At 65.3% G+C, this 57,671-nt stretch carries 44 protein-coding genes and 7 pseudogenes (2 of these 51 cut by a window edge); 21 read left to right on the top strand and 30 right to left on the bottom strand.

What is annotated here, in order from left to right; all coding sequences use genetic code 11:
- Both ACETMP_RS25165 and ACETMP_RS25160 read left to right on the top strand, forming a co-directional pair.
- Positions 1 to 131, top strand: the final stretch of a protein-coding gene (locus ACETMP_RS25165) for a tripartite tricarboxylate transporter TctB family protein (RefSeq protein WP_375158269.1). It extends 355 nt beyond the left edge of the window; only the last 131 of its 486 coding nucleotides appear in the window; the start codon falls outside the window, past its left edge; its stop codon occupies positions 129 to 131.
- 4 nt (positions 132 to 135) lie between these two features.
- Positions 136 to 1,644 (top strand): tripartite tricarboxylate transporter permease, encoded by a 1,509-nt coding sequence (locus tag ACETMP_RS25160; protein ID WP_375158268.1) that lies wholly within the window; start codon positions 136 to 138, stop codon positions 1,642 to 1,644.
- Positions 1,645 to 1,770: 126 nt separating this feature from the next.
- Here the strand turns inward: ACETMP_RS25160 and ACETMP_RS25155 are convergent, their stop codons facing one another.
- Positions 1,771 to 3,465: an EAL domain-containing protein gene (locus ACETMP_RS25155; protein ID WP_375158267.1), complete on the bottom strand. Its 1,695-nt coding sequence runs from the start codon at positions 3,463 to 3,465 to the stop codon at positions 1,771 to 1,773.
- 219 nt (positions 3,466 to 3,684) lie between these two features.
- Between ACETMP_RS25155 and ACETMP_RS25150 the strand changes: the two genes are divergently transcribed.
- Positions 3,685 to 3,945 (top strand): hypothetical protein, encoded by a 261-nt coding sequence (locus tag ACETMP_RS25150; RefSeq protein ID WP_375161986.1) that lies wholly within the window; start codon positions 3,685 to 3,687, stop codon positions 3,943 to 3,945.
- A gap of 6 nt (positions 3,946 to 3,951) precedes the next feature.
- On the opposite strand, the gene ACETMP_RS25145 is transcribed toward ACETMP_RS25150, so the two are convergent.
- The 3 genes from ACETMP_RS25145 to mtgA form a co-directional block, all read right to left on the bottom strand.
- Positions 3,952 to 4,605, bottom strand: coding sequence for a hypothetical protein (locus tag ACETMP_RS25145; protein WP_375158266.1), 654 nt, complete (start codon positions 4,603 to 4,605; stop codon positions 3,952 to 3,954).
- Between the two features lie 141 nt (positions 4,606 to 4,746).
- The gene (gene rpmF / locus ACETMP_RS25140) at positions 4,747 to 4,929 is read right to left on the bottom strand and encodes a 50S ribosomal protein L32 (RefSeq protein ID WP_007598106.1); all 183 of its coding nucleotides are present in this window, start codon (positions 4,927 to 4,929) and stop codon (positions 4,747 to 4,749) included.
- Between the two features lie 168 nt (positions 4,930 to 5,097).
- Positions 5,098 to 5,772: a monofunctional biosynthetic peptidoglycan transglycosylase gene (mtgA, locus tag ACETMP_RS25135; protein WP_375158265.1), complete on the bottom strand. Its 675-nt coding sequence runs from the start codon at positions 5,770 to 5,772 to the stop codon at positions 5,098 to 5,100.
- Between the two features lie 161 nt (positions 5,773 to 5,933).
- On the opposite strand from mtgA, the gene ACETMP_RS25130 reads away from it, so the two are divergent.
- Both ACETMP_RS25130 and ACETMP_RS25125 read left to right on the top strand, forming a co-directional pair.
- Entirely contained in the window at positions 5,934 to 6,857 is a 924-nt protein-coding gene (locus tag ACETMP_RS25130) for a polyprenyl synthetase family protein (RefSeq protein ID WP_375158264.1), read from the top strand.
- 197 nt (positions 6,858 to 7,054) lie between these two features.
- Positions 7,055 to 7,744 (top strand): DUF1345 domain-containing protein, encoded by a 690-nt coding sequence (locus ACETMP_RS25125; protein WP_375158263.1) that lies wholly within the window; start codon positions 7,055 to 7,057, stop codon positions 7,742 to 7,744.
- 46 nt (positions 7,745 to 7,790) lie between these two features.
- On the opposite strand, the gene ACETMP_RS25120 is transcribed toward ACETMP_RS25125, so the two are convergent.
- Positions 7,791 to 9,617 carry a caspase domain-containing protein gene (locus ACETMP_RS25120; protein ID WP_375158262.1) on the bottom strand — a complete coding sequence of 609 codons (1,827 nt, stop codon included), beginning with the start codon at positions 9,615 to 9,617 and terminating at the stop codon, positions 7,791 to 7,793.
- 184 nt (positions 9,618 to 9,801) lie between these two features.
- A complete protein-coding gene (locus ACETMP_RS25115) occupies positions 9,802 to 10,230 on the bottom strand; it encodes a GFA family protein (RefSeq protein ID WP_375158261.1) in 429 nt (142 codons plus the stop codon).
- 93 nt (positions 10,231 to 10,323) lie between these two features.
- Between ACETMP_RS25115 and ACETMP_RS25110 the strand changes: the two genes are divergently transcribed.
- The 3 genes from ACETMP_RS25110 (at position 10,324) to ACETMP_RS25100 (ending at position 13,436) form a co-directional block, all read left to right on the top strand.
- Positions 10,324 to 10,698 (top strand): nuclear transport factor 2 family protein, encoded by a 375-nt coding sequence (locus ACETMP_RS25110; protein WP_028133806.1) that lies wholly within the window; start codon positions 10,324 to 10,326, stop codon positions 10,696 to 10,698.
- Between the two features lie 226 nt (positions 10,699 to 10,924).
- Positions 10,925 to 11,782, top strand: coding sequence for a class A beta-lactamase (gene bla / locus ACETMP_RS25105; RefSeq protein WP_375158260.1), 858 nt, complete (start codon positions 10,925 to 10,927; stop codon positions 11,780 to 11,782).
- A 46-nt stretch (positions 11,783 to 11,828) separates the two neighbouring features.
- Entirely contained in the window at positions 11,829 to 13,436 is a 1,608-nt protein-coding gene (locus ACETMP_RS25100; protein WP_375158259.1) for a Na+/H+ antiporter, read from the top strand.
- A gap of 31 nt (positions 13,437 to 13,467) precedes the next feature.
- Here the strand turns inward: ACETMP_RS25100 and ACETMP_RS25095 are convergent.
- From ACETMP_RS25095 to ACETMP_RS25075, 5 genes and pseudogenes are all read right to left on the bottom strand, one after another.
- Positions 13,468 to 14,281, bottom strand: a pseudogene (locus ACETMP_RS25095) (N-acetylmuramoyl-L-alanine amidase).
- A 120-nt stretch (positions 14,282 to 14,401) separates the two neighbouring features.
- Positions 14,402 to 15,297 (bottom strand): annotated as a pseudogene (locus ACETMP_RS25090) (TauD/TfdA dioxygenase family protein).
- A 148-nt stretch (positions 15,298 to 15,445) separates the two neighbouring features.
- Complete coding sequence (gene ispG, locus ACETMP_RS25085; RefSeq protein WP_375158258.1) at positions 15,446 to 16,729, bottom strand: flavodoxin-dependent (E)-4-hydroxy-3-methylbut-2-enyl-diphosphate synthase; 1,284 nt, start codon at positions 16,727 to 16,729, stop codon at positions 15,446 to 15,448.
- 142 nt (positions 16,730 to 16,871) lie between these two features.
- Positions 16,872 to 17,855 carry a DMT family transporter gene (locus tag ACETMP_RS25080; RefSeq protein ID WP_375158257.1) on the bottom strand — a complete coding sequence of 328 codons (984 nt, stop codon included), beginning with the start codon at positions 17,853 to 17,855 and terminating at the stop codon, positions 16,872 to 16,874.
- A gap of 37 nt (positions 17,856 to 17,892) precedes the next feature.
- Positions 17,893 to 18,387, bottom strand: coding sequence for a Fur family transcriptional regulator (locus tag ACETMP_RS25075; protein WP_028133798.1), 495 nt, complete (start codon positions 18,385 to 18,387; stop codon positions 17,893 to 17,895).
- A gap of 157 nt (positions 18,388 to 18,544) precedes the next feature.
- Here ACETMP_RS25075 and ACETMP_RS25070 point away from each other — a divergent pair.
- The 4 genes and pseudogenes from ACETMP_RS25070 to ACETMP_RS25055 all read left to right on the top strand — a co-directional run bounded on the left by ACETMP_RS25070 (position 18,545) and on the right by ACETMP_RS25055 (position 23,323).
- A pseudogene (locus tag ACETMP_RS25070) lies at positions 18,545 to 19,028 on the top strand (MarR family winged helix-turn-helix transcriptional regulator).
- Positions 19,021 to 20,184, top strand: coding sequence for an HlyD family secretion protein (locus ACETMP_RS25065; protein WP_375158256.1), 1,164 nt, complete (start codon positions 19,021 to 19,023; stop codon positions 20,182 to 20,184). Before ACETMP_RS25070 ends, ACETMP_RS25065 begins: the two are co-directional and overlap by 8 nt.
- Before the next feature lie 24 nt (positions 20,185 to 20,208).
- Positions 20,209 to 21,765, top strand: a complete 1,557-nt coding sequence (locus ACETMP_RS25060) for an MDR family MFS transporter (protein ID WP_375158255.1) — start codon at positions 20,209 to 20,211, stop codon at positions 21,763 to 21,765.
- A 145-nt stretch (positions 21,766 to 21,910) separates the two neighbouring features.
- Positions 21,911 to 23,323 carry an IS4 family transposase gene (locus ACETMP_RS25055; protein ID WP_375157370.1) on the top strand — a complete coding sequence of 471 codons (1,413 nt, stop codon included), beginning with the start codon at positions 21,911 to 21,913 and terminating at the stop codon, positions 23,321 to 23,323.
- A 37-nt stretch (positions 23,324 to 23,360) separates the two neighbouring features.
- On the opposite strand, the gene ACETMP_RS25050 is transcribed toward ACETMP_RS25055, so the two are convergent.
- The 6 genes from ACETMP_RS25050 to pcaF form a co-directional block, all read right to left on the bottom strand.
- Positions 23,361 to 24,425, bottom strand: a complete 1,065-nt coding sequence (locus ACETMP_RS25050) for a phosphotransferase (protein ID WP_375158254.1) — start codon at positions 24,423 to 24,425, stop codon at positions 23,361 to 23,363.
- A gap of 77 nt (positions 24,426 to 24,502) precedes the next feature.
- The gene (locus ACETMP_RS25045) at positions 24,503 to 26,191 is read right to left on the bottom strand and encodes a methyl-accepting chemotaxis protein (protein WP_375158253.1); all 1,689 of its coding nucleotides are present in this window, start codon (positions 26,189 to 26,191) and stop codon (positions 24,503 to 24,505) included.
- Between the two features lie 268 nt (positions 26,192 to 26,459).
- Positions 26,460 to 27,062: a protocatechuate 3,4-dioxygenase subunit alpha gene (gene pcaG, locus ACETMP_RS25040; protein WP_375158252.1), complete on the bottom strand. Its 603-nt coding sequence runs from the start codon at positions 27,060 to 27,062 to the stop codon at positions 26,460 to 26,462.
- On the bottom strand, positions 27,063 to 27,764 hold the full coding sequence (gene pcaH / locus ACETMP_RS25035; protein WP_375158251.1) for a protocatechuate 3,4-dioxygenase subunit beta: 702 nt from the start codon (positions 27,762 to 27,764) through the stop codon (positions 27,063 to 27,065).
- Between the two features lie 123 nt (positions 27,765 to 27,887).
- Positions 27,888 to 28,781, bottom strand: coding sequence for a dioxygenase (locus ACETMP_RS25030; RefSeq protein WP_375158250.1), 894 nt, complete (start codon positions 28,779 to 28,781; stop codon positions 27,888 to 27,890).
- A gap of 117 nt (positions 28,782 to 28,898) precedes the next feature.
- Positions 28,899 to 30,107, bottom strand: a complete 1,209-nt coding sequence (pcaF, locus tag ACETMP_RS25025) for a 3-oxoadipyl-CoA thiolase (protein ID WP_257179250.1) — start codon at positions 30,105 to 30,107, stop codon at positions 28,899 to 28,901.
- Positions 30,108 to 30,427: 320 nt separating this feature from the next.
- On the opposite strand from pcaF, the pseudogene mutS reads away from it, so the two are divergent.
- Positions 30,428 to 33,168: pseudogene (gene mutS / locus ACETMP_RS25020) on the top strand (DNA mismatch repair protein MutS).
- A gap of 108 nt (positions 33,169 to 33,276) precedes the next feature.
- Here the strand turns inward: mutS and ACETMP_RS25015 are convergent.
- The 6 genes from ACETMP_RS25015 to ACETMP_RS24990 form a co-directional block, all read right to left on the bottom strand.
- On the bottom strand, positions 33,277 to 34,953 hold the full coding sequence (locus ACETMP_RS25015) for a PAS domain S-box protein (RefSeq protein WP_375158249.1): 1,677 nt from the start codon (positions 34,951 to 34,953) through the stop codon (positions 33,277 to 33,279).
- A gap of 373 nt (positions 34,954 to 35,326) precedes the next feature.
- On the bottom strand, positions 35,327 to 36,133 hold the full coding sequence (locus ACETMP_RS25010) for a hypothetical protein (protein WP_375158248.1): 807 nt from the start codon (positions 36,131 to 36,133) through the stop codon (positions 35,327 to 35,329).
- 75 nt (positions 36,134 to 36,208) lie between these two features.
- Positions 36,209 to 36,718, bottom strand: coding sequence for an OsmC family protein (locus tag ACETMP_RS25005; RefSeq protein WP_028133787.1), 510 nt, complete (start codon positions 36,716 to 36,718; stop codon positions 36,209 to 36,211).
- Between the two features lie 54 nt (positions 36,719 to 36,772).
- Positions 36,773 to 37,558: an ABC transporter ATP-binding protein gene (locus ACETMP_RS25000; RefSeq protein ID WP_375158247.1), complete on the bottom strand. Its 786-nt coding sequence runs from the start codon at positions 37,556 to 37,558 to the stop codon at positions 36,773 to 36,775.
- Between the two features lie 4 nt (positions 37,559 to 37,562).
- Positions 37,563 to 38,408: an ABC transporter permease gene (locus ACETMP_RS24995; protein WP_375161985.1), complete on the bottom strand. Its 846-nt coding sequence runs from the start codon at positions 38,406 to 38,408 to the stop codon at positions 37,563 to 37,565.
- Positions 38,409 to 38,642: 234 nt separating this feature from the next.
- Positions 38,643 to 39,614, bottom strand: a complete 972-nt coding sequence (locus ACETMP_RS24990) for an aliphatic sulfonate ABC transporter substrate-binding protein (protein ID WP_375158246.1) — start codon at positions 39,612 to 39,614, stop codon at positions 38,643 to 38,645.
- A gap of 188 nt (positions 39,615 to 39,802) precedes the next feature.
- Here ACETMP_RS24990 and ACETMP_RS24985 point away from each other — a divergent pair.
- Positions 39,803 to 42,593, top strand: a pseudogene (locus ACETMP_RS24985) ([protein-PII] uridylyltransferase).
- A 74-nt stretch (positions 42,594 to 42,667) separates the two neighbouring features.
- Here the strand turns inward: ACETMP_RS24985 and ACETMP_RS24980 are convergent.
- On the bottom strand, positions 42,668 to 43,198 hold the full coding sequence (locus ACETMP_RS24980) for a methylated-DNA--[protein]-cysteine S-methyltransferase (protein WP_375161984.1): 531 nt from the start codon (positions 43,196 to 43,198) through the stop codon (positions 42,668 to 42,670).
- 40 nt (positions 43,199 to 43,238) lie between these two features.
- Here ACETMP_RS24980 and ACETMP_RS24975 point away from each other — a divergent pair, with 40 nt between their 5' ends.
- Entirely contained in the window at positions 43,239 to 43,655 is a 417-nt protein-coding gene (locus ACETMP_RS24975) for a DUF1304 domain-containing protein (RefSeq protein ID WP_375158245.1), read from the top strand.
- Between the two features lie 146 nt (positions 43,656 to 43,801).
- Positions 43,802 to 45,028, top strand: coding sequence for an ABC transporter substrate-binding protein (locus ACETMP_RS24970; protein ID WP_375158244.1), 1,227 nt, complete (start codon positions 43,802 to 43,804; stop codon positions 45,026 to 45,028).
- A 132-nt stretch (positions 45,029 to 45,160) separates the two neighbouring features.
- Here the strand turns inward: ACETMP_RS24970 and ACETMP_RS24965 are convergent, their stop codons facing one another.
- Positions 45,161 to 45,586, bottom strand: coding sequence for a DUF1330 domain-containing protein (locus tag ACETMP_RS24965; protein WP_028133779.1), 426 nt, complete (start codon positions 45,584 to 45,586; stop codon positions 45,161 to 45,163).
- Between the two features lie 167 nt (positions 45,587 to 45,753).
- Between ACETMP_RS24965 and ACETMP_RS24960 the strand changes: the two genes are divergently transcribed.
- The gene (locus ACETMP_RS24960) at positions 45,754 to 47,961 is read left to right on the top strand and encodes a transglycosylase domain-containing protein (RefSeq protein ID WP_375158243.1); all 2,208 of its coding nucleotides are present in this window, start codon (positions 45,754 to 45,756) and stop codon (positions 47,959 to 47,961) included.
- A 273-nt stretch (positions 47,962 to 48,234) separates the two neighbouring features.
- Here the strand turns inward: ACETMP_RS24960 and ACETMP_RS24955 are convergent, their stop codons facing one another.
- The 4 genes and pseudogenes from ACETMP_RS24955 to ACETMP_RS24940 all read right to left on the bottom strand — a co-directional run bounded on the left by ACETMP_RS24955 (position 48,235) and on the right by ACETMP_RS24940 (position 52,538).
- Entirely contained in the window at positions 48,235 to 49,074 is an 840-nt protein-coding gene (locus ACETMP_RS24955; protein ID WP_028133777.1) for a M48 family metallopeptidase, read from the bottom strand.
- A gap of 217 nt (positions 49,075 to 49,291) precedes the next feature.
- Positions 49,292 to 50,619 (bottom strand): annotated as a pseudogene (locus ACETMP_RS24950) (polyhydroxyalkanoate depolymerase).
- Positions 50,620 to 50,740: 121 nt separating this feature from the next.
- Positions 50,741 to 51,559, bottom strand: a complete 819-nt coding sequence (locus tag ACETMP_RS24945) for an ABC transporter permease (RefSeq protein WP_375158242.1) — start codon at positions 51,557 to 51,559, stop codon at positions 50,741 to 50,743.
- Between the two features lie 175 nt (positions 51,560 to 51,734).
- Positions 51,735 to 52,538: an ABC transporter ATP-binding protein gene (locus ACETMP_RS24940; protein ID WP_375158241.1), complete on the bottom strand. Its 804-nt coding sequence runs from the start codon at positions 52,536 to 52,538 to the stop codon at positions 51,735 to 51,737.
- Positions 52,539 to 52,644: 106 nt separating this feature from the next.
- On the opposite strand from ACETMP_RS24940, the gene ACETMP_RS24935 reads away from it, so the two are divergent.
- From ACETMP_RS24935 to ACETMP_RS24925, 3 genes are all read left to right on the top strand, one after another.
- Positions 52,645 to 53,976, top strand: a complete 1,332-nt coding sequence (locus tag ACETMP_RS24935; RefSeq protein ID WP_375161983.1) for an ActS/PrrB/RegB family redox-sensitive histidine kinase — start codon at positions 52,645 to 52,647, stop codon at positions 53,974 to 53,976.
- 194 nt (positions 53,977 to 54,170) lie between these two features.
- Positions 54,171 to 54,725: an ActR/PrrA/RegA family redox response regulator transcription factor gene (locus tag ACETMP_RS24930; RefSeq protein WP_028133772.1), complete on the top strand. Its 555-nt coding sequence runs from the start codon at positions 54,171 to 54,173 to the stop codon at positions 54,723 to 54,725.
- 217 nt (positions 54,726 to 54,942) lie between these two features.
- Complete coding sequence (locus ACETMP_RS24925; protein ID WP_375158240.1) at positions 54,943 to 56,067, top strand: c-type cytochrome; 1,125 nt, start codon at positions 54,943 to 54,945, stop codon at positions 56,065 to 56,067.
- Positions 56,068 to 56,144: 77 nt separating this feature from the next.
- On the opposite strand, the gene ACETMP_RS24920 is transcribed toward ACETMP_RS24925, so the two are convergent.
- A complete protein-coding gene (locus tag ACETMP_RS24920) occupies positions 56,145 to 56,636 on the bottom strand; it encodes an MmcB family DNA repair protein (RefSeq protein WP_028133771.1) in 492 nt (163 codons plus the stop codon).
- 258 nt (positions 56,637 to 56,894) lie between these two features.
- Between ACETMP_RS24920 and ACETMP_RS24915 the strand changes: the two are divergent.
- A pseudogene (locus ACETMP_RS24915) lies at positions 56,895 to 57,671 on the top strand (alpha-amylase family protein); it runs 924 nt beyond the window's last position.

Genomic DNA, 57,671 nt, shown 5'->3' with positions numbered 1-57,671 from the left:
TGCGACTGATCGATCCCGTGCGCTGGACGCTTGCGATTCCGGTCGCCGTGCTGGTGCCCATGGGCATGTGGTGGGTGCTCAAGCGGGTGCTGCTGATCCAGCTGCCCTCGGGCCTGTTCGGGATCGGTTGACCCTATGGATACGCTCCTCAATGTCGCGCACGGGTTCGGCGTCGCGCTGCTGCCAATCAACCTGCTCTATTGTTTCATCGGCGTCTTCATCGGCACGCTGGTCGGCGTGCTGCCGGGCATCGGGCCGATCTCGGCGATGTCGCTGCTGCTGCCCGTGACGCTGTCGGGCACGCCGGAATCCGGCATCATCATGATGGCCGGCATCTATTACGGCTCGATGTATGGCGGCTCGACCACCTCGATCCTGGTCAACATCCCCGGCGAAGCGGCTTCCGTCGTCACCTGCATCGACGGCCACCAGATGGCGAAGCAGGGCCGCGCCGGCCCCGCGCTCGGCATCTCCGCCTTCGGCTCCTTCATTGCCGGCACGTTTGCACTGATCGCCTTGATGCTGGTCGCGCCGAAGCTTGCCAGCGTCGCCATCGCGTTCGGCCCGGCCGAGTATTTCAGCCTGATGGTGCTCGGCCTCGTGGTGCTCACCTTCCTGACGCAGGGCTCGATGCCGAAGGCGCTGCTGATGGCGTGCATCGGCGTCGTGCTGGGTCTGATCGGGCTCGACAGCATCACCGCGCAGCCGCGCCTGACCTTCGGCCGCATGGAGCTGATCGACGGCATCGGGCTGGTGCCCGTCGTGATGGGCCTGTTCGGCGTCGCGGAGGTGTTGCTCAACACCGAGCAGGCGATCAAGCGCGACGTCATCAACACCAGGATCACCCATCTGCTGCCCACCGGGGAGGACTGGAGGGCGAGCGCGGGTCCGGTCGGCCGCGGCACCATGCTCGGCTTCTTCCTCGGCATCCTGCCCGGCGGCGGCGCGGTGGTGGCGTCCTTTGCCTCCTACGCGCTGGAGAAGCGGCTGTCGAAGACGCCAGGGCGTTTCGGCCAGGGGGCGATCGAAGGCGTCGCGGGACCGGAAGCGGCGAACAACGCCGCGGCGGGCGGCGCCTTCATTCCGCTGATGACGCTCGGCATCCCGCCGAACGTGGTGATGGCGCTGCTGTTGGGCGCCTTCGTCATTCACGGCCTGCAGCCGGGACCGCTGCTGATCACGCAAAACCCCGGCCTGTTCTGGGGCATCGTCGCCAGCATGTATATCGGCAACGTCATGCTGCTGATCCTGAACCTGCCGATGATCGGCATGTGGGTGCAGCTGCTCAAGCTGCCCTACAACATCCTGTTTCCGCTCATCATCCTGTTCACGATCCTCGGCGTCTACTGCTCCAGCAACAACGTGTTCGACGTCTATGTGATGATCGCGTTCGGGATCATCGGCTATTTCATGCGCAAGCTCGGCTACGAGCCGGCACCGCTGGTGCTGGCCTTCGTGCTCGGACCGATGATGGAGAACAACCTGCGTAAGTCGCTGATCCTGTCGCAGGGCGATTTGTGGACATTCGTGCAGCGGCCGATCTCGGGCGTCTGCCTTGCGTTCGCAATGGTGCTGCTGGTCGCGCCGCTCCTGCCCTCGCTGCGCAAGAAGCGCGAGCTGGTGGCACTGGACGAGGGGGCGTGACGGCTGCGTAGGGTGGATTGGCCGAAGGCGTAGCCCACCGCTTGTACCTCTGCGGATACGAGCCGTCGCGGGTTACACTAGCGGACTGCGCTTCGCGCAGCCGCGAGCTAACCCACCCTACAGACCTCAGCTCGCCGCAGGCAGCGCGCTCTCCGTTGAAACGCCCCACGGCCGCTCGGCCGAAGCAAGCCCGATCAGCCGGCCCTGGATGTAGTCGCAGCCCCAATCGCGCAGCATGCCTGCGGCTTCCTCGTCCTGCACCCATTCGGCGACGGTCTTGATATCGAGGCGGCGGGCGAGGTCGATCAGGGTCTGCACGAAGGCGCGGTCGTCGGCGGAATGGGTGATGTTCTGCACGAAGGCGCCGTCGATCTTCACGATATCGACGCCGAGCTTGCGCAGGTTTCGAAACGAGGTGTAGCCGGCGCCGAAATCGTCGATGGCGATCCGGCTGCCGAAATGCTTGAGGCGGCTGACGAAAGCGCGGACATCGTCGATGTCCTGGATCGCCACCGTCTCGGTGATCTCGACGATCAGCCGCTCGGCAACGCCGGGATGGGCCTGCATCAATGATTCGATTCCGGCCCACCAATCGGGATCCATGGTGGTATCGGGCGAGATGTTGAGGCTGAGGCTGACATCGGGCGCAGCCGCAAGCTCGGCGACCACGAGCTCGAGCACGCGATGATCGACCAGACGGATCAGGCCAAGCCGTTCGGCGACCGGCACGATGTCGGGCGCGAGCAGCACATGGCCGTCGCCCTGGTCCATCCGCACCAGGCATTCGTGGAACGCGCGCTCGCGCGAAGCGGCGGACACCACCGGCTCATAGGCGAGCCTGATGCGGCGCTCGTTCAGCGCGGTGACGATCTCGTCGGTGACGCGGATGTTGACGCGGCGCTGCGCGTCGCGCGCGGCGTCCGGACGCCACGCGGCGAACGAGCCGGCGCGGCGGCGCTTGGCGGCGTCCAGCGTCTCGTGGGCGCGGTTGACGGCCTCGTCGGTGTTGCGGGCATAGCGCGGCAGGCTGACCGCGCCGATCGAGGCGGTGACCGAGACCGGACCGGATTTGGTTGGCACCACCTCGTCGCGGATGCCGGCGAGGAACCGCTCGGCGGCGACGTTCATGTCGTCGACGGTGCAGTTCTTCAGGATCAGGCCGAACTTGTTGCCGGAGAAGCGCCCGAGCACGTCGCCGCCGCGCAGCCGCGCGCGGATGCGCCTGGCGACGTCGAGGATCACGGCGTCGGCAACGTCGAAACCGAAAGCGTCGTTGACGCGGGCGAGGTGATCGATGCCGACCAGCATGAACGCGGCGGTGGAGCGGAAGCGGGTCGTCTCCTCGATCGCCTCGGCCAGCGCCGCGATCAGATGCGCGCGGTTGAGCTCGCCGGTCAGCGGATCGAGCCGGGCCAGCTTCGTCAGCTCCTCGTCGCGGGCATGACGCTCGTTGTTGATGCGGACCGAGCCGATCGCGCGCGTGGGGCGGCCATCGGGGCCGGCGAACCAGCGGCCGGTCTCCTCGATCCAGATCACGGGATCGGCGGCGCTCATGCGGACGCCGTACTCGATGCGGTAGGGCGTGCCGTCCGCGCCATGCACGGCGGAAGTCTGCGCCAGTGCGGCGGTGCGCAGCGCCGGTCCAGGCTCGATCAGCTTGGCGAATTCGGCGCCGGTCGCCAGCCGCTCGGCGGGAATGCCGGGAAACACGCTGGCGACCTGGTCACCCCAGACCATGGCATCGCTGGCGATGTCCCAGGCGAACACGGCCTGACCGAGCGCGGCCAGAATGTCGGAGGCTTGCGGCAATGCAGGGGTCAAAATCGCCTCGTTTCGGGACAGGGGGAGTCCTGAGCCGGCACAGGATAGAGCCAGATTCGCCTCCGACCCTAGGCAAAGTTCATAAACAATTTGGAAACCACGTTCCCAGAGCACCCAGGAACCAGTTAAGCTCGACCGGCATAGGCCTTGCGAGACCATCACATGCCCCGGCGCCAATGTCCCAAAACGCGCCAGTTCGAGCAGATGAACGGTGTTGCGATGGTGAACGCGGACGGATTGGAAGAGACGGAGCGGCAAGCCGGCACGGCCCTCGTGCCGCTGATGCCGACCTTGCGCTGGGTCCGCAAGGCGCCGCTGCCGCGCCCCGATCCGAGCTTCGTCGCCCAGCTCATCGCCAATGCCGAGCAGCTGCCCCAAACGAGCCGGCTCCGCCGCGCCTCTTCTGAAGACGCGCAGATGGCCTATGGCAGCAAACGCCCGCTGCAAAGCGTCAGCGCACGGACACGGCAGGTGGCTTGAGGCTGGTCAGCGCGGCGGCGTGTCGGAGGACGGCGGCGTGCCGTTACCCGGCTGAAGCTGCGGCGAGGCAATTTCCGGCGAGGACGCGCCCTGCACGGGCTTGGGCGCAGGATGATCCATCAGCACGGATTCGGCGACGGATTGCGCCGAAGTTGCGGGAGGCTCGACCGGTGCCGGCTGCGGTGCAATCACCGGCTCGAACTTGCGTTCGGACGCCACATCCTCCGCCGGCGCGTCGGCCTGGCGCTTGGCCTTGCGCGGCGCCGGCACCGTGGTCTCGGCGACATAGGTGACGCGGCGGCGCGTGCGCTGGGCAATGCCAGCGAAGAAGTCCGCCATCGCCAGCAGCACCAGCAGGAAAAAGGTGGAGTTGCCGAACTTGGGCCACATCACGAATTCGGCTGCCGCCGCGCCGAAGACGATCAGCGACAGCAGATGGTCCATCAGGAATTTCGACCCGGGCCGCGCGCCCTTGACCACCTCCAGCAGCAGCAGCACCACGCCGAGCGCGAGCAGGAGATCGGCAAGCGTGACCGGCCAGGTCTCTCCCGTGACCATCGGCACCCTGAACAGCACGTCCGTGAAGGACACGGTCGGCATCAGGAAGGCGATGATGTTGTAGACCGCGAGCGGAATCAGAAGCAGCGGGAAACCGACCATCGGCAAAGTGCCTCTCGATCATGATATCCGGACAGAACAATGCAGCGGCGAAGCATTCGCTCCGCCGCCGTCACCGTCTATCTCGTGGTTGGGCCGAAACCAGGCAAGCCAGATCATCCTGCCCGAAGAAGGATCCTGACCTCAGGACTCTTTCTTCTTCAGGACCTGCCGGCCCTTGTACATGCCGGTCTTGAGGTCGAGGTGGTGCGGACGACGGAGTTCGCCGGAGTCCTTGTCTTCCACATAGGTCGGCTTCTTGATGGCGTCTGCCGAGCGGCGCATGCCACGGCGCGACGGCGAGGTTTTTCTTCTCGGAACGGCCATTTCAATATCCTCTAGGGATTGGTGTCATCAGGGCATCGTCCGGAGGGGACGGCTCAGCACCCGCAATACGAGGCGAGCTGAATGCCGATCAAGGCCGGGCTTATAGAGGAAGGCTGGCCGTAAAGCTAGGCTCTTGGGCCGGAAAATACGCCCGGAACGGGCTCAAAATCAGCGATTTTCGCGCCAGCAGGTCGCGAGCGAACTCGCCTGCCCCCGCGCCATATAGGTGGCCGCAAGCCGCCGGGCCCCAGGGCCCGGGGTTTTAGCGCTGCGTTTGACTGGATTCGGCAGGATCGAGGCCAGGAGCGCCGCCTCCCGGGGTGAAAGGTCCTCCGCCGACTTGCCAAAGGCATGGGCGCTGCCGGCCTCGACGCCAAATTGCCCCTGCGGACCGAGCTCGGCGATGTTGAGGTAAATCTCCAGGATCCGCGGCTTGGGCAGGACGAGGTCGATCCAAAGGGCCAGCGGGAATTCCAGTGCCTTGCGGACGAAATCCCGCCCCTGCCAGAGGAACAGGTTCTTTGCGACCTGCTGGGTGATGGTGGAGGCGCCCCGGAACGGCGTACCGTCCTCCTGCGCATCATCGATCGCCTCGCGCAACGCGCCCCAATCGATCCCGTGATGCTTGCAGAAATGCGCGTCCTCGGCCGCTACCACTGCGCGCGGCAGATAGGGCGACATCGCGGCCAGATCGATCCATTCCCGCTGCATCGGCGCGCCGCGAAGCGAGCGCCAGGCCATCAGCGTCGAGACGGGATGGCCGGTGCGGTAGAATGGCGCGATCACATAGGGCGCGAGCAGCGCAACTGCGAGCACCAGGAGAAGGATTTTGACGACGCGCAAATCAACCTTTCCGGCGCAAAAAGAAACGCGGCCACCGATCCTGCTATTAAGTCTGTGATAATTCGGGCCTTTTCCAGCACTTTTTAGGCCTTCCAAACGATTGACTGAGGCGGGCGCATAAAGGATTGTCCCGCCGAATTTTAGTTCTGGAGCCCTTCTTGATGACCGGCAAGTCCCCGTCCGATTTCGCCAAACGTCTGGACAAGACCGCTGATGATACCGAGGCCCTGCTCGGGCGCCTGCTGTCGGACGATATCCTGCACGATGAGATCGCCCGGCCCAAGCGACTGATGGACGCAATGCGCTATTCGAGCCTGAACGGCGGCAAGCGTTTGCGACCGTTCCTGGTGGTCGAGAGCGCAGCCGTATTCGGCGTGCCGCGCGAAGCGGCGCTGCTCGTGGGCGCGGCGCTCGAATGCATCCACTGCTATTCGCTGATCCATGACGACCTGCCGGCCATGGACAATTCGGACCTGCGCCGCGGCCGCCCCACCCTGCACAAGAAGACCGATGACGCCACCGCGATCCTCGCCGGCGACGGTCTCCTGACGCTCGCCTTCGACATCGTCACCCGCGACGAGATCCATCGCGACGCCAATGTGCGCCTCCTGCTGACGCGCGCGCTGGCGCGCTGCGCCGGCATCGGCGGCATGGTCGGCGGCCAGATCCTCGATCTCGCCGGCGAGGGCCGCTTTGGCGGCAACGAGCCGATCGACGTCGCCCGTATCCAGCAGATGAAGACCGGCGCCCTGCTGCGCTACGGCTGCATCGCGGGCGCGATCCTCGGCCAGGCCTCGCAGAAAGAATATCAGGCGCTCGACGATTACGGCCGCGCGCTCGGCGAGGCCTTCCAGATCGCGGACGATCTGCTCGACGTCGAGGGCGATGCGGCAGCGCTCGGCAAGCCGGCCGGCGCCGATGCCGCGCTTGGCAAGACCACGTTCGTCACCCAGCTCGGCATCGAGGGCGCCAAGCAGCGCGTGCGCGACCTGCTCGCGCGGGCCGACAGTGCCGTCTCGATCTTCGGCGACCGCGCCGCCGTGCTGCAGGCAGCGGCACGCTTCGTCGCCGAGCGGAAGAACTGATAGCTCCGGGCTCCTTCACCTCGCCCGCTTTGCGGGAGAGGTCGACACGCTCGCACAGCGTGGCGGGTGAGGGCACTCTCCTCTTGGGGGTCCTCGATTGTGGAGGCACCCTCTCCCCGTCCCTCCCCCGCGGGCGGGGGACGGAGCGCAGCTACGATGCGGCCACAACGAGAGTTGAGTGAGAGAGCCGTCCCGTCATGGCTATAAACAAGGAAGATCCCGCCCTCGCCCGCTTCCGCAAGATGTCGCGGCCGGTGCGGCTGATCTATGCGCGGCCGCGGACCTTCATCGCGGTCGGGGCCGGCATCCTGGTCGGCCTGCTGCTGCCGGGCTCGTACCGGCTGGTGACGCGGCTCCTGTTCGGCTGGGACGCGCTGATCTCGGTCTATCTCGTGCTGGTCTATGCGATGATGCTGTGCAACGACCACCACCACATCCGCCGCGCCGCCGCGATGCAGGACGACGGCCGCTTCGTGATCCTGCTGGTGACGGCGATCGGCGCCTTCGCCAGCATCGCGGCAATCGTCTCCGAACTCGGCACGCCCCAGCGCGGAGTGCTGGAGTTGAGTATCGCCATCACCACCATTGCCTTGTCGTGGGCCGCCGTGCACACGACCTTCGCGCTGCATTACGCGCATGATTATTACCGCAGCACCACGCCGGGCGGCCTGCAATTCCCAAGTGGCGACAAGGACGACCACGCCGACTATTGGGACTTCGTCTATTTCTCGTTTGTGATTGGCATGACCGCGCAGGTCTCCGACGTCGGCATCACCGACAAGACGATCCGCCGCACCGCCACCGCGCACGGGATCGTGTCGTTCATCTATAACACGGCCTTGCTGGCCCTGACGGTGAACATCGCAGCGAGCGCGATCTCGGCCTGACGTCGTCCGAGCCTTGCCGGACGACGCTCTCGACCACGCATGCCCCTCAGCGACACACCTCGACATTAGCGTCGACGTGGGGGCCGCCGCCGCCGCGATATTCGAGATGGCAGCCGCGGTTGACGGGACGGCAACCGAGGCTGTTGCAGAATATCTGACCGCCGCCGGAGGGACGGCTGGCACCAGCCGCGGCGGCAATGCCGGCCGCGGCACCATAGCCGCCCGCCGTGCCAGCGCCAGCACCGCCGGCCTGACGACGCTGCCGGGCGGGACGCTCGTCACCGTCATCGCGCTTTGCCGTCGCCGGCTTGGCCGGCCTTGCGGCGCGCTGCTTCTCGCACTCATTGTCGTCGTTGACCGCATAGCCCTCGCGGCAGACGATCTTCGTGCATTTGTCGCCGTCGGCCTTGAAGCCGTGCTCGCAAACCAGCGGGCAGACCCGCGCCGGCTTGGCCTTGACCGCATCGAGCGCGTCGGTGCTCGCGACCTTCACGTCGAGCTTGGTGCCGGCATAGCGATTGAACTGCGACAGCGAGCGCTGCGAGGACGTATTCCAGTTGCCGTCGGCCGAGCCCGAGAAGCAGCCGACACGGCCGAGCTCGGTCTGCACCGACCGGTTGAGATCGGCCGGCGCGGTCGGCGGCGTCAGCGAGGCGACATTGGTGCCGGCCGGGCCTGCCGTGCTGGCCGGCGCGGCGCTCGGGGCCGTGGCGGCGAGGTTGACGCGCTGCTGCTCGGCGGCAGCCGCCTGCTGCTGCGCCTGCTCCTTCGCCTTCTGCGCGGCAAGCTGGGCCTGCTCGGCGGCTTTGGCATCGGCCGCGGCTTTGGCCTGCGCGTCCTTCTGGGCGCCGAGGGCCGCGAGGCGATCGCGCTCGGCCTCGGCCTGCTTCGCCTTCGCGATAGCCGCTGCATGGGCCTGCTCGGCACCAAGCTTTTCGACCTGGAGCTTGGCGAGATCTGCATAGAAGCCATCGGGATGCTGGGCGAGGAAGGCGTCCCATGCCGCCTTGTTGCCAACCTGCAGCGCGAGCTCGTAGTCGCGGCGGATATCGGCCTGCGGGTTCGCCACCGGCGCGACGGGCGCAGCGGCCACCACCTTGACCGGAACCAACGGCACGTCCTCGCCGCCGAGTGAGCCGTAGACGAACGGCTCCTGCTTGTTGCCGGTCGACTTGAGCACCTCGTCGCGCACGAAACCGAAGGCGCGGCGGACATCGAGGCCCGGCGTCGTCAGATATTTCGACAGCGCCACCGTAAAGGGGCTGTTGGCGCCATCGCCGTCCTGGGCGGTGAAGCCGGCCTTCGCCGAATAGGCGATCAGCGTGTTGGGGCTGGTCGGCTCGACTTGTGCGAGGCCCCGCCCCATGGCGCGCGAGGCAATCGTGCGCTTCATCCTCTTGGCGAAAGGATTGTCGCGGCAGGCATCCAGGATCACCAGGCGGAGCTGCTTGGCAGGCTCGACGGCGACGAGGACGCGGTCGAGCGAGAGCGCCTCGTCATAGACGTCGGTGTCGCGCTCGAGCTTGGCGTCGACCGGGATCAGATAGTTGGAGCCCTCGACCTCGATGCCGTGGCCGGCATAGTAAACCACGGCGATGTCGGCCGTGCGGGTCGCGTCGGCAAAATCGCGCAGCACGCGCCGGGTGTCCTGCGCGGACAAATCGTGCCGGGAATCGACGATATCGAAACCGGCCTCCTTCAGCGTCTTCGCCATCACCGCACCGTCATTGACGGGGTTGGCGAGCGAGGGCGCGTGCTGATACGCCGAGTTGGCGAGCACCAGCGCGACGCGCTTTCCGGCGAAGGCGGGATCCGCGCCGAATAGCAGCGCGGCGGCGAGGAAAAGCGGGCAGAGTCTGAGCAGATTGCGCATGACACGACTTCCGAAGTTCGGGGCGTCTCGAGCCCCCTTTGGGACCGCTTTAGCAGGATCCGGCGGCGATGCTTGTGATGGAGGTCACGAAGACCGCACCGGCCAGCCGCCCGAAAGCCCCCTTTGTTTGTCGCGCCAGCGCAGCCGGGGTTCGCTGCCAGGCCGGCGTTCCGGCCGAGTTCCCTCAGCCGTCGCCGATATGCCCCCGATATTGCGGCAGATTATCCGTAATTTGGTGCCAGGGCGCCTTCGAGCCTACGAAAATATGGGCGCTCGGCTGGATCGAAGGGGCATCGACCAGGGCTCCCATGGCGACATGGACCCATTGTCCGTCGCGCACCCGGGAGTAAAGCAGCGAGCCGCATCGTCGACAATGGGCGTCATGGGCGGTGGCGTCGCCGAAAATGAGGCGCTGGTCGCCACCCCTGACGATGCGGAGCTTGTCCTGCGGGATGCCGGCAAACGGCTTGAAGGCCGAGCCGGTGGTACGTCGGCAATTCGAACAATGGCAGTTCATCGCATAGGAGAACGCGTCGGCCACCTCGAAGCGGACGGTGCGGCAGTAGCATTCGCCGGTCAAGATACGCGCGTTCGAATTTTCTGATCCGGTCATGGCAAGCCCCGGCGCAAATGGCTGACACACCCATAGCGCATTTTGATGTCTACGACTAAGTTCGCCGCAAGCCATCATGCAAAAGGATGATCCATGAGCCAGAACCGTTCGAGCGTCGAAGCCGTCGTGCAATCCTATTTTGACGGCCTTTACGAGGGCGACGCCGAAAAGCTCGGCGCCATCTTCCATCCGTCGGCTGATTTGCGCTGGGTCGAGAAGGGCGAGTTGCAGGTGCTGACTGTGCCCGACTGGCTCGATCGCGTGCGCAAGCGCCCCTCCGCCAAGGCCGAGGGCAAGCCGCGCGAGGATTTCATCGTCACCATCGACCGTTCGGACGAGAAGACTGCCTTCATCAAGGTCCGGTGCCAATTGCCGCCGCGCTACTTCACCGATTATTTGGTGGCGATGAAGCTCGCCGACGGCTGGCAGATCGTGTCGAAATCGTATCGCTACGACCTGAGGGAGTGACGCCGCCCGATCTTCGGCCGCCCGAAATCTGTCGCACTCGTTCTCCATTCTCCGTCATTGCGATCGCAACTCTCGCCGCGTCATTGCGAGGAGCCCTCGCGACGAAGCAATCCAGAATCGCTCCGGGGAGACAGACTGGATTGCCGCGTCGCTTCGCTCCTCGCAATGACGACGCGGATGCGGCATCTGCTTCATTTCCCACCCCCGGCGCCCCTGAAAGCCTCCCATGCCGCTCGATCGCCGTTCTCTGCTCGCCTCGCTCTGCTGGATGGCTGCGTCTCCCGCGCTTGCCGCGGAGGCGCCGCCTGAATTCGGAGCCTACGAGCGCGAGAGCGGCGGGCGCGTCGGGCTCCATGCGGAGAACCTTGCGACCGGCGCAAAGCTCAGCTGGCGCGCCGATGAGCGCTTCGTCATGTGCTCGACCTTCAAGGTCTCGCTCGCGGCCTGCGTGCTGGCGCGGGTCGGTCGCGGCGAAGAGCAGCTCGCGGCCATGATCCCCTACGGCAAGGCCGACCTGCTGGAATATGCGCCGGTCGCCAAGCAGAATCTCGCGGCCGGCACGATGTCGGTCGCCGACATGTGCAAGGCGATCGTCGAGCTCAGCGACAACACCTGCGCCAATCTGCTGCTGGCACGGATCGGCGGGCCGGCGGCCCTCACCGCATTCTGGCGGTCGATTGGCGATACCACCTCGCGGCTCGATCATAACGAGCCGGAGCTCAACCGCTCGCCGCCCGGCAATCCCCAGGACACCACGACGCCGGCGGCGATGACGGGCAATTTGCGGCGTCTGGTGGTCGGCGACGCCCTGTCGCCGGCCTCGCGTGCCCTGCTCACGGATTGGATGGTGAACTGCAAGACCGGCGCGAACCGGCTGCGCGGCGGCCTGCCCGCAAGCTGGACCATCGGCGACAAGACCGGCTACAACGGCAAGGATGCAGCGGGCGACATCGCAGTGGCCTGGCCCAAACCCGACACGCCGATCCTGATCACGGCCTACGTCCAGGGCGGCGCGCCGAATGCGGCGCAGATCGAGGCCGTGTTCGCGCGGATCGGTCGGATGGTGGCTGAGCGGCTGGCGTAAGCCGCGCATTGACGTTGCGGTCGCTTCCGGGTCAAGACAGGCTGCCATGGAAGCGAAGTTTCAGACTTTCCTCATCCTGCTTGCCGTATTGGCAGGCGTGGCGCTGGCCGCACGCCGCCTCAACATCGCGCCCGCCATCCTGCTGATGCTGGCCGGCGTCGGCCTCGCCTTCGTGCCTGGCATGCCCCAGGTGGAATTGCCGCCGGAACTGGTGCTGCTGATGGTGCTGCCGCCGCTGATCTACTCGGCGAGCGTCGCCATGAGCTGGCGCGAGTTCAGGAAGAATTTGCGCCCCATCGTGCTGCTCGCGGTCGGCGCGGTGGTCTTCACCGCGGCGATGGTGGCGGCCGCGACGCATTACGTAATCGGCCTGCCCTGGACCATCGGCTTCCTGCTCGGCGCCATCGTCGCGCCGCCCGACGTGGTGGCGCCGCTCGCGATCGCGCGCCGGCTCAATATGCCGCGGCGACTCCTGGTTATCCTCGAGGGTGAAGGGCTCGCCAACGATGCCACCGCGCTGATCCTCTACCGCTTTGCGCTTGCCGCGATCATGGTCGGGCATTTCTCGCTGCCGCTTGCGGCCGGCGAATTCCTCCTTATCGTCGCCAGCGAGATCGCCTTCGGCATCGGCGTCGGCTGGCTCTCCCTTCGCTTCCGCAAATGGTCCGGAGACCCGCAGGTCGAGCTGACGCTGTCGCTGATCACGCCCTACGTGTCCTATTGGCTGCCCGAGCATGTCGGCGGCTCCGGCGTGATCGCGACGGTCGCCTGCGGGCTCTATGTGAGCTGGAACGGCCCGCTGCTGATCTCGTCCGCGACGCGGCTGCAAGGCATTTTCTTCTGGGACCTCGTGATCTACCTGATCGAAGGCGTGCTGTTCCTGCTCACCGGCTTCCAGATGCGCGCGCTCTACGAGAAATCGAAGTCATTTCCGCTCGACGACATCCTGATCGCAACCGCGGTGGTCCTGATGATCGTCGTGATCGCGCGCTTCGCCTGGCTCTATCCGGCAACCTATCTGCCGCGGATGCTCAGCAAGTCGCTGCGCCAGCGCGATCCGTCGCCACCATGGCAATGGCCGTTCGTGCTCGCCTTCACCGGCGTGCGCGGCGCGGTCTCGCTCGCGGCCGCGCTGGCGCTGCCGTTCACGCTGCCGAATGGCGAGGCTTTTCCGTATCGCGACCTGATCCTGTTCGTCGCCTTCGGTGTCATCTTCGTCACGCTGATCGGCGTCGGCCTGACGTTGCCGCCGGTGGTGCGCTGGCTCGGCGTCGCCGAGGCCGGCCGCACCGAGCACGCCGCCGAGCACGAGGCCGAGATCGCCGCCCGCCGCCAGGCGCTCGATGCCGCGCTGAAATCGCTCGACGTACTGACCGCGCAGAAGGAAGTGTCCGAAGAAGTGATGCGGCTGATGCGCGCGCGGCACGACATCCGCGTCAACCAGCTGCCGGATTCACTCGACCCCGGCCACCACGACGTGTCCGCCGCCGGCACCGCGCTGACCCGCGACTTGATCGCCGCCGAACGCAAATTCATTCACAACCTGCTGCGCGACGGCCAGATCACCGACGAGACACGGCGGCGGATCGAGCGCGACCTGGATCTGGAGGAGGCAAGCCTGGCGAACCGGGAATATCGGGGCGGGCCGCTGTAACTTTTCGTCATTGCGAGCGCAGCGAAGCAATCTACCGCCTCTCGCAGAACTGCCTCATCGCGGCCGCGACGGCGCCCGCGACCGCTTCGTGCCGCTCCGGCGAGTTCATCTCCATTTCCTCGTCGCGGTTGATGATCGAGCCGGCCTCCAGCAGCACCGCGGCGCTCCGCGTCCGCGACAGCACGACGAGCCGGTCATAGCGGTAGACACCGACATCCTTGTCGAGCAACTGGCGGCGATAGCGGCCCATCACCGGCAGAGTGTACTGGCTGGCATAGTGCAGGCCCTGCTCCTTCAGCTGCCCGCCGATCATCCGGGCCAGCATCAGGCTGGTCGCGAAGTGCGGATTCTGCCGCGACACGAACAGCGAGTGGCCCGAAAAGCGGTCGCTGAAATAGCTCTTTGCGCCGTCGAACTCCCAGGTCTCGAGCAGCTTGTCCGGCACCGAGGTCGTGATGGACCGACAGGAACAGATCGGCCCGGCCGTCATTCGCGGCGCTGACCCGCTTGAACAGGCTCGGCCGCGCCTTGCCGTCCGTGACGAGCAGCCGCGTCTCGGCAAAGCCTTCAGACTTGAGCTTTGCTGTGATCAACCTGGCGAGGCGGAAGTTGAAGCCGAACTCCGGATCGTTGCGCGCACTGAGCGCGCCGTAAGAGTCCGGCGTGTGCCCGACATCCACGACGATCCTGAATCTCGGCATCTCGCATCTGGCCGGTTGCGACGGCCCCGGCTTGGGTCTGGCTATCTTTCGCGCGGCAGCAGCCTCGCTGGCGTCGACAAGGGCGAGCGGCGACAGCAGGATCGACGCGACCAGCCCAGCGATGATCCTGCGCGATTGCCCCAAGCCCTGCTCCGCCGCGGCGATCCGCGGGCGGCCGACGAAGCCCGCGATTTGTCTTCGGGAAGATTGGCGCGGGAATCGGGGCGGGTCAACGCAAGATAGCGCTCGTGTCACGAAGAGCGATCAAACCGGCCGCTCCCCCTTCACCGTCACGCGCGTGCCGGAGCGGGTGTGCGGCCAGTAGTCCCACATCGCGCGGTGCTGGGTGCAGCGGTTGTCCCAGAACGCGATGGCGTTCTCGGTCCAGCGGAAGCGGCACTGGAACAGCGGGTTTTCGGCGTGCTGGTACAGATAGGCCAGCATCGCATCGCTCTCATCGCGCGGGATGCCGTTGATGTGGCGGGTGAAGCCGCGGTTGACGTAAAGCGCCTTCTTGCCGGTGACCGGATGCGTGCGCACCACGGGATGCTCGGCATGGGGATAACTCGGCCTGTCGGCAACGCCGTAATTCGCATAGAGCCCGCGATAGATCGGCTCGCCGTCATGCAGGGCGGTGAGGCCGTCGAGATAGGCCTTCATGCGCTCCGACAAAGCCTCATAGGCCGCGTACATGTTGGCGAACAGCGTGTCGCCGCCGCGCGGCGGGCATTGCTTGATGTAGAGGATCGAGCCCATCGGCGGCTCGAGATCGCAGGACACGTCGGAGTGCCAGCCCTCGCCATTGGCGCGCGGCGAGTTCTTGTCGGCGTAGATCTTCATCAGGGCCGGGTCTTCGTCCTCATGCGGCGCGGCGGGATGAAAGTGCAGCTCGCCGAACTTGCGGCCGAAGGCGAGATGCTGCTGCGGCGTGATATGCTGGTCGCGGAAGAAGATGACGAGATTTTCCGCCAGCGCGCGGTGGATCTCGTCCATCTGCCGGTTGGACGGCGCTTCGTCCGAGAGGAGCTTGCCGATGTCCACGCCCAAGATTCCGCGCCGATGATGGGCGTGAGCTTTTCGACCGCGATGGTCTCGTAGGGCGCGCCGTCCTCGGCCGTGTGGCGATAACGCGGACCCTGCTTGCCGGCGAGTGAGCTCATGGCGTGTCTCCCGATCGTTGTCGATTGGGAGGTATCGTAGCGATGTAGGGCGGGTTAGCGAAGCGTAACCCGCCGCTTCGCGCCCGCAAAAGAAAGGGCGGGTTAGCTGCGCTAACCCACCCTACGATTCCGACGTCGAGGAGGACGCCTACTCCGTCGCGGTCACCGGCAGCTTCGCGCCCTGGCCGTATCGCTGCTCGATATAGTCGATCACCAGCGCCTTGAAGTCGGCGGAGATGGTGGGGCCGCGCAGCGTGCGGAACTTCTTGCCGTCGACGAAGACGGGCGCGGCCGGCGCTTCGCCGGTGCCCGGCAGCGAGATGCCGATATTGGCGTGCTTGGATTCGCCGGGACCGTTGACGATGCAGCCCATCACCGCGACGTTGAGTTCCTCGACCCCCGGATATTTCGTCTTCCAATTGGGCATCTCGTCGCGGATGAAATCCTGGATCGAGCGCGCCAGCTCCTGGAACGTGGTCGAGGTGGTGCGGCCGCAGCCGGGGCACGCCGCGACCAGCGGCACGAAGGTGCGGAAGCCCATGGTCTGCAGCAGCTCCTGGCCGACCTGCACCTCCCGGGTGCGATCGCCGCCGGGCTCAGGCGTCAGCGAGATGCGGATGGTGTCGCCGATGCCCTGCTGCAACAGGATGCCGAGCGCGGCCGAGGACGCCACGATGCCCTTCGAGCCCATGCCGGCTTCGGTCAGGCCGAGATGGATGGCGTAATCGGAACGGCTGGCGAGGTCCTGATAGACCGCGATCAGATCCTGCACCGCCGAGACTTTTGCGGAGAGGATGATGCGGTTCTTCGGCATGCCGAGCTCTTCGGCGCGCGCCGCCGAGAGCAGCGCGGACTGCACCATGGCCTCGCGCGTCACGGCGCGGACGTCGCGCGGATTGGCGGAGGCCGCGTTCTCGTCCATCAGCCTGGTCAGGAGCTCCTGGTCGAGCGAGCCCCAATTGGCGCCGATGCGGACCGGCTTGTTGTTCGTGTTGGCGATCTCGATGATGTCGGCGAACTGGGTGTCGCGCTTGTCCTTGAAGCCGACATTGCCGGGATTGATGCGGTACTTGGCGAGCGCCTCGGCGCAGGCCGGATAGGCCGCGAGCAGCTTGTGGCCGATATAGTGGAAGTCGCCGATCAGCGGCGTATTGATACCGCGCTTGGCGAGGCCGTCGCGAATGTGCGGAACGGCGGCCGCGGCTTCCTCGCGGTCCACGGTAATGCGGACCATCTCGGAGCCGGCGCGCGCGAGCGCTGCGACCTGGGCGATGGTACCGTCGATGTCGGCGGTGTCGGTGTTGGTCATCGACTGCACGACGATCGGCGCACCGCCGCCGACGGCGACGTCGCCGACCTTGACCTGGGTGGTACGATGGCGCGGCGCAGGCCCCGCGATGTCGGAATCGATGCTGGTTTCGGGCTTGTTCATGGGGTCCAAATATCAGGTTTTGGTGACGTTCAGCAATGCATCAGCCGGCGCCGCAGCCGTTTGGCGGTATTCCTTTGAATTTGAAGTTCGCCCGTGCTGCGGAGCCTCCGAGCGACTTCGAATTCAAAGGGATATCAATAACTTATGAATCGAGTGCGGCCTCCGGTTCAGGAGCTCCCTTACGAGCTTGCGGCAACGGGAGAGGGAGCTCCTGAACGGCCGCACTCGGACGGTTAACCAGAAAAAGCCCAGCAATTACAAGGAGGGCGGCCGCCCCGAACGCCAGGCTTAGGGTGTCGTGCATGATGAAATAGCTACCGACCACGCCAAACAAAGGGGTGATGAAGGTAAAAGCCGACAATTTGCTGGCCGAATACGCCTTCACCAGCGCGAACCAAAGCGTGAACGTGGTTCCAACCACCCAGATCGCCTGGAACGCCATCAGGCCGAGCGACAGCGGCGACGGCGTGTGGGTGATGCTCTCACCGAACAGCCACGCCGCGAGCCCCAGGATCGGGATCGAGATGGCGACTTGATAGCCCAGCGCCTTCTCGGGCGCCGCAAACCGCAGCCGGGTGCCCTTGGCCACCAGCGTGGTTGCCGCCCACAGCGCCGCGCCGCCGACGATCATGAGATCGCCGAGCAGGACATGCGCATCGACATTGGCCTGCGGCACGCCGATCGCGAGCGCGACGCCGGCGAAGCTGATGGCGAGGCCCAGCCATTGCGAGGCACCGAGCCGCTCGCCGAGCACCTGGTAGGAGCCGAGCGCAACGAAGAACGGCGCGGTGTACAGGAACACCACCGCGCGCGAGGCCGAGGTGAGGCGCAGGCCCTGGAAGATCAGCACGAATTCAACGCCGAACATCAGGCCGGCGATCAGGCCCGGCTTCCAGGTGTGATCGTTCTCGAAGAATTTGACGCCGCGAAACGTGCCGATGATGAACAGCACCGGTAGCGCGCCTGCCGAGCGGATCGTGGCCTGGAGCATCGGCGGGATGTCCGGCAGCACCAGCTTCACCGCGATCTGGTTGAACCCCCAGGTCAGGCACAGCATGAGCATCAGGGCGATGGCGCCGGCACTGAGGGGACGTGCGGCGGAGTGGTTGGCTTGTGATGAGGACATGTCTTCCCGAAAAACCGGCTTTTGCGCCGTTGTTGCTCTATGCAGCTTTCTGGCAATGGGTGCAGACGCCCGTGATCTCCACCACGGACAGCTTCGGAGCAAAGCCCGAGCTGCGTGCCGCGGCATTGAGATCGCCGGCGAATGAGGCCGACGGGATCTCGCCGACCAGGCCGCAGCGCTCGCAAATCAGGAACGCGACCGCCGAGGTTGCGTCGTGGTCGTGGGCGGCACAGGCGAGGTAGGCGTTGCGGCTTTCGATGCGGTGCACGAGACCGTTGGCCATCAGGAAATCGAGCGCGCGATAGACCGTGATCGGCGCCGGCCGCGACATCGACTTGGCGAGCTCGTCAATCACCTCGTAGGCGCCGAGGGGACGGTGACTGGAGAGCAGCGCTGCCAGCACCTGGCGGCGGATCGGCGTGAATTTCTGCGCGCGCTGCTCGCAAACTTCCTCGGCATGCGCCAGCGCATCCGCGGTGCAGCGGCCGTGATCGTGATCGGGCGCGGGAAATGCCGGCTTGGCGAGGGTCATGCGTGGGCAATCTTAGCATCCGGGCTCGGGAACCCAAAGCGCGACCATGCAAACGGCTGTCAGCCATGCTGGCGCTGCGGGGCAGCCCCTTCTTACTCGCCATGGGAATAATCATAAGCTTGCTTATTATATGCCAAGCTTATTGGAGACCAAGCTCATGAGCCGCGGGTCGGTCGATCAAAACTTCCTGTTCACGCTGGGCGAACTCTATCGCCTGCTTCGCGTCTACGCCGACAAGGAGGCATCCCGCTTCGGCATCACCCGCGCCCAATGGGCCGTGCTGTCCAAGGTCGAGCGCAGCGAGGGCATGAAGCAGTCGGAACTCGCCGAGCTGCTCGAGATGCAGCCGATCACGCTGACCCGGCTGATCGACAAGCTCTGCGACAACGACTGGATCGAGCGCCGCAGCGACGCTTCGGACCGCCGCGTCAAGCGCCTGTATCTCAAGAAGGCCGGCCGGCAATTGCTGGGCCGGATGAGCGGGCTGAAGTCCGAGCTGACCGCCAACGCGCTCGAGGGCATCACACCGGCGGACGCCCACCGCCTGCTGACCCAGCTCCGAGGCCATCAAGGAAAACGTGCGCACTGCGATCCAGGCATCCGGCGCCGAGCAAGCACGCAAGGAGCAGCGCTATGGCTGACCAAGTCCTCAAGTTCCAGCCCGAGCAGAAGACTGACGGCGGCAAGCCCACCAAGAAAGCCGGCACCGACCCGCGCCGCCGCCTGGTGGCGGGCCTGCGCCGCTATCGCCGCTTCCTGCTCCTGGTCGTGCTGCCTGTTGTCGCCGCCATCGGCGGCCTCACCTTCTACCTGCATGGCGGCCGCTATGTCGGGACCGACGACGCCTATGTCGGCGCCCAGAAGGTGCTGGTGACGCCCGACATCTCCGGCAAGATCCTGAAGGCGATCGTGAAGGAGGGCCAGTCGGTCAAGCGCGGCGACGAGCTGTTCGAGATCGACCCCGTTCCGTTCCGCCTCGCGGTGAACGAGGCCAAGGCGCAGCTCGCGCAGGCCCGCACGACCTATGACAACCTCGTCGCCAACATCAAGATCTATGGCGATATGCTCGATCTGGCCCAGCAGGGCTTCGATCTGAAGAAGCGCGATGTCGAGCGCAAGCAGGCGCTGGTGAAGAACAATTTTGGCTCGCAGCTCGACCTCGACAACGCCTCGACTGCATTGGTCACCGCCGGCGGGCAGGCGCAATACATCAAGCAGCAACTCTCCAACGCCAAGACGCAGCTGCTCGGCGACCCCGAATTGCCGCTTGAGCAATTCCCGCCCTACGCGCAAGCCAAGGCCAAGCTGGACGACGCCCAGCGCAACCTCGACCACACCGTGCTGCGCGCGCCGATGGAAGGCGTGGCGACGCAGGTCGAGCAGATCCAGCTCGGACGCTACGTCGCGGCCGGCACGCCGGTGTTCTCCATCATCGACGTCGCCCATCCCTGGGTCGATGCCAATCCGAAGGAGAGCGACCTCACCCATGTCACCGTGGGGCAGCCCGTCACGCTCGAGGTCGACGCGTTCCCGAACCACGTCTTCAAGGGCACGATCGGCTCGCTCTCGCCCGGCACCGGCGCGCAATTTGCGATCCTGCCGCCGCAGAACGCCACCGGCAATTTCGTCAAGGTGGTGCAGCGCGTACCGATCCGCATCTATTTCGACGAGACCGACAAATACGTGCGGAAGCTGAAGGCCGGTATGAGCGTCTATGCCACCATCGACACCGGCCATCGGCGCTCGCTCGCCGGCCTCTTCGGCCTGTCGGCGACCGCGAGCCAGGACAAAGACTAAACCAACAAGACAAAGACTGATCCGATGTCCGGTCCCAACGCCAATCTGATGGTCCCCGGCCTGCGCCGTAACATGGTGACGATCTGCGCCATGACCGCGACCATCATGCAGGCGCTGGACACCACCATCGCCAACGTCGCCCTGCCCTACATGCAGGGCACGCTGTCGGCCTCGCAGGACCAGATCAACTGGGTGCTGACCTCCTACATCGTCGCCGCCGCGATCATGACGGCACCGGTGGGATGGATCGCCAACCGCTTCGGCCGCAAGCGCATCTTCATCATCTGCTCGGCCGGCTTCACCATGGCCTCGGTGCTGTGCGGCCTCGCGCAGGACATCAACCAGATGGTGCTGTTCCGCCTGCTGCAGGGCGTGTTCGGCGCCGCCCTGGTGCCGCTGTCGCAATCGGTCATGCTCGACTATTACACGCTCCAGGAGCGTGCCAAGGCGATGTCGATCTGGGGCATGGGTGTGATGATGGGCCCGATCATGGGCCCCTCTCTCGGCGCCTGGCTGACCGAGACCTATTCCTGGCACTGGGTGTTCTTCGTCAATCTGCCGTTCGGCGTCATCACGGTGCTCGGGCTGATCGTGTTCATGGACGAGACCAGAAAGGACCTCAGCCTCAGATTCGACTGGTTCGGCTTCGCCGCGCTGGCGATCGCGATCGGCGCGCTCCAGCTCGCGCTCGATCGCGGTGAGCAATTAGGTTGGTTCGAATCAGGCGAGATCGTCGCCGAATTCATCGTCTCGGCCGTCGGCTTCTACTTCTTCCTCGCGCACTCCTTCACGACCTCGACCCCGTTCATCCGCTTCGCGCTGTTCCGGGACCGCAACTTCGTCACCGGCTGCGTATTCATGGTCGTGATGGGTCTCGTGTTGTTCTCGACCATGGCGCTGGCCTCGCCCTACATGCAGAACGTGATCGGCTATCCCATCATCACCGCCGGCCTGCTGCTGGCGAGCCGGGGCCTCGGCACCTTCTTCGCCATGATGCTGGTCGGCCGCATGATGCGCTATTTTGAGGCGCGCACGCTCATCATCTCAGGCCTGACGCTGACCGCGGGCTCGCTGTTCCAGATGACCGGCTGGACCGACCTGACGCAGGTGCCGGAGATCGTCACCGTGAGCGTCATCCAGGGCTTCGGCTTCGGCCTCGTCTTCGTGCCGCTGTCGACCGTGGCGTTCCTGACGCTCTCGGACGATCTGCGCACCGACGGCACCGCGATGCTGACCCTGATGCGCAACGTCGCGAGCTCGGTCGGCATTTCCGTCGTCATCGCCGAGCTGACGCAGGGAACGCGGCGGACCTACGCGATTCTCTCCGAGCACATCAACCCGTTCAACCACGCGCTGCAGATGCCCAGCGTCAGCGGCCTGATCAATCTCTCAACCGACGCCGGCCGCGCCATGGCGGACAGGATGGTCAGCGTGCAGGCGCAGATCATCGCCTTCGCCCACGACTACCAGCTGGTGATGGTCTTCATCCTCTGCACGATCCCGCTGGCTTTTCTGATCGGCTCGACCAAGACCACGCTGCGCAGGCAGGCGGCCGGGCCGGAACATGCGGTGATGGAGTAGCTCCGCTGTCGTCCCGGACAAGCGCAGCGAAGCGGAGCGTAGATCCGGGGTTATGGGTCCCTGCGTTCGCACTAGGGCATGCACATATCTGGTGCGGCGGATTGACTCGGGTCCGCCTTGGGGGATTCCAGAATCGGAAGTCTGTGTGATTCCTATTGCTGCACTCCATGGTTCGGACGGGGTGCTGCGATGTTGTCACGGATTGACTGGACGCTGGGCCGGTTCGGGGATCTTCGTCTCGATAAAGGGGGCGGCGTTCGTCGAACGCATGGTTGCGGGCAGAACTGTCTGCCTTCGACAGCTCTCCAGGGGGAACCGCGCGCTGGAAGTGCGGTTCAACCGCTTTCTTGGCCATGACAAGGTGACGGTGGAGCGGATCATCGAAAGCTGGAGCGATAGCACGGTCGCTGCGGTGGAAGGCCGCCACGTGCTGGCCATCCAGGACACCAGCGAGGTCCACTTCAACACCACGCCGCAAAGCCGGCGCGGGCTCGGAGAAATCGGCAAAGGCAATAGCCACGGCGTGCTGCTGCACCCGCTGCTGGCTGTGGATGCCGATGACGGCAGCTGTCTTGGGCTTGTGAGCGGGCAGATATGGACGCGCGCAGGTCGCCGCACGACCTCGCACGACGATCGGGAATTATCGGACAAGGAATCGCAGCGCTGGATATCCTCTGCCGTGGCGGCGCGACCACTGCTTGCCAAGGCCGCGGTGGTGACGTTGCTGGGGGATCGCGAGAGCGATATTTTTGCCCTCTATGCCAGCTCGGCTGAGCAACACTTCCACATCATCGCGCGCAGCATGCATGATCGCAAGCTTGCCGACCGCAGCAGTCTGTATCAGGTCAGCGATGCCATGGCTGCGGTGGACCGGCGTACGATCCAACTGCCTGCGCGCGCCGCGCGGCCCGCTCGCCTGGCCCACCTCGAACTTCGCTTTGACGCAATCGAGCTTGCCCGCCCACAGACTAAGTTCCTGCACCATCTGCCGAAAAGCTTGCCATTGACGGTGGTCGATGTGCGAGAGGTCAATGTCGAAGCCGGCGTAGAGCCGCTGCACTGGCGGCTTCTCACCTCTCACGAGGTTGCCGGCATCGAGGACGCCTGGCGCATCGTCCAATGGTACAAGCAGCGCTGGATTATCGAGCAGTTCTTCCGCACTCTGAAGACGCAAGGCCTCAAGCTCGAAGACAGCCAGATCGGATCCGCCGATCGGCTTCTCAAGCTGGTCGCAATCGCCGCCAAGGCGGCCGTCATCACCATCCAGCTTCTGCAGGCCCGCAATGGTAGTCGCCAGCCTATTGGCGTTGCCTTCGACACCAGCCAAATTGGCGCGCTCATTGCCCTCAACCAGCAACTCGAAGCCGCGAGCAAACGACTAAAGAACCCATATCCGCCCGACCGCCTCGCTTGGGCCGCCTGGATCATCGGCCGTCTCGGTGGCTGGGATGGCTACCCATCGTCCAAGCCGCCGGGCCCCATCACCTTCAAGAACGGCCTCGAATACTTCCACGCCGTCGCGGCGGGATGGAGCCTCAGAGATATGTGCATGCCCTAGTGCGTTCGCAGGGACGACACCGAAATTGTAGCGCGCCCTAGCCCAACAACTCCTCGCAGCCCAAATCATCCACCGCTGCCATCACCCGCTCCAGATTATTCCACCAGATCACCGGCGGGATGTTGATGCTCCACTGCCAGACCGGCCTCGTGATCTGCCAGAGCACCGCCCAGCGATAGTCGCGATCGAGCGCGCCGCGCGTGTAGCCGGCGATGCCGCCCTCGATCAGCGTGTCATGGTAGAGATTGAGCAGCGAGCGTTCGAGCGCCTGCCGTCGCTCCGGATACCAATGCATCGCCATCATGTAGGCGAGGTCGTGGGTTGGAACGCTGATGCTCCACAGGTCGAAGTCGAAGATCCGCACGGTGTCCGCAACGCCCACGCGCGGCAGCAGGAAATTCCAGACATGGGCATCGCCATGGGTGATGCTGAGGTGGCGGCGCGAATGGTAGCGCTCGGACAGCCGATCCGATTGATCGATCAGGCGCCGATAGAGTGTGCGCCGCTCCTCGCTGAGGCGGTCACCGAGATAATCGGCAAAGCGGTCGTAATGTCCGGCGAACGTCTCCATGCGCTCCGCGCTGTCCTCGGGGCTGGCGAAGGTGCCGACGGCATCGCCGAGGCCCGGATGGTCCCACCACGCCGCGTGCCAGCGTGCGAGCGTCGTCACGATCGCGATCGCCTGCTCGCGCGATGGCGGCAGCGGCCAAGCCGCCGCGATGGCGTGGCTGTCGGTGAGGTCCTCGAGCAGAAGATGCCAGGCGAGGCTGTCCTCGTCGAAATGTCCGTCGAAACAGCGGGGCACGAGTCCCGGCGGCATGCTCGGCGTCAGCCGCGTGTAGTATTCCACCTCGCGCCGGCCGCCATTGGCAAGTTTCTCGGCGAAGGCGGCATTCGCGGTCTTCAGGATCAGCGATTGCGGGGCGCCGGCGGATTCGCCGACATAGCGCAGGCCCAGCCGGATGATATGGGAGACGAGGGTATCGCGCTGGTGCAGCACCTTGACCTCGCGCACCGCGCCGGCGTCCAGCACACCGCCCCGGCGCAGCGCGGCTGTCAGTCGGGCGGCCTCAACGACCGCCGGCAATTGTGGAGATGTCATGAACCACGATGCCCCTGTCCCGCGCCATCCTGCACGATCTGCACTCCCGCACACCAGCAGCCGACATGCCGCCGGGCTCAGGCTGCCGCGGTCGAGTCGCGCACGGTCCGCACCACGACCGAGCGCAGCTGTTCGAGATTGGCCGCCATGCCGGCGATCGCCTGCCTGACCTCGGCGGCGCGCTCGTTCACGGAGGCGGCGTCGCGGCTGACATTGCCGATCTTGGCCGAGACCTCCTTGGCCGCAGACGCCGATCTGGAAATCGACCGCGTGATCTCCCGCGTCGCGGCGTCCTGCTCTTCCATCGCAGCGGCGACAGACGTCGCCACGCCGTCGATCTCGACGATGTGACCTCCCATCGTCTCGACGGCATCGACCGCGGCCTGCGTCGAGGCCTGGATCTCGGCAATCAGCCGCGCGATCTCCTCGGTGGATTTGGCGGTCTGGTCCGACAGGGATTTCACCTCGGCAGCGACCACGGCGAAGCCGCGGCCGGCCTCGCCGGCGCGCGCCGCCTCGATCGTGGCGTTGAGCGCCAGCAGGTTGGTCTGGCCGGCGATGCCGCCGATGAGGTCGGAGACCTCGGCGATCTTCTTCACCGATCCGGCCAGCGCCTGGATGGTCGAACGCGCCTGCTCGCGGCCGGCGACCGCCGATTTCGTGACCGAGCTGGTCCTCGCGACCTGGCTCGCGATCTCGCGGATCGAGGCGCTCAGTTCCTCGGCCGCGGCCGAGACGGTCTGCGAACTTCCGAGGGCCTGGGTGGAGGCTGCGGCGACGGCCTGCGACTGCGCCGAGAGCGAACTTGCAATCTCGGACAGGCTGGTGGCAGCCCGCTCCACGCCTTGGCTCGCCGCGCTGGCGGTGTCGACCGAGCGGCCGGTCTCACGCTCGACGGTCTCCGCCATCTGTTGCAACGCACCACGTTTGGCCAGCGCCGCCTCCTGCTCCTGCCGCAATTGTTCCTCGCGCAGACGGGAATTCTCGACCGCCGCCTGCTTGAACACCACGAGCGCGCCCGCCATCGAGCCGACCTCATCCTGGCGGTGGGCGAACGGAATGTCGGCGGCGAGATCGCCGGTCGAAAGCTTCTGCATCGTGTCCGTCATGCGCACGATCGGGCGCACCACGCCGACGGCAACGCCGAGCAGGCCCGCGGCAACAAAGGCGAGGACGGCGGCGGAGACGCCGAGGAGGATCCAAAGCATCGAGCTGTCGCGGTCCGCGGCCAGCTTCTCCATGGCGGCATTCTGCTTGTTGGCGCTCTCGACAATGCTGTCGATCACGGCGCGATGCGCCGTATAGGCCTCCTTGACCTGGGCATAGGCGCGCTCGGATGCAGCCGTGTCCTTGGCCTTGAGGGCCGGCAGCAGCTGGTCGGACGCCTTCCAAAACTTCTGCACTTCGGCGTCGGATTTCGACACCAGCGCCGTCTTCAGGTCGGCCGCGAGGCTGGAGGAGACCCAGAAGGCCTTACGCTCGTCGTAGTCCTTGCGGAGCTGAACCAGGCGCTCGCCGTGGGCCGCCAGCTGATCCGGCTCGCGCATGGCCAGGGTCGCCTCGAGATAGGCCTCGATGACATATTCCGGCGGCGGCAGAATGTCCGCGATGAGATCGTAGCCCAGCTTGATGTCGGAATAGAGCGGACCGCCGACCTTGAGCTCACGGAGCGCATAGAGGCTGGTGGAGACCACCGCTGCAAAGCCGATCGCGAGAACGATTCCGAATGCGATGATCGCGGAGGACAGCGACAAACGAATTTTCATGAAATGACCCAGGGCGTGCGCCGAAACCGCGTGCAGCCTAGATCAATGTGGTAAATACGGGATTGCACCCCGGGCCAATCGTGAAAGAAACGCTCCGCAAAACTACGGCAATTGGTCGCTGTTCAATCGGTTTTGGGTCAGCGGCACTGACGCACAGGCAAGAAGAGACAAAGCAGAGACACATGCGGCCGGAGACCAAGGTCGCTGGCCGCTTGCGCTGGATAAGAAATGCGGTGCCTGCGATCTGGCGTCAGCGGCACCGTTTGCCTCACACGTCGAAGAACACCGTCTCGTTGTCGCCCTGAAGCCGGAGGTCGAGCCGGTAGACCGGCTTGCCAACCTCCCGCACGGCAATCAGCGTGGCGCGGCGATCAGCGGGCACCAGTGCCAGCACGGGATCGGCGGCGTTCCCGGAGTCGTCGCTGAAATAGATGCGGGTGTAGAGATGCCGCAGCATGCCGCGGCCGAACACCGCAAGAAGGATGTGCGGCGCCTGCGGCTTGCCGTCGGGATCCGGCACCACGCCCGGCTTGATGGTCTCGAAAGCATAATTGCCGTCCTTGTCGGTGCCGCAACGGGCAAAGCCGCGGAAACTCGCATTCGGCAGCGCACGCTTGTCCTGCGGGTCGGCGAAGCGGCCTTGCGCGTCCGCCTGCCAGATCTCCAGCATGCAATCCGGCACGGCGACGCCGTCGCCGTCGAACACGCGGCCTTCGATACGGACGCGATCGCCCGTGACGTCGGGGGTCAGCGTCGAGTTGGTGAACGCATCGTTCCAGGCGTACTCGCCGGTCGGCGTCAGGCCGTATTTGAAGAACGGACCGACCGTTTGCGATGGCGTGATCCCGTCGGGCTTCACAGACTCTTGCACTTAATGGTTCTCCATGGGGGTGGCGTTCTTGCCGCGCAGCACGATGTCGAAGCGGTAGCACAGCGCCCATTCGGGCTGGGTGTTCTCGAGATCGAACGAGGAGACCATGCGCGCCCGCGCCTTCTCGTCCGGCACCGAGTTGAAGATCGGGTCGAACGGAAACAGCGGATCGTTCGGAAAGTACATCTGCGTCACGAGGCGCGTGACGAAGGAATAGCCGAACACCGACAGATGGATATGCGCCGGCCGCCATGCATTGTGGTGATTGCCCCAGGGATAGGCGCCGGGCTTGATCGTGATAAAACGATAATAGCCGGAGGCATCGCTCACGGTGCGGCCCGCGCCGGTGAAATTCGGATCGAGCGGCGCCGGATGCTGGTCGCGGACATGAACGTAGCGGCCGCAGGAATTGGCTTGCCAGATCTCGACCAGCGAGTTCGGTACGCCGCGGCCGTCCTCGTCACGCACATGGCCGTGAACGATGATGCGTTCGCCGATCGGCTCGCCGCTGTGCTGGGTGGTGAGATCGTTGTCGCCCTGGCGCACGGTCTCATGGCCGTAGACCGGACCGGTGAGCTCCGACAAGGTATGGCGCATCGGGATCAAGGGCCTGTTCGGCGCACGCTTGATCGAGCTCTTGTAGTCGGGCGACAGCGGCAGCGGATGCGCCTTGTTGCTGTCGGCGGGATAGATGAACGTCATTGGCGAACTCCTCCCCGGCCATGTTGCTCCGGCCGGTCGGTCAATGAATACCGCCAATCATTATAGGATATAACTAATTTGGGGAAGCCGGTTTCGCGGGCGTCCCGGCCCGGCGGGCGCGTGCTATTTGATTGGCGGACGCGGCAGCACGGCCTCGCCGGCTTCAAGCCGGTAGGTGTGGTCGAGCGAATACCAGGGCGATGCGACGTCGGGCAGGCTCGGATGCGGCGTATCATGGCGCTGGAACTTGCCGATCAGCGCCTGCGTCACCCCGAACTGCACGTCGCTGTCGATATGCGGATCGGCGGGATCGTAGACCTGCGAGATCAGCACCTTGAACCCCGGCTTGAAGATCAGGGCGTGCAGATGCGCCGGTCGATAGGGATGCCGGCCCTGCGCCGTCAGCAGCCGGCCGACCACGCCGTTCGTCGGAATGGGATAGCCGATCATCATCACCGAACGGAAGGAGAAGCGCCCGTCCTGGTCGGTCGTGAACTTGCCGCGCAGGTTCATGTCGGCCTGTTCAGGGTCCTGGTTCTCGTAGAGGCCGACCGGGGACGCGTGCCAGACATCGACCTCGGCGCCCGCAACGGGACGGCCGTCCTTGTCCACGACACGTCCATTCACGAACAGCGGCGCGCCCGGCGTCACCGAGCGCACGATCGAGCCGCCATTTTCCACCCTTGGCGAGTTCAGCCGCCAGAACGGCCCGAGCAGCGATTGATCGGTTTCCGTATTGCCCTGATCGCCATTGTTGAGCAGGCACACCAATGAGGAAACGCCAAGCGAGCCTGCCATCAGCACGACTTCGTTGTGCGTGTCGGTCGAGAGCTTACCGAGCTCGGCCACAATCGCGGTGGCGTCGCGAAACTCCTTCTCGGTCAAGCGGACGTCGCGGACGAAGCCATGCAGATGCTTGACCAGGGAGAGCATGATCTGGCGCATGCGCGGATCGGAGGTCTGCTCCATCACCGCCAGGGCTGCGGCCGTGACGTCCTGCTCGCGCTCGATGATCATGGGGCTGGTTTCTCCCTCGTCATTCCGGGGCAACCCGACAGGGCTGAACCCGGAATCTCGAGATCCCGGGTTCGGTGCGAGTGCACCGCCCCGGGATGACGGACGCTGCGCGTCCCGTCAGTTCAGCTTCTCGATCGCGACCGCGACACCTTGGCCGACGCCGACGCACATGGTGGCAAGTGCGAGCTTGCCGCCACGCTTTTCCATGCCGTGGACGGCGGTGAGCGCGAGGCGCGCGCCGCTCATGCCGAGGGGATGACCGAGCGCGATGGCACCGCCATGCGGATTGACGAAATCGGCATCATCGGCGACGCCGAGCTGGCGCATGCAGGCGATGCCCTGGGAGGCGAAGGCCTCGTTGAGCTCGATCAGGTCGAAATCGCTGATCTTCTTGCCGAGGCGCTCCATCAGCTTGCGGGTCGCGGGCACCGGGCCAATGCCCATGATGCGTGGCGGCACGCCGGCCGAGGCGAGGCCGAGGATGCGGGCGCGGGGCGTCAGGCCATGCTTCTTCACAGCGGCCTCCGACGCCAGGATCATCGCGGCAGCGCCGTCATTGACGCCGGAAGCGTTGCCGGCGGTGACGGTGCCCGGATTGCGCACGATCGGCTTCAGCTTGGCGAGGCCTTCCAGCGTGGTCTCGGGACGCGGATGCTCGTCCTTGTCGACAGTGATGGGGCCGGCCTTGCCGCCGGGAATGGTGATCGGGGTGATCTCTTCCGCGAAATAGCCGGAGGCGATCGCCTTGCCGGCGCGCTGCTGCGAGCGGATCGCGAAGGCGTCCTGGTCGGCGCGCGAGACCTGGAATTCCTCGGCGACGTTCTCGCCGGTCTCGGGCATGGCGTCGACGCCGTACTGTGCCTTCAGCAGCGGATTGATGAAGCGCCAGCCGATCGTGGTGTCGAAGATTTCGGCCGAACGCGAGAAGGCTTCCTGCGCCTTGCCCATCACAAACGGCGCGCGGGTCATCGACTCGACGCCGCCCGCAATGGCGAGCTCGATCTCGCCGGAACGGATGGCGCGGCCCGCGGCGCCGACCGCATCGAGGCCGGAGGCGCAGAGCCGGTTCAGGGTCTGGCCGGGAACCGAATCCGGCAGACCTGCGAGCAGGAGCGCCATGCGCGCGACGTTGCGGTTGTCCTCGCCAGCCTGGTTGGCGCAGCCGAAGAAGACTTCGTCCACCTGCGCCCAGTCGAGATTGGGGTGCTTGGCCATCAGCGCCTTGATCGGGGCGGCGGCGAGATCGTCGGCGCGCACCTTGGCGAGCGAGCCGCCGAAGCGGCCGATCGGGGTCCGCACGGCATCGCAGATAAAGACGTCACGCATCGTTGTTCTCCCTGAATGCCGCGGTTCGGCCCGAATTCTTCAATGACGGCGGAGTTTTAGGAGGGCGCCCGCGTCAGGTCAATTGACGGTTTCGCGGGGCAGACGTCATTCCGGGGCGCGCCATTTGGCGCCAACCCGGAATCCATTTATCGGCGTGACGTGTGGCCCGATAGATTCCGGCCTGCGCCTGCCGGCGCATCCCGGAATGACGACCGAGAATGTGGCAGCACCGCGCGCCCCACATGGACAACGTGGAAAACCTCGCCTCTCCGGCCAAACCGATAGGAGCAGGTGCCGAAATTTTGTAGGTTGCGCCGCCTATGACGATGCAGCAGCCGATTCAAGCACCGCCCCCCGACGAAACGCCCGCACCGCCGGCAGAAGCCGCCGCGCGCGTCACGCCGATGATGGAACAATATCTGGAGATCAAGGCGGCGCATCAGGGCCTGCTGCTGTTCTACCGAATGGGCGATTTCTACGAATTGTTCTTCGAGGACGCCGAGATCGCCTCCAAGACGCTCGGCATCGTCTTGACCAAGCGCGGCAAGCATCAGGGCGCGGACATTCCGATGTGCGGCGTGCCGGTCGAGCGCTCCGAGGATTATCTGCACCGCCTCATCTCGGCCGGTCACCGCGTCGCGGTCTGCGAGCAAACCGAGGATCCTGCCGCCGCGAAAGCGCGCGGCAACAAGAGCGTGGTCCGCCGCGGCGTGGTAAGGCTGGTCACGCCGGGGACGCTGACCGAGGACACGCTGCTCGACGCCCGCGCCAACAATTACCTGCTGGCGATCGCGCGTGCCCGCGCCTCCGGCGGCGGCGATCGCTTCGGCCTTGCCTGGATCGACATCTCGACCGCCGAGTTCATGGTCACCGAATGCTCGAGGCGGCGAGCTCGCCGCGACGCTGGCGCGCATCAACCCGAACGAGGCGATCGTCACCGACGCGCTCTATAACGACAGCGAACTCGGACAGACCCTGCGCGAGCTGCCGGCCGTCACGCCGCTGACCCGCGACGTCTTCGATGGCGCCACCGCCGAGAAGCGGCTGTGCGACTATTTCGCGGTTGCGACCATGGACGGGCTGGCGCAGCTCACGCGGCTTCGAGGCGACCGCCGCGGCCGCCGCGATCACCTATGTCGACCGCACCCAGGTCGGCAAGCATCCGCCGCTGTCGCCGCCCGCGCGCGAGGCCTCCGGCGCGACCATGGCCATCGATCCGGCCACACGCGCCAATCTCGAGCTGACGCGGACACTGGCCGGCGAGCGCCGCGGCTCCCTGCTCGACGCCATCGACTGCACCGTGACCTCGGCGGGCTCGCGCCTGCTCGCACAGCGCCTGGCGGCACCGTTGACGGACGCGTCCGCCATCGCGCGCCGGCTCGATGCGGTCGGCACCTTCGTCACCGATTCGGCCGCGCGCGAGGACATCCGCAGCATATTGCGCGGAGCGCCCGACATGTCGCGGGCGCTGGCCCGGCTCTCGGTCGGTCGCGGCGGGCCGCGCGATCTCGCCGGCATCCGCGACGGCATCATCGCCGCGGACCAGGTGCTGACGCGACTCTCCGAACTGGATGAGCCGCCGCAGGAGATCGCGGCGGTGATGACATCGCTGCAAAGGCCCTCGCGCGAGCTCGCGACGGAATTCACCAGCGCGCTCGACGAGCAGCTGCCGCTGATCAAGCGTGACGGCGGCTTCGTCCGACAGGGCTATGAGCCCGCCCTCGACGAAGCGCGGAACCTGCGCGACGCCTCGCGCCTGGTGGTGGCCTCGATGCAGGCCCGCTACGCCGACGCGACCGCCGTCAAAGGCCTCAAGATTCGCCACAACAACGTGCTCGGCTATTTCGTCGAGGTCACTGCCCAGCACGGCGACAAGCTGATGTCGCCGCCGCTGAACGCGACCTTCATCCATCGCCAGACGCTGGCGGGCCAGGTGCGCTTCACGACCTCCGAGCTCGGCGAGATCGAGGCCAAGATCGCCAATGCCGGCGATCGTGCGCTCGGGCTGGAGCTCGAGATCTTCGAGCGGCTGTCAGCGAAGGCGATGGCGATCAGCGACGATCTGCGCGCCGCGGCCCACGCCTTTGCCCTGCTCGACGTCGCGACATCGCTGGCAAAGCTCGCGGTCGACGATCATTACGTGCGGCCGGACGTGGACGATTCCCTCAGCTTTGCGATCGAGGCCGGCCGCCATCCCGTGGTCGAGCAGGCCCTGAAGCGCAATGGCGAGCCGTTCATCGCCAATGCCTGCGATCTTTCGCCGGCGCCCGGCCAAAGATCCGGCCAGCTCTGGCTGCTGACCGGTCCCAACATGGCCGGCAAATCGACTTTCCTGCGCCAGAACGCGCTGATCGCGTTGCTCGCCCAGATCGGCAGCTTCGTGCCGGCCACGCGTGCGCGGATCGGCATCGTCGACCGCCTGTTCTCGCGCGTTGGCGCCGCCGACGATCTCGCCCGCGGCCGTTCCACCTTCATGGTGGAGATGGTCGAGACTGCGGCGATCCTCAATCAAGCCGGGGAGCGCTCGCTGGTCATCCTCGACGAGATCGGCCGCGGCACCGCGACGTTCGACGGCCTCTCGATCGCCTGGGCCGCGATCGAGCATCTGCACGAGAGCAACCGTTGCCGCACCCTGTTCGCCACGCATTATCACGAGCTGACCGCGCTCTCGGCCAAGCTGCCGCGGATGTTCAATGCCACCGTGCGGGTGAAGGAATGGCAGGGCAATGTCGTGTTCCTGCACGAGGTGCTGCCGGGCTCGGCCGACCGCTCCTACGGCATCCAGGTGGCGAAACTCGCCGGCCTGCCGCCGGCGGTGATCACGCGCGCGAAGTCGGTTCTCTCCAAGCTGGAGGCACAGGACCGCGGCCAGACCGCACGCGCGCTGGTGGACGACCTGCCGCTGTTCGCCGTGCCCTCGCGCGCCGCAGCGGAAGCCGCCCCGCCGAGCGAGGCCGAGCTGCTGATGGACGCGGTGAAGGCGCTACACCCCGACGAGATGTCGCCACGCGAGGCGCTCGAAGCGCTCTATGCATTGAAGGCCAAGCTGCCGAAGCAGTAAAGGGCCGTAGGGCGGGCAAAGCCAAGCGTGCCCACGCGTATCTGCTGGATCGCGAAGAGATGGTGGGCACGGCGCGAGAGCGCGCCTTTGCTCACCCTACTGTCTATCCTATGCCCGGTTGGCCATCGCGGCGGCTTCCGCCGCAGCGCGCTGCATGCTGGTCGACATCTCGTTCGTCACGGTGCTCTGCTCCTCGATCGCCGCGGCCGTCGACGTCACGTATTCGCTGACATTGTTGATGGCCTGCTTGATCGAGCCGAGCGCGCTGACGACGTCGCCGGAGATGCCGTTGAGGCTGCCGATCTCCGCGCCGATCTTGTCGGTGGCCTGCTTGGCCTGGTTGGCAAGGCTCTTGACCTCCGAGGCGACCACCGCGAAGCCGCGGCCGGCTTCGCCCGCGCGGGCCGATTCGATCGTGGCGTTGAGCGCGAGCAGGTTGATCTGTCCGGTGATGTTGTTGATCAGCTCGACGATGCCGCTCATCGCCTGCGCGGCTTCCGTGAGGCGCTGCGCCTGCGCGTCCGCGGTGGCGACCTGATCCACCGCGCTCATCGCGGTCTCGCGCGATTTGGTCATCGCCTCGGAGATCTCCCGCACCGAGGCGTTGAGCTCCTCCGAACCCGCCGCGACCGATTCCATCATGCCGCGCACCCGCTCGTTGCCCATGCGGACCAGCACCTGCCTGGTGACGTCGGTGGCGTATTTGACGACCTTGAACGGCTTGCCGTTGAGATCCATGATCGGATTGTAGGAGGCCTGGATGTAGACCTCCTTGCCGCCCTTGCCGATCCGCTTGTATTCGGCCACCTGGTATTCGCCGCGGTTGAGCGCCGCCCAGAACTCGCGATAGGCGCTGCTGTCGCGCTCGCCGGGCTCGACGAACATGCTGTGATGATGGCCCTTGATCTCGGCCAGCGAATAGCCGAGCGCGCCGAGGAAGTTGGCGTTCGCGGTGATGATCGTGCCGTCCATGTTGAACTCGATCACGGCCTGGGCCTTGTCGATCGCCGCGATCTGGCCGGCGAGATCGGCGTTCTTCAGCTTCTCCGCGGTCACGTCGGTCGCGAACTTGACGACGCCGTAGGGCTTGCCGTTCTCGTCGAGCAGCGGATTGTAGGAGGCGAGGATCCAGATCTCGCGGCCGCCCTTGCCGATGCGCTTGAACTCCCCGGCCTGGTAGTCGCCGCGGTTCAGCTTGGCCCAGAACTCGCGATAGGCGGCGCCGTTGCGCTCGGCCTCGGCGACGAACATGCCGTGGTGCTTGCCCTCGATCTCGGACAACGAATAGCCGAGCGCCTTGCAGAAATTCTCGTTGGCACTGACGATGGTACCGTCGAGCCTGAACTCGATCACGGCCTGGGCGCGGCTGATGGCGGCGATCTTCGAAGCATCCGTCATGCTGCGGATCTTCTTCGCGGTGATGTCGGTCGCAATCTTGGCGACCATCACCGTCTTGCCGTTGCCGTCGAGCACCGGATTGTAGGATGCCTCGATCCAGACCTCGTGGCCATCCTTCGCGATCCGCTTGAACTCGCGCGCCTGATACTCGCCACGGTTCAATGCAGCCCAGAACGCCTTGTACTCGGCGCTGTCGCGCTGGTCGGCCGGCACGAACATGGAATGATGCTTGCCCTGGATCTCGTCGAGCCGATAGCCGAGGGCGTCGAGGAAGTTCTTGTTGGCCGTGACGATCGTGCCATCAAGATTGAATTCGATCATGGCCTGCGAGCGGCCGATCGCATCGAGCCGTGCTTGGGCATCAACCTGGGACTTGCGACCGAACATCAGGGAATCTCCATCTCGAAATTAGGTGGGCAGCTCGTAGGGGAAGTGACCGCGGCGGCGAAACAGCCGTACTCAAATCTACAATTCCCGCGAGTCCCCTGCACTCGGATGCAGCTCGGACGAGTTCACGCCGATGACGGCGGAAGCGGGTACGCAGGATATTCGTAAGGCAAAAGCTCGAACAAAGTTCTAATAGAAGTATCGGAATTCGGCGGGTGCCGGAACAACCTCTGCCCACGTCGCGATCAGCGCGACCGACGGCACAGTTTGAAATGACGCATCTCATTCAACGGCTTACGAAGATGCCGCGTGAGCATGAGGTCGACATGCGCGACACGACTTTTCGCCAACGGCGTCGCGCTGATCCGTAGTCTTACGGCTGCGACGTCTTGTGCATCGCTCGCCGACCGATGCCCCACAGCGTCAGATTCCAAACAACGCAGGTGCCGAGCGCGAGGCACAGACCGACGCTTGATCCGAACGACACCACCGCCACGTGCAGGACGGCGATCGCCGTGCCGAATCCGAGCAAACCCCACGCGGAGTTGGCGAGCACGGCGGCTGTCGGCGGGCCGCCGATGCGCGGATGCAGGATCACCATGATGCTGGAGAACACGACGGGATAAAGCGCGATGATACCGCTGATGCGAGGCCCGACCCAACCCGAGGTCGAGACCACGATGGCGACGAGCGTCGCCACCAGCGCAGCCCGCATCGGAACGTCATACCAGCGGCGCGTCACCAGCGGCATCTTCACGTGGCGGTAGCCGGCCAACAGCGGAATGCAGATGCCGAAGGCGATCAGGTTCGCGGCCAGCCCGGCGGTGAGCGACCATTCGAACTGACGGACGATCGACGCAAGCACGATCCAGACCGCAACCGCGCTGCCACAACTCACCACGAGATCGTACCGCTGCGCCAGCACGACATAGGTGAGGCACATGAAGATGGTCGCCGCATTGATCGGAAGACTCGCCAGCGCGCCCTGCGCGATGAAGGCGGCGTCGTGGTCGAGTGCGAGGAAGACGTAGGACGGACCGGCTGAGATCGGCAGGGTCGCGACCAGCGCACCAATCACCGGCCCTGCGCGTTCGGTGATGATCGACGCCGTCACGACGAACGTCGCCGCGATCGCCATGCGCAGGAGCAGGAAGAGGATGAAATGGAGGTCGGGGGACATTCTGTCTGTCATTCCGGGGCGCGCGAAAGCGGCGCGCCCCGGGACGACACCGATTGTGGAGTGGCGACCTTCGCCTCACATCCGCTGCATCGACACCGAGACCTTCGGGCCGTTCTTGATGGTCTGGTAGACCACGCAATAGCGCTCGGTGAGCTTGAGCAGGAGATCGAGCTTGTCCTGCGGCGCGTCGGTGTCGACCTCGAAGCGCAGACGGATCTCGGCGAAGCCGACCGGGGTCTCCTTGTCGATGCCGAGCGTGCCGCGGAAATCGAGATCGCCCTCGGCATAGACGTTGCCGGTCTTCATGGGCACCTCGATCGCGGTCGCAACCGATTTCAGCGTGACGCCGGCACAGGCGACCAGGGCTTCGAGCAGCATGTCGCCGGAGCAGAGTTCGAGACCGGAGCCGCCGGTGGCCGGATGCAGGCCCGCCATCGCGATGGCGCGGCCGGTCTCGACCTTGCACGCGATCCCTTCGCTGTCGGTGGAGCCCTTGGCTTTCAGTGTGATCAGCGCGGTCTTGGGATCGGTCTTGTAGCGCTCCTTGATCGGAGCCTGCATCTGGCGCAGCTGGACGGCGTCCATCTTGTTCTCTCCCGGAAAAATTACCCTTCGATGTACCGGCTCGAAGCGGAATTGTCACCACCACATGGCCTGACCGGGACCCTGGGTTGCGTCACGGTCGGGCACGCTGCGGTCGAGCGAGCGGTCGAGTGACGTCAGCACGTTCCGCTTGAAATTCTCGAACAGCGGCGAATTGCGGTCGCGCGGCCGGCCCAGATTGACCTCGATCTGGTCGAACAGCCGCCCGGGACGTGGCCGCATCACCAGGACGCGGTCGGCCAGCACCACGGCTTCGTCGACGTCGTGTGTGACGAGAATGAGCGTCGGCCGTGTGTCGGCCCAGAGATCGAGCAGATGATCCTGGAGATCCCTGCGGGTAAAGGCATCGAGCGCGGAGAACGGCTCGTCGAGCAGAAGCACCTCGGGCTGCGGGACCAGCGCCCGTGCGATCGCGACGCGCTGCGCCTGGCCGCCCGAGAGCTCGCGCGGCCAGGCCTGGGCCTTGTCGGCCAGTCCGACGCGTTCGAGCGCGCGCATCACCTTCTCGCGCCGCTCCGCCGCCGGCAGATCGGCAAGTCCAAAGCCGATATTGTCGGCGACGCTAAGCCAGGGCAAAAGCCGCGGCTCCTGGAAGATGATGCCGATCTTGGCATGGGGCGAGGCGATCGCCTCGTCGTCGAGCGTCACCGTGCCCGAGCTGGCGCGATCAAGGCCTGCGATGGCGCGCAGCAAGGTCGACTTGCCGCAGCCGGAGCCGCCGATGATGGCGATGATCTCGCCTTGCCTGATCTCCGCAGAGAAGCGTGCCAGCGCCTCGACGCCGTTGGGATAGGTCTTGCTGACCCGATCGAGCGCCAGCATCGCGTCACGCTCCCTTGGTGCGGCCGAACGCGTCCTGCCAGCGCAGGAAGGGCGCGGCCGCGACCTCGATCAGCCAGTCCGTGAGCTTGCCGAGGATGGCGAAGATCACGATGGCGGCGAGGATCTGCGCGGGCTTGCCGAGCTGCTGGCCGTCGAGCAGGAGATAGCCGAGGCCCTCGGAGGCGCCGATCAGCTCGGCCGCAACCACGAACATCCAGCCGAGCCCAAGCCCGACGCGCAAGGACACGACATAGGCCGGCAGGACGGCGGGCAACAGGATGCGGCGGATCATCGCGAAGCCGGAGAGGCGGAAGGTGCGTCCGACCTCGACGATCTTGCGATCGACCGAGAGGATCGCTCCCATCACGCCGAGATAGACCGGGAAGAACACGCCGACCGCGATCAGCGCGACCTTCGAGGTTTCGAAGATGCCGAGCCAGAGGATGAACAGCGGCACCCAGGCCAGCGACGGGATGGCGCGCAGCGCCTGCACGGTCGGATCGAGCAGCCGCCGCGCCAGCGACCAATAGCCGGAGATGGCGCCGAGCAGCGTGCCTGCGACCACGCCGAACAGGAAGCCGAGCCCAACACGCCACAGCGTCGCGCCGATGTGACGAAGCAGCTCGCCGGAACGGGCGAGCTCACTGATCGTGGCGAACACGCGAGAAGGCGGCGGCACCAGGCGCCCATTGGACCAGCCGAGCCACACCACGACTTCCCAGCCCAGCGCAAGCGTCAGCGGCAGCAGCGCACCCAGCAGCGGCCGCGCGTAACGCGCGGCGCGCGAGGGCGCGGCAACGCTTTCGGCTTGTTCCGAGGTTTGTTGCAACACTGGCGCGTCGGAGATCATGGTCATTAGCAAGCGCGTCTGGTCGGGGAATGCAAGGGCGCCTCTTACCCTCCCCTGGAGGGGGAGGGTCGGCACGCGATCGAGCAAAGCGAGATTGCGTGACGGGGTGGGGTGACAGTCTCTTCACGCAAGCGGTGCCCGAGCGGAGAGACCGCCCCACCCCGCTCGCGCTGCGCGCGATCGATCACGGGCGAGCTACGCTCGTCCCGGACCCCAGGGGAGGGTAAAAGAGCACTAATTCGTCGGCAGCGGGACCTGGTCGTCGATGAGTGCATCCAGCGTCGCCTTGACGTCGACCTTGGCGTCGACGACGCCGGCCTGCTGCAGCGCGAGGCCGGCGGCAAGGATCGACTCGCGCTGCGGCGCGCCGATCCGGCTATGGGTGAGCTCGGTGCGTTCCTTGAGCTGCTTGTCGACGACGGCCTCGGGCAGCCTGGTCGCGGCCATGAAGGTCTTCTTCAGCTCGTCGTAATTCGCCAGCGAGTACTTTCGCGCTTCCTCGTACACGGCGAGCACGCGGCGGACGGCGTCGGGATGGTCCTTCAAGAATTGCTCGCGCACATTGAGGATGCCCCAGGTGTTGGCCTCGGCCTTGCGGTAGAACAGCTTTGCGCCTTCCTCGACCTCGGCCTGCGCCATCATCGGATCGAGGCCGGCCCAGGCGTCGACGTCACCGCGGATCAGCGCGGTCTTGCCGTCGGCGTGCTGGAGCAGCACCGGCGTGATGTCCTTCTCGGTGAGACCGGCACCAAGCAGCGCCCGCACCAGGAAGATGTGCGGATCGGTGCCGCGCGTCACCGCGACGCGCTTGCCCTTGAGGTCGGCGACGCCAGCGATCTTGGAATCCTTCGACGTCACCAGCGCGGTCCATTCGGGGCGCGAATAGACATAGATCGACTTGATCGGGTTGCCGTTGATCTTGGCCACCAGCGCCGCCGAGCCCGCGGTCGAGCCGAAATCGATCGAGCCGGCATTGAGGAATTCGAGCGCCTTGTTGGAGCCGGCCGACTGCACCCAGGTGACGGTGATCCCGTCCTTGGCGAACTCCTTCTCGAGCAGTCCCTTCTGCTTCAGGACCATCGACACCGGATTGTAGGTCGCCCAGTCGATGCGGATTTCCTTGAGCGGATCCGCCGCCTTTGCCGCAGGTGTCACGGCGAGCGCAAAAGCTCCCGCCAGCAGAATGCGTCGTGTCATCCAGGTCATGCCCAGCCTCCTCCAAAACTTCATTGTTTTTCAAGGAGTTATATCTAGAAATCAACGAGAAAATCCGCCCCCTGAAAGCCCGCCGGCCGAGAACAGACTTGCCCGAAGCCGCGGCTTTCCAGCATGGAACGACTATTGCCAGAGAATGGCGGGTGACAGCGCCCGTCACCTCTTATATCCGGTGAGATATGGACAGCGTCGCGACCGAGCATAAGGCCGAGGTGGACGATCGTTTCGACACGGTGCGGATCACCGCCGCGGTCGATGCGCTTGCCGAAAAGCATCAGGGGCGCGAAGACGCGTTCCGCACCGCCATGGCGCAATTGCTCAAGGCCGAGCTGATCGCGGCGCGCGCCGCGGCACAGGAGATCCTTTTGAAGGATCGTCACGGCCGCCGCTGCGCCGAGCGACTGTGTCACGTCCAGGACGAGATCATCCGCATCCTCTATTCGGCGGCGACCCGTCATCTCTACCGCTCGCCGATCCCGAGCGGCGCCGAGCGCATGGCGGTGGTTGCGACCGGCGGCTACGGCCGCGGCCTGATGGCGCCCGAATCCGACATCGATCTGCTGTTCATCCTGCCCTACAAGCAGACCGCCTGGGGCGAGCAGGTGGCGGAGGCCATCCTCTATTGCCTCTGGGATATGGGGCTGAAGGTCGGCCACGCCACGCGCTCGGTCGACGAATCGATCCGGCAGGCGCGCGGCGACATGACCATCCGCACCGCGATCCTGGAGACGCGCTTCCTCACCGGCGACAGGCCGCTTTATGACGAGCTGGTCGCGCGCTTCGACAAGGAGGTGGTGCAGGGCACCGCCTCGGAATTCGTCACCGCAAAGCTCGCCGAGCGCGAGGAGCGGCACCGCCGCGGCGGCCAGTCGCGCTACCTGGTCGAGCCCAACGTCAAGGACGGCAAGGGCGCCCTACGCGACCTGCACACGTTGTTCTGGATCGCCAAGTACGTCTATCGCGTGCGCGACACCAGCGAGCTGGTCGAGCGCGGCGTGTTCGACGCGCAGGAATATCGCAGCTTCCGTCGCTGCGCCGATTTCCTCTGGTCGGTGCGCTGCAATCTGCATTTCTACTGCAACCGCGCCGAAGAGCGCCTCTCCTTCGACCTCCAGCGCGAGATCGCGGTGCGGCTCGGCTACACCTCGCATCCCGGCATGCAGGACGTCGAGCGCTTCATGAAGCACTACTTCCTCGTCGCCAAGGAAGTCGGCAACCTCACCGCCATCCTCTGCGCCAAGCTCGAGGACCAGCAGGCCAAGCCTGCGCCGGTGCTGAGCCGGATGATGGCGCGGCTGCGGCCGAGCACAGTGGAAGCGGCGCGTCCCCGACAGCGACGATTTCATCGTCGACAACAACCGCATCAACGTCGCCGCGCCCGACGTCTTCAAGCACGATCCGGTCAATCTGATCCGCATCTTCCGCCTCGCGCAGAAGAACAATCTCGCCTTCCACCCGGATGCGATGCGCGGCGTGACGCGTTCGCTGGGCCTGATCAACGCGCAGCTTCGCGAAAATCCCGAGGCCAACCGGCTGTTCATGGAGATCCTGACCTCCGAGAACGCCGAGATCGTGCTGCGCCGGATGAACGAGACCGGCGTGCTCGGCCATTTCATCCGCGCCTTCGGCAAGATCGTCTCGATGATGCAGTTCAACATGTATCATCACTACACCGTCGACGAGCACCTGATCCGCTGCATCGGCTTCCTCCAGGACATCGAGCGCGGCGGCGTCGAGGAGTTCGCGCTCGCCAGCGATCTCATGCGCAAGACGAGGCCCGAGCACCGCGCGGTGATCTATATCGCCACGCTGCTGCACGACGTCGCCAAGGGCCGGCCGGAGGATCACTCGATCGCCGGCGCCAAGGTGGCGCGTCGGCTCTGCCCGCGGCTCGGCTTCAGTCCGGCCGACACCGAGCTGATCGCCTGGCTGATCGAGGAACACCTGACCATGTCCACGGTCGCGCAGTCGCGCGACCTGTCGGACCGCAAGACCATCGAGAATTTCGCCGCGGTGGTGCAGTCGGTCGAGCAGATGAAGCTGTTGACCATCCTGACCACCGCCGACATCCGCGGCGTCGGTCCCGGCGTCTGGAACGGCTGGAAGGCGCAGCTCCTGCGCTCGCTGTATTACGAGACCGAGCCGGTGCTGACCGGCGGCTTCTCGGAGGTCGATCGCGGCAAGCGCCTCGCGGCCGCCTATGCCGAATTCCGCATGGCCTTTGCCGAATGGCCGGCGGACGAGCTCGATGCCTATATCGGCCGGCACTACCCGGCCTATTGGCTCAAGGTCGAGCTGCCGCGCAAGATCCGTCATGCCCGCTTCGTCCGCTCCAGCGAGCAGGCCGGCCACAAGCTCGCGATCAATGTCGGCTTCGACGAGGTGCGCGGCGTCACCGAGCTGACGATCTTTGCAGCCGACCATCCCTGGCTGCTCTCGATCATCGCCGGCGCCTGCGCCTCGGCCGGCGCCAACATCGTCGACGCCCAGATCTACACCACGACCGACGGCCGCGCGCTCGACACCATCTCGATCTCGCGGGAATACGACCGCGACGAGGACGAGGGACGGCGCGCCACCCGCATCGGAGAGATGATCGAGGACGTGCTGGAAGGCAAGCTGCGCCTGCCGGAGGTGGTGGCGCGGCGCACCGTCCGCAGCAAGGCGCGGCCCTTCGTGATCGAGCCGGAAGTGACCATCAACAACCAATGGTCCGACCGCTACACGGTGATCGAGGTCTCCGGCCTCGATCGGCCCGGCCTGCTCTACGAGCTGACCACCGCAATCTCGAAACTGAACCTCAACATCGCGTCAGCCCACGTCGCGACCTTCGGCGAGCGCGCGCGCGACGTGTTCTATGTCACCGACCTCCTGGGCGCCCAGATCAACGCGCCGACCCGCCAGGCCGCGATCAAGAGCGCACTGACCCACGTGATGGCTGGCGATAAGGCGGTTCAGCCGGCAGCGTGAGGCCTACCGTTCGAGCGCGTCTCTCTCCACTCGTTATTCCGGGGCGCGCGCCCCGGAATGACTTGGAGAGAGGCCTAAATCTCCACCCCCTCGTGCCTTAGCAACCACCTCTTCCGCTCCAGCCCGCCGCCGTACTTGACCAGCGAACCATTCGCGCCGATCAGCCGGTGGCAGGGCAGCACCACGCTGATCGGATTGGAGCCGTTGGCATGACCGACGGCGCGAATGGCTTTTGGCGTCTCGATCCTTGCGGCGAGCGCGCCGTAGCTCATCGTGGTGCCGGCAGGGATTTGCGCCAGCGCGGTCCAGACCTTCTGCTGGAAGGTGGTTCCGGCGATGCGCCATGCGATGCCCGAGAGCTGGCCGAGATCGCCGTCGAAATAGCCCGACAGCGCGGTCCGCAGGGCCGCGGGCGCGGGCTGGTCGCTCAGATCCACCACACCGTAATGCAGGCGCAAAAGCTCGCGCATGCGGTGCTCGTAATCCTCCCAGTCGAGGGCGCGCAGGGCGCCTTCGGCATCGGTGACGAGCAGGGCGATCCCGATCGGCGTCGTCAGGCGATCGAGGCCGAAGCGAACGGAGGGTTTGGTTGATCGACTGTCCATTGCGTTACCATTGCATCGAAACGCACCCATCGCACTTGCCATGCCGGCCATGCTAACGTCCACCCGAAAGCTGACTCTTTTGGGGGAGCTCATCTTGATCCTGATCGCCAATGTCCTGGTGGCGCTGGTCGCCGCGCTGCACGTCTTCTTCCTGATCCTGGAGATGTTTCTCTGGGACAAGCCGCAGGGCCTGAAGGTATTTCGCAACACGCCGGAGAAGGCCGCGATCACGAAGGTGCTGGCCGCCAATCAGGGCCTCTATAACGGCTTCCTCGCCGCCGGCCTGATCTGGGGCCTCGTCCACGGCAATCCGGCCTTCGCATTCCAGATCAAGACGTTCTTCCTGCTTTGCGTGATCGTGGCCGGCGCCTACGGCGCTGCGACCGTCAGTTCACGCATCCTGATGGTGCAGGCGCTGCCTGCGGCGATCGCGCTGGCTGCGTTGTTGCTGGCTTAGCCTGTCGCCTGAGACGCTACGGCGCAGCGTCGCGATCCTTGCGCGGCGCAGCGCCTTCCTCCACAATCTTCGGCAGCGATGGCGACCGTTGCAATCAACGGACAAAGACCATCGGCCGAAAATTCCGTCAGGAGGAACAACCAAATATGAACAATCGCAGGGCCTTCCTAGCTGCCACGGCAGCGCTCGCGCTCGCGTTCTCCGCGAGCCAAGCTCTCGCCCAGAAGAAATACGACACCGGGGCGAGCGATACCGAGATCAAGATCGGCCAGACCGTGCCGTTCTCCGGCCCGTATTCCGTCTATGCCAATATCGGCAAGACCCAGGCTGCCTATTTCAAGATGATCAACGATCAGGGCGGCATCAACGGCCGCAAGATCAACCTGATCCAGTATGACGACGCCTACTCGCCGCCGAAGACGGTGGAGCAGGTGCGCAAGCTCGTCGAGGGCGACGAGGTGCTGTTCACCTTCCAGCTGATCGGCACCGCGGCCAATGCCGCCGTGCAAAAATACCTCAACGGCAAGAAGGTGCCGCAGCTGCTGGCCTCGACCGGCGCGGCGCGCTTCAACGATCCCAAGAACTATCCCTGGACCATCGCCTACAATCCCAACTACGTGTCCGAGGGACGGATCTACGCCAAGTACATTCTCAAGGAGCATCCCAACGCCAAGATCGGCGTGCTCTACCAGAACGACGACATGGGCCGCGACTATCTCGCGGGCCTCAAGAGCGGCCTCGGCGACAAGGCCGCCAGCATGGTCGTCGGCGAGGTCTCCTACGAGGTCACCGACCCGACCGTCGACTCCCAGGTGGTCAAGCTGAAATCGATGGGGGTTGATCTGTTGTTCGACGCCTCGACGCCGAAATTCGCGGCGCAGGCGATCAAGAAGCTTGCCGATCTCGGCTGGACCCCCGTGCACATCCTCGACATCAACGCGAGCCCGGTGTCGGCGACACTGAAGCCTGCCGGCCTCGACATCTCCAAGGGCATCATCTCGACCAATTACGGCAAGGATCCCGGCGATCCCCAGTGGAAGGACGATCCGGGCGTGAAGGCCTTCTTCGCCTTCATGGACAAGTATTTCCCGGAAGGCGACAAGCTCAACACCGTCAACACCTACGCCTATTCGGTGGCGGAGTTGCTGGTGCAGGTCCTGAAGCAATGCGGCGACGACCTCACGCGCGAGAACGTCATGAAGCAGGTCGCCAACATCAAGGGCTACACGCCGAGCCTGGCGCTGCCCGGAATCAAGATCAACACCGGGCCGAACGATTTCCGCGTCAACAAGCAGATGCAGATGATGAAGTTCAACGGCGAACGCTGGGAGCTGTTCGGACCGGTCATCGAGGACACGGGGCCGTCGGGCTAGGCGCTGGTCTCGTAGGGTGGGTTAGCCGAAGGCGTAACCCACCACTTCTGCCGATACACGGGAACGAGATGAGGTGGGTTACGCCCAGCGGACTGCGCTTCGCGCCGCCGCTGTGCTAACCCACCCTACAATCTAGGTCGGTATCTCTCCGAAATTCTTTCCGACTGGCAGCACGGCGTGCCGGATCAATCGCGAATCCTCCACGGCTGCCTGCCGATGCTTCACCGCCTCGCGATAGACGGGGTCGCGGATCATCTCGACGAAGGCGGCGACGCTGGGATATTCGGCGATGAAGCAATGGTCCCAGCGTTCCTCCGCTGGGCCGATCAGCATCAGCTCGAACTTGCCCTGCCAGACGATGCGGCCGCCGAGGCGTTCGAACACCGGGCCGCTCTCGCGGCCATAGGCGGCGTAGGCTTCCGCGCCGCTGGCCTTGCGGCCGTCCGGATAGGCCGCCTCCTTGCGCAACCGCACCAGGTTGAGCATGTGGATCGGGCCGGGACGGTCGTTGTCCCGGAACTGCGCGAAGATCTCCTTGGTCGGATCGATATGGCCCATGCGTGCTCCCTCTTCTTTATGGCGACGATCCTAGCTCCGGCGCCAAGTGAGCGGAACTGCGGGGCGCGAATGCCCCACCTCCTAATCGCGCGTTAACGCCGGGGTAACCGGGCCTTAAACAGCGACCGCTAGCGTCTCGGCGGGGCAGGCTGACCGGGCGTTTGCGTATGGCGTGGGGAAAGAAAAAGGGTGGGCGGAAGGAGCCGCTGTTCGGCTTGCCCGCAGCGCTCGCCGATCTGCGCCTGACCCCGGCGGACCGCGTCCCCGGCGGCGACGATAAGCCGAAGAAATCAGCGAAATCATCTACCAAGCGCAAGAGCGAGGACGCCGGCGACGAGCCACCGCGCGAGCGCAAGGCACCCGGCGGCCGCAGCGGCGCCAAGCGCCGCGCGAAGTCACGCGGCAAGTTCGGCCTCGGCCGCCTCGTCTATTGGGGCGCGGTGCTGAGCCTGTGGGGCGCCCTCGCCGTGGTCGGCGTCGTGATCTATGTCGGCGCCCATCTGCCGCCGATCCAATCGCTGGAGATTCCAAAACGCCCGCCGACGATCCAGATCGTCGGCATCGACGGCAGCATGCTGGCACAGCGCGGCGAGATGGCCGGCGCCAATGTCGCGCTGAAGGATTTGCCGCCTTATCTGCCGAAGGCGTTCATCGCCATCGAGGACCGCCGCTTCTTTTCGCATTTCGGCATCGATCCCGTCGGCATCCTGCGCGCCCTCGTCACCAATTTGCTCCACCGCGGCGTGTCGCAGGGCGGCTCGACGCTGACGCAGCAGCTCGCGAAAAACCTGTTCCTGACCCAGGAGCGCACCATCCAGCGCAAGCTGCAGGAGGCGGAGCTCGCGATCTGGCTGGAGCGCAAGCATTCCAAGGACGAGATCCTGGAGCTGTACCTCAACCGCGTCTATTTCGGCTCGGGCGCCTACGGCGTCGAAGCCGCGGCGCAGAAATATTTCGGCAAGTCGGCCAAGAACGTCACGGTCGCCGAAGCGGCGATGCTCGCCGGCCTCGTCAAATCGCCCTCGCGCCTCGCACCGAACCGCAATCCCGAAGGCGCGGAAGCGCGCGCGCAGATCGTGCTCGCGGCAATGGCCGATGCAAAGTTCATCACCGACGCGCAGGCCAAGGCCTCGATCGGCCATCCCTCCTACAACGTGAAACCGGCCGGCGCCGGCACCGTCAATTACGTCGCGGACTGGATCGGCGAAGTGCTGGACGACCTGGTCGGCCAGATCGACGAGAGCATCAAGGTCGAGACCACGATCGATCCGAAGCTGCAAAGCGTGGCCGAAGCCGCCATCATCGACGAGCTCGCGGCCAAGAGCGTGAAGTTCAACGTCAGCCAGGGCGCGCTGGTGGCAATGACGCCCGATGGCGCCGTGCGCGCCATGGTAGGCGGACGGAACTATTCCGACAGCCAGTACAATCGCGCAGTCACGGCAAGGCGCCAGCCGGGCTCCGCGTTCAAGCCGTTCGTGTATCTGACCGCGCTGGAACACGGCCTGACGCCCGACACGATACGCCAGGACGCGCCGATCGAGGTCAAGGGCTGGAAGCCTGAGAACTACACCCATGAATATTTCGGCGCAGTGACGCTGACGCAGGCGCTGGCGATGTCGCTCAACACCGTCGCCATCCGCCTCGGCCTCGAGGTCGGACCGAAGAACGTGGTGCGCACCGCGCACCGGCTCGGCATCTCCTCCAAGCTCGAGCCGAACGCCTCGATCGCGCTCGGCACGTCCGAAGTCTCGATGGTCGAGCTGGTCGGCGCCTATGCGCCGTTCGCCAATGGTGGCTTCGCGGTGGCGCCGCATGTCGTGACGCGAATCCGGACGCTCAGCGGCAAGCTGCTCTACATGCGCCAGCCGGAAGAGCGCAATCCGGTGATCGATCCGCGCTATGTCGGCATGATGAACGCGATGATGCGGGAGACGCTGATATCGGGCACCGCCAAGAAGGCGGAGATTCCGGGCTGGCCGGCCGCCGGCAAGACCGGCACCAGCCAGGATTATCGCGATGCCTGGTTCATCGGCTACACCGCCAACCTGGTCACCGGCGTCTGGCTCGGCAACGACGACAATTCACCGACCAAGAAGGCCACCGGCGGCGGCCTGCCTGTGGAAGTGTGGACGCGCTTCATGAAGACGGCGCACGACGGTGTGCCAGTGGCGAACTTGCCGAGCGCACCGGGCGGCTGGGGCCTGTCGAACCTCGCGCAGGCGGCATCGCAGGTGTCGCCGCCGACAGCGGTCGCACCGGCAGCGGCCAACAATGGCGGCTATCGCCCGCCGCCGACGCGCGCCAATGTGCGGCCGGAGGCTGCAGCCGGGCTCGATGGCTGGCTGATGGACCGGTTATTTGGCGGAAATCGGTAGTCGCGGGCCGAAGGCATTCGGGCCTCAGACCTAAAAACTGCGAAAACAACCCCATGCACAGTAGCCGGGGCTAACGATATCAACGGCTTGCGCGGGCAGCAAAAACACCGAAGGGGCCCTACGCTGTCATTCCCCGCGAAGGCGGGGAATCCAGTACGCCGCAACCTCTCGGCTCAACAACGGCTGTCTCTGGAATACTGGATCGCCCGCTCTCGCGGGCGATGACAGTGTTTGCTGAGTTGGCGCCGTGGGCGTGATCTTCGGGCCGAGGCCCTACTCCTCGACCCCGTAGCGGTGCAGATCGTTGCCGTAGGTGTCGAGCCACTTCTTGGCGCGCTCCATCGACGGGCAGACCTTGCCGCAGACGCGCCAGAACCGCGCCGAGTGGTTCATCTCGACGAGATGGGCGACCTCGTGCGCGGCGAGATAGTCCAGCACGAAGGGCGGCGCGAGGATCAGGCGCCAGGAGAAGGACAGCGAGCCGGCCGAGGTGCAGGAGCCCCAGCGGCTGGACTGATCGCGGATCGAGAGGCGCTTGACCCGGACACCGAGCTCGGCGGCATAGGCTTCCGACGAGCGTTGCAGATCCTTCCGCGCTTCGCGCTTGAGGAAGTCGCTGACGCGGCGGTCGACATGCTCGAGCCCACCGGCGACGCAGAGGATGCGTTCACCGCTATCGCGCATCTCGGTCCACACCGTGCCGCGCGTGCCGGCGCGATGAACAATGCGATGCGGCGTGCCGCGGAGCGGTATCACCGTGCCCGGCTGGAACGGCGCGGCCTTCGGCAAGCGACCGAGGCGCGCGGCAATCCACGCACCGTGACGCTGCGCGAAGTCCTTCGCTTCGGCGAGCGTGCCGCGCGGCGGGATGGTGAGGATGGCTTCGCGATCGCTCGGATGAATTCTGAGCGTGTAGCGGCGCGCGCGCCTGTGCCGGCGCAATCGGATGGCAAAAAATTGCGATCCGTGGGTGATGACGAGGGTCTTCGGTTCGTGGGGCCGCCGATAAAGGAGTGCGCGAGTGGCCATGTCTGTCAGTCCGGGGGGCAGGAGGGCGCCCGGATTCTGCCATAACCGCCGCCATGGGAAGCGCTCGGCGCAAAAACAAATCATTTGCCCAATATACAGCGGTCAGGCGTCCGGGAGACCCTACAGACTGGGGTTGGAACCGGCTTTTTTCGCCCTCGCTGGATGCATGCGACACCCCCAAGAGGTGAGCGCTGACTCACTCCTATAAAGCTACCTAAATACCGCGAATCTGGCGGGAACTCAGCCTCGTCCAAGCCTTCGGCAAAGCCTGGATTCGCGACGGGAAAGCCGAAAACGCGCCTTATTCCGCGGCGCGCGCCTGCAATGAGGACGGATTGGCCGCCGAGACCATGAAATCATGAATCCTCGGCACGATTTCCGACTTGAAGCGCGAGCCGTTGAACACGCCGTAATGTCCGACGCCCTTCTGAACGTAATGAACGCGGCGATGATCGGGGATCGAGCTGCACAAAGTGTGCGTCGCTTCGGTCTGACCGAGGCCTGAGATGTCGTCGTTCTCGCCTTCCACCGTCATCAGCGCGACGCGCGTGACCTTGGAGGGATCGACGCGTGTTCCCCGATGGGTCATCTCGCCCTTGGGCAGCGAGTGCTTCACGAACACGGTGTCGACCGTCTGCAGGTAATATTCGGCGGAGAGGTCCATCACCGCGAGGTATTCGTCGTAGAACTCGCGGTGCTTGTCGACGAGGTCTCCGTCGCCCTTCACCAGATTGGCGAACAGCTGCTTGTGGGCGTCCATGTGCCGGTCGAGATTCATGCTGATGAAGCCGTTGAGCTGCAGGAATCCCGGATAGACGTCGCGCATCATGCCCGGATGCGGGAACGGCACCTTGGTGATGACGTGGTTGCGGAACCAGTCGATACCGCGCTCCTGGGCCAGGTTGTTCACCGCGGTCGGATTGCGCCTTGTATCGATCGGGCCGCCCATCAGCGTCATCGAGGTCGGCACGAACGGATCGCGCCGCGCTTCCATGATCGAAACCGCGGCGACCACGGGCACCGAGGGCTGGCACACCGCCATGACGTGGGTGTTGCCGCCGAGCACGTGCAGCATCTCGATGACGTAGTCGATGTAATCGTCGAGATCGAAGCGGCCGTCGCTGAGCGGAACCATGCGGGCATCGGCCCAGTCGGTGATGTAGACTTCATGCGCCGGCAGGAAGGCCTCGACCGTTCCGCGCAACAGCGTCGCGTAGTGACCGGACATCGGCGCCACGATCAGCACGCGCGGCTGCGGGCTGCGCAAGGGCCGTGCGAACTTGCGATCGAAGTACAGCAGCCGGCAGAACGGCTTTTCCCAGACCGAGCGGATCTCGACCGGGACGCGGATGCCGTTGACCTCGGTGTCGTTGAGGCCCCATTCCGGCTTGCCGTAGCGGCGCGTGGTGCGCTCGAACAATTCGCAGGCCGCGGCGACCGACTTGCCGACCTCGGTGCGCGCCCAGGGATTGAGCGGATTCTGAAACAGCAGCTTGGTCGCGTCGGTGACGGCGCGCGCCGGATTGAGAGAGGCGTGCGCCATCTCGTACATCCAGTACATCGGCGTCGTCAGGACCGGACTGCCTTCAGCCGCCAGGGCGGCGCGCCGCCAAACTCACCAATGGGCATCGCTATTTTCCTCTTCGCATCGCAGCATACTGCCGAATGCGTAATAATGCGTCAATGCATGGTTCCGTACATCTACGTGGCCCAAGCGGGTAAACCAGCCTAAATCCACGAGAAAGTGACGTTATTCGCCGCCCGACAGCAACGAGCCGTGGTCTTTGGCGCTGCGCAGAAGAGCAAGGAATGCCCCAAAAGATGCAACCAGAAGCACGGCATTGATGGCCAGCGCGTGCAGCATCAGGTCGGCGCGAAAGGTGTTCTCGATCAGCAGCGCGCGCATTCCTTCGAACACGTAGGTCGGCGGCAGCGTCCAGGCGACGTATTGCAGCCAGACCGGCAGCACGCTGACCGGATAATAGATGCAGGCGAGCGGCATGATCGCGAACATCAGGGTCCAGACGATGCTCTCGGCACCAAGGCCGTTTCGCAGCACCAGGCCCGAGACGAAGATGCCGACCGACCAGCTCGTGAAGATCAGGTTGCAGAAGAACGCGATCAGCGGCAGGCCGAGTGCATAGACATTGAAGTGAAACAGGAACAGCGCCAGCAGCGTCATCGGGATCACCCCGATCGCGAGCCGGATCAGGCTCATGACCATGAGCGACAGCAGAAATTCGATCGGCTTGAGCGGGCTCATCATGAGGTTGCCGAGATTGCGCGCCCACATCTCTTCCAGAAACGAGATGGAGAATCCGAGCTGACCGCGGAACAGGATGTCCCAGAGGATGACGGCGCCGATCAGCGTGCCGCCGGCGCGCGCGAAGAAGTTGGCGTTCTCGGCGATGTAGAGCTGGAGGAAGCCCCAGGTGATGACCTGCAGCGCCGGCCAGTACAGCAGCTCGAGCAGCCGCGGCCAGGACGACAGCAACAGATACCAATAGCGCAGGATCATCGCGCCGATGCGGTGGATGGAGATGCCGGTGTGGTCGGAGACGTCGGTCATGGCGCTCTCCCGTAGCCCGGATGGAGCGCAGCGTAATCCGGGGCCGCCACCTCCGGAAAGACTGATCCCGGATTGCGCTGCGCTCCATCCGGGCTACGGCAGCCGTTCAGAGATTGGCTGGATTGCTTCGCTGCGCTCGCACTGACGGAAAAAGCGCCCGCGGCCGTGCTCCCCCTCACCGCGCCGCCTCCTTCGCGCCGTTCACCCGGCCGCGCGCGACGTCGAGAAACACCTCCTCCAGCGTGGTGCGGTTGTAGCGAGCCATGATCGCTTCGGGCGTGTCGTCGTCCTCGATGCGGCCGCGCTTCAGGATGATGACGCGGTCGCAGAGCCGCTCGACCTCGAGCATGTTGTGCGATGCCAAGAGGATGGTGGCGTTGTTGTCCTTGCGATAGCGCTCCAGATGCGCCCGTACCCAGTCGGCGGTATCGGGGTCGAGCGAGGCGGTCGGCTCATCCAGCAGCAAGAGCTCGGGCTGGTTGATCAGCGCCTTGGCAAGCGCGACGCGGGTCTTCTGCCCGGCGGACAGCTTGCCGTTGGCGCGATCGATGAAGTCGGTGAGATCGAGATCGTCGGCGAGCTCCTTGATGCGGCCGGCGAGGTTCTTCACCGCATAAAGCTTGCCGAACACGGTGAGGTTCTGCCGCACCGTGAGCCGCATCGGCATGTCGACATAGGGGCTTTCGAAGTTCATCCGCCCCAGCACGGCGGCGCTCTCCTCGGGCATCCGATGGCCCAGCACCTGGACCCGGCCGGAGGTCGGCAGCACCAGGCCCATGATCATCGCGATGGTCGTGGTCTTGCCGGCGCCGTTGCCGCCCAGAAGCCCGGTGATGCTGCCGCGCGGCAGCGAAAAGGAGATGTCGTCGACGGCGCGGGTCTGCTTGTAGACCTTGACGAGATGATCGACCGCGATCGCCGCGGACGGGCTGCGATCCGCGACAGTCGGCCGGCTTGAAGCCTCGTCATTCTCGGTCATGCTGACCGTTCTTCTGCTATTGCGGCAGGGAGCGCAAGGCTTGTAATCCGGTGGTTCCGCGAGCCCAGCGTTTGTGACTTTGGAAGGCGCCGCCACATTGGCCGATATGACCGAAATTGCCGCTTCGAACTTCCGCCACACGCAGCGGCATATCCGCCTGGACACGATCCTGCGGCTGCGCTGGCTTGCGGTGCTGGGCCAGCTCGCTGCGATCTTCATCGTGGCCCAGGGGCTCGAATTCAACGTCGAGATCGTCCCCTGCGTCAGCATCATCGCCTTGTCGGCCGCGGTGAATCTGGGGCTCCAGACCGCGGCCAACCCGATGCAGCGGCTGAAGCCGGTGCAGGCCGCCGGCCTGCTCGCGCTGAACATCGTGGAACTGGCCGGCTTGTTGTACTTCACCGGCGGCTTGCAGAACCCGTTCTCCTTCCTGTTCCTCGCGCCGGTGCTGATCTCGGCCACGGCGCTGCCGGCGCGGTTCACCTTCGGCCTCGGCCTGCTCGCGGTCGCCTGCGCCTCGGTGCTGTTCTTCTTCCACCTGCCGCTGCCATGGGATGCAGACGATCCGCTGGTGCTGCCGCCGATCTATCTGGTCGGCGTCTGGCTCTCCATCGTGCTCGCGATCGGCGTCACCAGCCTGTACTCCTTTCAGGTGACCGAAGAGGCGCGCAAGCTCGCGGACGCGCTGGCCGCGACCGAGCTGGTGCTGTCGCGCGAGCAGCATCTGACCCAGCTCGACGGCCTTGCCGCGGCCGCCGCACACGAGCTCGGCACGCCGCTCGCCACGATCTTCCTGATCTCGCGCGAGCTGGAAAAGACGGTGAAGGACGCCAGCATCGCCGCCGACCTGAAGACGCTGCGCGAGCAAACCCAGCGCTGTCGCGACATCCTGAGCAAGATCACCCAGCTCTCCTCCATCGGTGCGCCGTTCGACCGCATGAAGCTGTCGGAGTTGATCGAGGAGGTGGTGGCCCCGCACCGCGATTTCGGCGTCGAGATCAAGGTGCGGATCGCGGTCGCCGTCGTGGCCGAGCCGGTCGGCTCCCGCAATCCGGCGATCCTCTACGGCGTCGGCAACATCGTCGAGAACGCGGTCGATTTCGCTCGCACCACCGTCGAGGTGAACGCGTGGTGGAACAAGGACATCATCGACCTCGTGATCTCCGACGACGGTCCCGGCATTCCCCCTGATATCCTGAACCGCATCGGCGAGCCCTATCTGTCGCGGCGACGAACCGTGGACGAGGGCGGCGGTGAACGACGCGGCCTCGGATTGGGCGTGTTCATCGCGCGCACATTGCTCGAACGTACCGGCGCCAAGGTCTCGTTTACCAACCGGACCTTTCCGGAACACGGTGCCGTGGTCCAGATCAGTTGGCCGCGACAACGATTTGAGGCTATTGAGGCTATCGAGACCCTCGAAGAAACAATAGGATAGGGTATGGTCCGGAAAGGCCTTCAGCGTTTTTCCGACACGATCATGCTGAAAGCGAGAATCGCAAGCGCGATGAGCATTCAGCGCGCTTGTGTCCGCGACCTTGCGTCGCACAACGGGGCCGATCGACTATCGGCGGCCTTGGCACCGCCCGATAGCAAGGCCATATGTCAACGCGTTGGAGAGAGGACAGAACCTTGAACGCCATCGCCGAACTGAACGAACAGGCCGACCGCTCGCTGCTCATCGTGGAGGACGACAAGCCATTCCTGGAGCGCCTGTCGCGCGCCATGGAAACGCGCGGCTTCACGGTGACCTCCTGCGATACCGTCTCGGACGGTCTTGCGCAGATCGGCAGGGCTGCGCCCGCATTCGCCGTGGTGGATTTGCGGCTGGGCGACGGCAACGGCCTCGACGTGGTCTCGGCGCTGAAGAAGAAGCGTCCGGATGCGCGCGCGATCGTGCTGACCGGCTACGGCAACATCGCCACCGCCGTGACCGCGGTGAAGATGGGCGCGGTCGATTATCTCTCCAAGCCCGCGGATGCCGACGACGTGGTCGCGGCGCTGCTGTCGACCAACGCGGAGAAATCCGAGCTGCCCGCCAACCCGATGTCGGCGGACCGCGTGCGCTGGGAGCACATCCAGCGCATCTACGAGATGTGCAACCGCAACGTCTCGGAAACGGCGCGCCGGCTCAACATGCACCGCCGCACCCTGCAGCGCATCCTGGCCAAGCGCGCGCCGAGGTAATCCCGACGCTCACTCGGGGAAGCGCAGATCTCCGCCCTTCATGGCCGAGGCGGAGATGCTCGAGGTGGTCAAAGCGTCGTCGCTTTGACCTGGCATGGCCGATTCGTGAGGCCGCGAACGCGGAGTTAGCCCTTCAGGCGGATGAGCTGCCGGACTCCGCAGCTCTCGGCGCGTACGCTCCTGGCTCAACACGTTCAAAGTCGGTCGGCGGCTGAGCGTGCCCGGACCGATATCCCCACGCTATATTGACAAAGCCGGGTGCTGGCGTCGTGCGCTCGCTGAACTCGACGTTAACCTCAGACGGCGGATCATCGCGCCGACCTCACGCGTCGAACATATCGAGAGAACGATGGTTCATCCTACGCCGCTGCTTGCATCGCTTTGCTTCCGGACGCTACGTGCAATTGCCGTCGCTGTCGTCGCCGTAGCCGCACCAGGTGCCGGGCGTGCGCAGCAAGTCTCTCCGCCGGTCTGGACGGTGCCGGAAGTCGGCGCGCTGCCTGATGACGCTCATGGTCGGCTCGTGCGACGCGGGCGCGACCTCGTCACGGCGACCTACGCCCATATCGGGCCGGAGGTGCCGGACCCGGCCAAGCGCTACGCCGGCAACAATCTCGCCTGCAACAACTGTCATCTCGAAGCTGGCACGAAAAAATTCGGCTTGCCGATCTTTGGATTGGTCGAACTCTTCCCGCAATACAGTGCCCGCCTCGGCGCCGAGATCACGATCGAGGATCGTGTGAACTCGTGCATGGCGCGCAGCATGAATGGCCGCGCGCTGCCGCTCGACAGTCCGGAAATGCAGGCCTTCGTGGCTTACATCAAGTTCCTCTCGTCCGGCGTGCCGGCCGGTAAAGCGCTCCCAGGACTCGGCACCGGATCGATGCCTGAGCTCGATCGAGCGGCCGACCCCGTTCGTGGCAAAGCGATCTATGCGCGCGCTTGTCTCTCCTGTCACAACGAGGACGGCTCCGGAATACGCCGCAGCCTGCCGAGCGCCGATCTCGGCTACATGGTGCCGCCGCTCTGGGGCCCTGATAGTTTCAATGACGGTGCCGGCATGGCGCGGCTGATTACCGCGGCGAACTTCTTGCACTTCAACATGCCGCACGGAACGGACTACCTGAATCCGCAGCTCACGGTCGAGCAGGCTTGGGATGTGGCCGCCTATATGATCTCTCAACCGCGTCCGAGAAAGGCCGGTCTCGACAAGGACTATCCCGACCTTTCGAAGAAGCCGGTCGACACGCCTTACGGACCGTACGCCGACGGATTCGATCAGCAGCAGCAGCACATGTACGGGCCTTTCGGTCCGATCCGAGCGGCGCACGCCAAGAAGTAGCCGCGGCCCATTGCAAATCGGTGCCCTCGCGAATCACGAAGGCTCCGGATCACGCCGGCGCATCGTTCAGCGCGCGCCTATTCCCAGAAATCCGCGTGGCCTTGCGGATCGACCAGCCGGTTGATGCGCAAGGCCGCCGCCATCGCAAAGCGCACCGTCATCTGCTTGCGCGTGGCGGCGGCGAGCTTGTGCTCGGGCGCTTCGCAATGCAGATGCGCGCCGTAGGCGTCGGCGACGATCAGGCCGGTGTCCTGCGGAAAGATCTCGCACGGCAGGTCCTGCGTGAAGGCAAAGAACAGGCGGTCGCAATGGGCGCGGTATTCGTGCCATTTCTGGTCGGCACGCAGGTCCTCCACCGACGATTTGATCTCGACGATCCAGATCTCGCCGCGCTCGTTCAGCGCCACGAGATCAGCGCGCCGGCCCGAGGGTAGCGGCAATTCGCTGATGCAGGAGAAGCCGAGCGACCGTAACAGGCGCGAGGTGCCGCGCGCGATCGCGAGCGCCGTCTCGGACTGGCGGCGGTCGGGCGGCGGAACGAGGGAGAGGTTGCGGGCGGTGCTGTCCATGGCGGGGAAGATAGCCGATTCCGTCCCGCCCGTCATTCCGGGGCGCGCGCAGCGCGAACCCGGAATCCATAACCACGAAAAGTAGTTGTCGGGACGAGCAAGTGACTCCGAGTCATCACGAAACTGCTCCCTGTGGCTATGGGTCCCGGGCTCGCGCTGCGCGCGCCCCGGGACGACAGCGGAGTGCGGAACCGCTCTGGCCCTTAACACTTATCACGCAGCCGCCGCACCTCGGCGGAACCCCGAGGCGGCGCGCGCATGATCGACGATCTCTGGTACAAGAACGGCGTGATCTACTGCCTGTCGGTCGGCTCCTACATGGACGCCAACGGCGACGGCATCGGCGATTTCAAGGGCCTGCTCCGCAGGCTCGACTATCTGCATGGGCTCGGCATCACCACGATCTGGCTGATGCCGTTCCAGACCTCGCCGGGCCGCGACGACGGTTACGACATCGCCGATTATTACAGCGTCGATCCCCGCTACGGAACGCTCGGCGATTTCGTCGAATTCACCCATGGCTGCAAGCAGCGCGGCATCCGCATCATCATCGACCTCGTCGTCAACCACACGTCGGACCAGCATCAATGGTTCAAGCAGGCGCGGCGCGACAGGGATTCGCCCTATCGCGACTGGTATGTGTGGTCCGACACCAAGCCGGCCGGAGCCAACAAGGGCATGGTGTTTCCCGGCGTGCAGAAATCGACCTGGACGCGCGACAAGGAAGCCGGCGCGTACTACTTCCACCGCTTCTACGATTTCCAGCCCGATCTCAACACCTCCAACCCGCATGTGCAGGCCGAGATCCTCAAGATCATGGGCTTCTGGATCCAGCTCGGCGTCTCCGGCTTCCGCATGGACGCGGTGCCCTTCGTGATCGCGACCAAGGGCGCCAAGGTGAAGAAGCCGGTCGAGCAATACGACATGCTGCGCGCGTTCCGCGAATTCCTGCAATGGCGGCAGGGCGACGCCATCATCCTCGCCGAGGCCAACGTGCCGCCGAAGACGGACATGGAATATTTCGGCCACGACGCC

The organism is Bradyrhizobium dasycarpum (assembly GCF_042019905.1).
Lineage (GTDB): Bacteria > Pseudomonadota > Alphaproteobacteria > Rhizobiales > Xanthobacteraceae > Bradyrhizobium > Bradyrhizobium japonicum_B.
This window is presented reverse-complemented; position numbering and strand designations above follow the sequence as displayed.

Excerpts from the sequence above, each read along its gene's own strand:
- ACETMP_RS25045 (WP_375158253.1), bottom strand. The coding sequence starts at position 26,191 with ATGAAAATTCGTTTGTCGCTGTCCTCCGCGATCATCGCATTCGGAATC.
- ACETMP_RS24935 (WP_375161983.1), top strand. The coding sequence starts at position 52,645 with ATGACCGAAATTGCCGCTTCGAACTTCCGCCACACGCAGCGGCATATC.
- ACETMP_RS24960 (WP_375158243.1), top strand. The coding sequence starts at position 45,754 with ATGGCGTGGGGAAAGAAAAAGGGTGGGCGGAAGGAGCCGCTGTTCGGC.
- ACETMP_RS25110 (WP_028133806.1), top strand. The coding sequence starts at position 10,324 with ATGAGCCAGAACCGTTCGAGCGTCGAAGCCGTCGTGCAATCCTATTTT.
- rpmF (WP_007598106.1), bottom strand. The coding sequence starts at position 4,929 with ATGGCCGTTCCGAGAAGAAAAACCTCGCCGTCGCGCCGTGGCATGCGC.
- ACETMP_RS25125 (WP_375158263.1), top strand. The coding sequence starts at position 7,055 with ATGGCTATAAACAAGGAAGATCCCGCCCTCGCCCGCTTCCGCAAGATG.
- ACETMP_RS25120 (WP_375158262.1), bottom strand. The coding sequence starts at position 9,617 with ATGCGCAATCTGCTCAGACTCTGCCCGCTTTTCCTCGCCGCCGCGCTG.
- ACETMP_RS24955 (WP_028133777.1), bottom strand. The coding sequence starts at position 49,074 with ATGATTTGTTTTTGCGCCGAGCGCTTCCCATGGCGGCGGTTATGGCAG.
- ACETMP_RS24970 (WP_375158244.1), top strand. The coding sequence starts at position 43,802 with ATGAACAATCGCAGGGCCTTCCTAGCTGCCACGGCAGCGCTCGCGCTC.
- ispG (WP_375158258.1), bottom strand. The coding sequence starts at position 16,729 with ATGAACAAGCCCGAAACCAGCATCGATTCCGACATCGCGGGGCCTGCG.
- ACETMP_RS25150 (WP_375161986.1), top strand. The coding sequence starts at position 3,685 with ATGGTGAACGCGGACGGATTGGAAGAGACGGAGCGGCAAGCCGGCACG.
- ACETMP_RS24975 (WP_375158245.1), top strand. The coding sequence starts at position 43,239 with ATGCCGGCCATGCTAACGTCCACCCGAAAGCTGACTCTTTTGGGGGAG.
- ACETMP_RS25060 (WP_375158255.1), top strand. The coding sequence starts at position 20,209 with ATGTCCGGTCCCAACGCCAATCTGATGGTCCCCGGCCTGCGCCGTAAC.
- ACETMP_RS24995 (WP_375161985.1), bottom strand. The coding sequence starts at position 38,408 with ATGATCTCCGACGCGCCAGTGTTGCAACAAACCTCGGAACAAGCCGAA.
- ACETMP_RS24980 (WP_375161984.1), bottom strand. The coding sequence starts at position 43,198 with ATGGACAGTCGATCAACCAAACCCTCCGTTCGCTTCGGCCTCGATCGC.
- ACETMP_RS25010 (WP_375158248.1), bottom strand. The coding sequence starts at position 36,133 with ATGTCCCCCGACCTCCATTTCATCCTCTTCCTGCTCCTGCGCATGGCG.
- ACETMP_RS25160 (WP_375158268.1), top strand. The coding sequence starts at position 136 with ATGGATACGCTCCTCAATGTCGCGCACGGGTTCGGCGTCGCGCTGCTG.
- ACETMP_RS25075 (WP_028133798.1), bottom strand. The coding sequence starts at position 18,387 with ATGACCCTCGCCAAGCCGGCATTTCCCGCGCCCGATCACGATCACGGC.
- ACETMP_RS25000 (WP_375158247.1), bottom strand. The coding sequence starts at position 37,558 with ATGCTGGCGCTCGATCGGGTCAGCAAGACCTATCCCAACGGCGTCGAG.
- ACETMP_RS25030 (WP_375158250.1), bottom strand. The coding sequence starts at position 28,781 with ATGATCATCGAGCGCGAGCAGGACGTCACGGCCGCAGCCCTGGCGGTG.
- ACETMP_RS25080 (WP_375158257.1), bottom strand. The coding sequence starts at position 17,855 with ATGTCCTCATCACAAGCCAACCACTCCGCCGCACGTCCCCTCAGTGCC.
- pcaF (WP_257179250.1), bottom strand. The coding sequence starts at position 30,107 with ATGCGTGACGTCTTTATCTGCGATGCCGTGCGGACCCCGATCGGCCGC.
- ACETMP_RS25100 (WP_375158259.1), top strand. The coding sequence starts at position 11,829 with ATGGAAGCGAAGTTTCAGACTTTCCTCATCCTGCTTGCCGTATTGGCA.
- ACETMP_RS25115 (WP_375158261.1), bottom strand. The coding sequence starts at position 10,230 with ATGACCGGATCAGAAAATTCGAACGCGCGTATCTTGACCGGCGAATGC.
- pcaH (WP_375158251.1), bottom strand. The coding sequence starts at position 27,764 with ATGACGTTCATCTATCCCGCCGACAGCAACAAGGCGCATCCGCTGCCG.
- ACETMP_RS25065 (WP_375158256.1), top strand. The coding sequence starts at position 19,021 with ATGGCTGACCAAGTCCTCAAGTTCCAGCCCGAGCAGAAGACTGACGGC.
- bla (WP_375158260.1), top strand. The coding sequence starts at position 10,925 with ATGCCGCTCGATCGCCGTTCTCTGCTCGCCTCGCTCTGCTGGATGGCT.
- ACETMP_RS24940 (WP_375158241.1), bottom strand. The coding sequence starts at position 52,538 with ATGACCGAGAATGACGAGGCTTCAAGCCGGCCGACTGTCGCGGATCGC.
- ACETMP_RS24990 (WP_375158246.1), bottom strand. The coding sequence starts at position 39,614 with ATGACCTGGATGACACGACGCATTCTGCTGGCGGGAGCTTTTGCGCTC.
- ACETMP_RS24920 (WP_028133771.1), bottom strand. The coding sequence starts at position 56,636 with ATGGACAGCACCGCCCGCAACCTCTCCCTCGTTCCGCCGCCCGACCGC.
- ACETMP_RS25130 (WP_375158264.1), top strand. The coding sequence starts at position 5,934 with ATGACCGGCAAGTCCCCGTCCGATTTCGCCAAACGTCTGGACAAGACC.
- ACETMP_RS24945 (WP_375158242.1), bottom strand. The coding sequence starts at position 51,559 with ATGACCGACGTCTCCGACCACACCGGCATCTCCATCCACCGCATCGGC.
- ACETMP_RS25145 (WP_375158266.1), bottom strand. The coding sequence starts at position 4,605 with ATGGTCGGTTTCCCGCTGCTTCTGATTCCGCTCGCGGTCTACAACATC.
- ACETMP_RS25050 (WP_375158254.1), bottom strand. The coding sequence starts at position 24,425 with ATGACATCTCCACAATTGCCGGCGGTCGTTGAGGCCGCCCGACTGACA.
- ACETMP_RS25005 (WP_028133787.1), bottom strand. The coding sequence starts at position 36,718 with ATGGACGCCGTCCAGCTGCGCCAGATGCAGGCTCCGATCAAGGAGCGC.
- ACETMP_RS24965 (WP_028133779.1), bottom strand. The coding sequence starts at position 45,586 with ATGGGCCATATCGATCCGACCAAGGAGATCTTCGCGCAGTTCCGGGAC.
- ACETMP_RS25015 (WP_375158249.1), bottom strand. The coding sequence starts at position 34,953 with ATGTTCGGTCGCAAGTCCCAGGTTGATGCCCAAGCACGGCTCGATGCG.